The following is a 49,191-nucleotide window of genomic DNA, read 5'->3' as shown; positions in this document are numbered from 1 at the left end:
ACCAAATAACGTACAGAAGTTGGGAAGTAACAACGAGTATTCTTTAGATGTTGTGCTCCCGTCATCAACTCTTGTGAGGTCAGGCGTTGAGCTTTGAGGTTCCTGTTTTTTGCGAGATTTCTTAGACCAGCAATTATTCGGATTTTGTGGGAGTTTTTTCACCGGCTTTATTTGAGGACGTGACGGAGTTTGTTGTACGCTTAAGCTATAAGATAAACGAGTCTCAATTTCGACAATAGAAATCACAGAAATTTCCAACCCCTGTTCCGATTTGCCAGCTAGACCCTTATAAAAATAAGCTTTGCCCTCAGTCTTTTTGCCACTTTTTCTTAAAAAAGAACAATCAATAACAGCAATGATTGTGTGTTCAGTATTTAAGGCAACACGCGAGAAAATATTGATTAAATTGTGGAAAGTTGAAGCTTTTGAGAAAGTGACGACGGTAGGTTTTTTCGCTCAAATAACTATAACGACTGAGATTCGTGAAGTTGATCTTGCCATAGGCTAGCAAAATAGTTGAGAATAAAGTGATTAAAAACTTCTTTTGGGGTTGACTAATCCCTGGCATTTGTTGTAAGATGGATTCCATAATTTTCATAGGGCAATCTGAAGAGCTTGTGTGTTTTTATAGCTTATTTTATAGCTTATTTTATAGCTTAACCTAAAAGAGCGCCTTTTTTTCTGTTCATTTTGGGTTCAGATTGCACTCACTTTTTTCGCTTCTGTGATTTATTGCGTAAGCGTTGCTTGCCGTAGGCGTCGCATCCCTCTTTAAAAACAGTCCGGAGTATTGTTGATCTGAGTATAAAATTAATAATTTTTCAGACTTAACAACGAACGAGATTTTTAACAGGAATTTCTAAGATTTACTCTGAACTATATTTAACGCAGTTTATAGGGTTAATTGTTTTACCTAAATTTTTTACTATGCTGGTGCGAAGTGAACCTTCACTTTTGACGGCTAGCCGTGTTATTTTACTTTAAATATTAATTATTTAAATTTGTATAGTTAATGCTTGTTTATTACAACAGCTAACAAACTCGATCGCAAGTCGAGTTAGATTAGCGATGGCTCAGTTTACCTGGGAATAAAAATAATATATAATCCGCCTACAGGGGAATAGTCCATAGTCAGACGATTTGAGATTCTAGATTTGAGAATCATACCAAATCCGCGTTAAAAATCTCCAATAGGACTCGGCGGTTAAAACCACTACTCTACAAACGAAGTCCACTCCAAGCGGACTAAATAATAAAGGGGTATAAATCCCGGATGGGGTATTACTCCCGTCAATCAGCCTGCAAAGGAATAAATCCGGGGGCTTTTGAGAAATGATGCGGAGCTTTTATGTATTTTAAAAATTTTACTAAAACGGCTAAGGCATCTGGGATGAGTCGGGTTATAATTTTTGACATTCCCTACCTAAAAATTTGGGAGCAAGCCAATCAAATCTTCGCAATCAGTTTTTATGACACCAGACATCTCCGCAGCCCAGCAGCAAAGAAATCACCGCATAATTGTCTTGGCCCTCATTTGTCTGACGCTGCTGGGACTCGCATTCCGCCTTTATTTGGCGTGGCACATCAACCAAACTCTCCCCGATACCCCCGCCCGTCTGAGGGGCGACGAACCGGGCTATGAGGGTTTGGCATACTGGTTGCTGAAGGGTCATTTTTTTGAGAAGCCGAACCGGACACCAATTTATCCATTTTTTGTGGCTGGATGCTATGCAATTTTTGGTCGTTCTCCCGCATCTGTAGTCTACGTACAAGCTTTTTTGGGGGCGACAATCATCCCGCTAACTTTTATCCTAGCACGGCGTTTTACTGGCGCTCAAAGTTCCTTAGTAGCGGCTGGATTAGTTGCGCTGCATCCCTCCCTCATTCATCATGTCAGGCTGCTGCAAACAGAGGTTTTATATACACCTTTAATACTTTTAACAGTGCTGGGCCTGTTGCGGGCATTGGAACAGCCGCAGTGGCAAAATTTTTCATTAGCAGGTGCGGTGCTGGCAATTACGAATCTTTGTCGGCCGACAGGGATGTTGCTTCCAGCACTTGTGCCACTATTGATGCCGCGTCAATGGCATTTTAAGCGCAAGATAGCTTTGTTTCTGGCTTATTTGGGCGCGATTATAATTATTACTGCACCTTGGACTTACCACAATTATCGAACGCACAAAACTTTTTTGCTTTACAGCGTTTCTACGGCGCTGCTGTGGCAAGGAAGTCCAGAGTTTTATCATTTGGCTTATGAAAAACTGCCAAAACGCCATATTGTTCAGATTTGGCAGGAAGAACTAAATCCGGCTCGGAATGGGGGACACAATGCTTTTACAATTGAGGGCGATCGCTATTTTACCAAACGGGCGATCGCTTCAATCCTCCGCGAGCCTGCTGTCTATCTCTGGTATTGTTTGCAAAAGGCAGTTTTTTTGTGGTTGGGAAACCCTATAAGTGACTGGCCTTATCACGATCTGTTGAATGTAAAGGCAATGCGGCTATTCTTTTCGCCCCAACGGATTGTCGGCATGTTAGCGTCGCGAAATTTGCCTGTATTTGCTGCTTTGGGCATGATAGTTTTGCGGCATCGCTGGCGGGAGTTTTTGCCACTGTTGCTAGTCTGTGCCTATTTTACTGTGATTCATGCGCTCACTTATGCAGAAGTTCGCTACAGTGAGCCGCTGCACCCGATTTTGGCGGTCGTAATTGCTACAGCGGCGGGGGAACTTCAGCGTCGCTTGAAGTCAATTAGTCAGTAGCTATTAGGCAGTTTGTCATGAGTTATTAACCCAGTGTTCTCAAAAACAATTATTCGGAATTTTACCATCGCCATTTTAATGGCTCTTGGCATAGGGTTGTTCAGCGTCACGACAACTTTTGCTCAAAACATCGAAACAATTAAAATTTCCGGTACTGCTGCGGGTGTTAGCACTCGCTACATCGGTGCAGTCGAGGGCAATATCAATTTCGACATCAAAGATTTGCAAGATTTGGGAATTAATACCTACGGCATTTACGGCGGGATGTCCCGGTGGGAACCCGAAGACGACGACGGTAAATACGGTTGGCCATCTATTGACGAAATTAAGACAAATCCAAATATAATTAATTGGGCGCATTGGGATCAGATTATGACTAATCCGCCCCTGGGTAGCGATTATTGGTGGTCGGGCTAACCCGGTACTGTTTGGCAAGGCAATGCCAGGACTATTTTTAATACTCTAAAACAAGCAAATATTCGCCCGGTTGTCAGTATTCGCAATGTTGATAATAGCTGGAATCCGAGTTGGGCGCTGCAACTGAATCCCCCGCGCACAGGAGAAGATTGGAACGAGTGGTGGGAACAGGTTTTTGCTACGGTTTATTGGCTGAATGTTCGCAATGATTACCGCGTTGATGATTGGGAAATTCACAACGAACCGGACAATCGCGATCAGGGTTGGGGCGGGACTAGGGCTGACTATTTTGAATTGGTTAAGGTGGCAAAAGAGGCGATCGACTTTGTTTATAAAACTTATTTGCCCGATCGCACTTACCGCATCCACGGCCCAAAAACCGTAGGCGGCAGCAATTGGCCGGCTAGTGCTTTGCAGGAAATACCGAATTATTTCGATACAGTCAATGTCCACAACTACGATGCAGATATTTCTAACTACACCCGCAAAGTGCGCGGCTGGATGAACGGTACTGTCCGCGCTAACTCGCAGCTTTGGGTAGGAGAATGGGGAACTTACGAAATTAGCTACGGCGATTTATCTTTAGCTTTAAATTTGATTAAGAATTTGATTCGAGGTTCCCAACCGGGGGATAATTATATTTACGGCAGTCACATATTCTGTTTGTACGACTGGGGAAAACCGGGACTGCCAGAAGGTTTGCTAGGGGACGGGGGAAAACGGCGCGCGGGCTACTATGCTTTGCGGATGGGAATTAGGGCTTTGCAGGGCGGGAGAGCTAGCTTTTTTCCTATCACTAACAGTTCGGATTTAATGGCAGTTGCAACTCTTGATGCTAGCAAGAATGTTTACTTGCTGGTTGTGAATGACCGACCCACATCTTACACTGTTAATGCTGATATTTCGGAGCTGATAAAAACTGGTAATGGCACGGTGCGGGAGTTCAGTTCTAAAAGAATGGATGAGGTTGTTGGTAGCTTAAGGCTCAAGGGCGGCAATGCGAGTTTTGCACTGGCAGGGAACAGCGCTATTCTCATCAAGTTCGATCGCCAGAATTGAAGCTCAAATCCTCTTGGTCATAATTGCGGTACGATAGAATTAGTTATGCTCAGAATTATTTATTTTCTGCCTGTTTGGCCCTGGAACCCTGGAACCCTTGAACCCTCGAACCCCTAATTGCATAGTTGCCATACCTAAGTCGTCCTGTTGTGATTCCCCTCCTGTCGCTGGTAAATTGGTAGCGTGCAGGTATCTTGCCTCAAACAGAATGCGAGCGAGAGTTCGGTTGAGGGCGAGAAAGTAGGGTGCAGTCTAGACAATCGCAGAAATTCTTGCTCGTAAACCCGCAGCAGTTATGCTAAGCGAGGAATTGCCCGCCAGCCTTCATGTCCGCCCTCTGGCAGATAGCATTGGTTCTGAAAGTCAGAAGCCGTCAATTATCAGGATATGGCACGGAATTAATTTTAAATGCCAAGATGCTGGAAGTATGGGTCAGTTTAATCGTACAGAAACTTTGAGGGCGCTGGGAAATCTCGCGGGTAAAGCCTCTCAATCAACCTGCTGCTCGCGATCCAACAAATATCACTTTTATGCCCCCTGATGTTTATTCCCTCCCTCAGTCAGGTCATCAACCGCAATCCCCTCACCGTCACCCCTGAGACGCCCGTAGAAAAGGCGATCGAGCTGATGAGTAGCACAGGAGCCAGTTACGTCCTCGTGGTAGAACCGCGCGGGAATTCTCAACTCGGAAATCCCACGAACGGGACTTCCCCACAATCGCGGGAACAGTCGGGTTTCTACAACGGCATACCGCGTGCGGTACACGCAGGAGGCAACGGGCGGCCTCTCAACGGCTCAAAAGCTCCCTATGCGGGCGGCCAGACAGTGCTGGGGATTTTTACAACGCGAGATGTCGTACAGCTAAATTCGATCGGCGCTGCTTTGAGCGGATTTGCGATCGAGCAAATCATGATCAGAACCGTAACTGTAGCCCGAGAATCGGAAATTCCCGACTTTTTTGCCTTAGCTAATCTGCTGGAGAAAAATCAGATCAGCCATTTGCCCGTCGTCAGCGAGGCTGAAGAACTTGTCGGTTTAATTAGCTCTCAAAGCTTGGTGCAAATGTTGCAGGGAATTGGGGAATCGACACCAAAAGCAATTAGCAGCGCTTCGCCACCTGCGGCTTTCGCGTTCCCTCCGCCCCTGCCAATTGTGCATCAGAAAGTAGAGCTACCTGCAAGTTTAATTAAACTTTATCAAATCCCTCAAATAGCAGCCTCACGAATAATTCACGCTCCTTCTAATTCTTCGGTTCGCTATTTGGCGCAACTGATGTTTAGACACAATGTTAGTTATGTATTAATCACTGAAACCCCCGATCAACACTCGACTGGTGCTGCTCATAATTCCAAATTTACAAATCCCAACATTCACAAACTGGTTGGGGTGGTAAGTTCGCGGGATATTGTGCAGTTACAGGCGCTGGGAAGAGACTCTAACAAAATTAAAGCGGGAGCAATTTGCAGCAGTTCGCCGCCACTGGTGCGATCGCACTCTAGCCTCGAAGCAGCCGTGGCGCTGCTGCAAAAACACTACTGCCAGTTGCCTTTATTAGTCATCAACGAAACAAATCACCCGATCGGGATTGTCAATCCTAAAACTATCCTTTTACAAGCGCTGGATTCAAAATCTCTGCATTCTGGCTTAATCGCTTTGCAGCGCCAGCTAGAATCTAGCAACGCTCAATACAAAAAACTCTCAGCAGAAATACAGCGGACAGCAGCAAATAGCCACGAGATGGCTGAAATTTCTCACCACAGTTTCGTAGAGCGGCAAAATCTCCCCCCTGCAGTCAACAATCAGGGGATTTGGGACTGGAATCTCGAAACAGATGAGTTTTTTTATTCGGCGCGGTGGCAAGAAATGCTGGGCTACCAAGAAGGGGAAATCTCGAATCGCCGATCAGAATGGTGGAGTCGCATCCACCGAGATGATATTGACTCGGTAAAGGCAGCTTTAGAAGAACACTTCGCCCAAAAGACACCGGATTTTGCAGCAGAATATCGGATGTACTGTAAAGACGGCAGCACTGTCTGGGTGCTGAACCGAGGTCAAGTTTTACGCAGCGCTACCGGCAAACCGCTGCGGGTAGTAGGAACTCATACAGATATTACTCCAAACAAGGAGTTTGAACTCAAAAACCGCGAGCAGGATCGAGAACAATTTCATCTATTTGACTCTTTGAAAGCAACAGTAATTTTCCACATAGATGCGGCGGGGGTTTGGAAATTTCTCAACCGCGCTTGGACGGAAATTACGAATTTTTCGGTTGCCGAAAGTTTGCAAACTAATTTTTTAGAGTGGGTGCATCCAGATGAGCGCGAGCAATGTGCAAATTTATTGGAGTCTTTGCTGTCCGGGAAGTCGGAATTTGAACGGCGAGAACTGCGATTTAAGTCCAAGTCTGGTTCGGAGAAAAACTCCTTGGGAATTCACAGTAATTCCGGCTTTGTTTCCGTGGAACTATTTGCCCAAGTCCGGCGGAATCCGCAAGGCGAAATAGCGGGAATTTTCGGGACTTTGCACGATGTCTGCAACCGCCTCGAAGGAGTTGAGGAACTCCGGGAAAGCGAGCGGGCAATTCGATCGCTCTACGAGGTAATGGTGAGCTCGGAAGGCTCTTTTGACGATCGAACGATGCGGTTGCTGGCAATGGGCTGTAGTCAGTTTGGGATGGATATCGGGCTGTTGGGCAGGGTTTTGGGCGATCGCTACGAAGTGATTGCGGCTTATGTACCGGAAGATTTTCCCTTTGGATTTGCTAAAGGAGACGGTTTTGCTTTGAGCAGAACCTTTGAGCGAGAGGTTTTGCGATCGAGCGAACCTATTTCTGTGGAATCAGCCGGCACTACTCAGTGGCGCAACCACCCCGCTTACAGCGTCCGCAAGTTGGAGGCTTTTGTCGGGACGAGGGTAATAGTGCAAGGGCGAGTTTATGGTACTTTGAGCTTTACTTCCCGCACCACTAAATCTCCTTTTAAACCGCTGAATTTTGAAATTTTAAAGTTGATGGGCAATTACATTGGCGCAGAAATTGCCCGCGAAGAGCGAGAGCGAACTTTGCAACGTCAGTACCAGCGCGTTTTACTACTCAAACAAATTACTCAAAAAGTGCGATCGACCTTAGACACTCAAGAAATTTTTCAAACTACCGCCACCCAAATCGGCCGCGTATTTGGTGTCAATCGCTGTACAATTCATACCTATCTTTCCGAACCTTATCCCCACCTTCCTTGCGTCGCAGAATACTTAGAACCCGGTCACGAATCGGCTTTAGATTTAGAACTTTCTGTCACTTATAACCCCTACACAGAAAAACTCCTCGCGGAAGATATAGCCCTGGCATCTCCCGATGTGTTTGCCGATCCTTTGCTGGAATCTTCGGGACCGATGTGCCGCCGCATCGGATTAAAATCTATGTTGGCTGTTCGCACTTCCTATCAAGGAGAACCGAATGGAATTATTACTTTGCACCAGTGCGATGCAACTCGCCAGTGGAATCCCGACGAAATTGAACTGTTAGAAGATGTTGCCGCTCAAGTTGGCATTACCTTAGCTCAAGCACAACTTTTAGAAACCGAAGTTCAGCGACAGCGACAGTTAGCAGAGCAAAATGAAGCTTTGGATCAAGCGCGACAAGCGGCGGAAGTTGCTAATAGAGCTAAGAGCGAATTTTTAGCGACTATGAGTCACGAAATTCGCACTCCGATGAATGCGGTCATCGGGATGACGGGCTTGCTGCTGGATATGGAACTAACTCCTGAACAGCGGGATTTTGTGGAGACAATTCGTACCAGCGGCGATGCTTTACTGACTATTATTAACGATATTCTCGACTTTTCTAAGATTGAATCTGGAAAATTGGATTTGGAACGCAGCCCCTTCGAGCTGCAAAACTGTATAGAAGAATCTCTGGAATTACTGGCTCCGAGAGCCTCAGAAAAAGGTTTAGAGCTGGCTTACTTTATTGATGATTCTGTTCCGAAAAACATTTTAGGAGATGTCACGAGGCTGCGCCAAATTTTGGTAAATCTGCTGGGTAATGCAGTGAAGTTTACAGAATCTGGAGAAATTGTGGTGTGCTGTACGGCTAGGCAAATTGAACAGGTAGCTGCTAAGAGTTCGCCGGAAAAAATTAATATTCTAGAGCCACAACCCCTAGCAATTAACCAGGGAGAGTTGGCACGTAGCAAACAATACGAGATTCAATTTGCTGTCCAAGATACGGGAATTGGTATTCCGCCAGACCGGATGGATCGCCTGTTTAAAGCTTTTTCGCAGGTGGATGCTTCGACAACGCGACATTACGGCGGGACGGGTTTGGGACTGGCTATCAGCCAGCGTTTGAGCGATATGATGGGCGGTACAATGTGGGTTGTCAGCCAGGTTGATCCCCGAAGTTCTAAGTCTCAACCGGGAGTTTCTGCGATCGGACAAAGTATCGCTGGAAGGTCGCCTGCAGAATTTACTCCGCCGTCGATATCGGGTTCGGGTTCGATTTTTTATTTCACGGTGACTGCTGAAGCGAATGACATCCGGGCTGAGGAAAAAAGACCCGAATTTGCCGCTGGTAAGCGCTTGTTAATTGTTGAGCATCATGCCATTAATCGGCAAGTTTTGATCCGTCAGGCAGAGTCTTGGGGAATGATACCCGTGGCTGTAACTTCGGGTGCTGAGGCTTTGGAAATCATCAAAGGAAACTCGCCGATCGATTTAGCTATTTTGGCGATGAATCTACCAGATATCGACGGTGTGGCTTTGGCTGTGGAGATTCGGAAATTTGAGCTGAGCAATTTGTCGGGCGACGAGGGTCTAAATCCCCATGTCATCAACGTTAAAAACTCTCGCAAAATAGCACTACCTTTGGTGCTGTTTACTTATTTAAGTAAGGCGGAAGTTTGGAAAAAACTTGAAACTACAGAAGTACATTTTTCGGCTTTTTTAACTAAGCCTTTAAAACAGTCCCAGTTTTATAATGTGTTGCTGCAAGTTTTTGGATATGTTACTGGCAGAAGCGGCAGGGGAGAACTTTCAAATGTGGTGACTTTGACTTCGGGATTGAAGTATTTTGAAAATTCTCAAGAACAGCACCGCGTGCAGCGGACGCCTGCTGTTTTGAGGCAGGTTGCGACGAATTCTGCCGGACAGGATGCAGCTAATTCTAGTCAGATTCGGATTTTGCTGGCTGAGGACAATGTGGTGAATCAAAAAGTCGCTACGCATTTACTCGACAGGATAGGATACCGGGCTGATATTGCGGCTAATGGGTTGGAGGTTTTGGAGGCGTGCAAGCGGCAATCTTACGATGTTGTGCTGATGGATGTGCAGATGCCGAACATGGATGGGTTGGAAGCGACGCGCCGCATTTGTCAGGAATGGCCTGCTAACAAGAAGCCGAGAATTATTGCGATGACTGCTAATGCGATGCAGGGCGATCGCGAAAAGTGTCTGGAAGCAGGTATGGACGATTATATTACTAAGCCGGTACGCCGGGAAGAGTTGGCGATCGCCTTGAGCAAGTGCTCACCTCTGAATCGGGATGAATTGGATGCGGTTACTGAGGAAAAAAATCAAGATATTTCTGATGACATTGACAGTGATACTGCGGGTTCTTCGAGCGTTCCACCGGGAGCAGATTCGCCGATTGATTTTCATATTTTGCAAAATCTCCGTGAGCTAGACGATGATGAAGACCCCGATTTTTTGGGGGAGCTGATTAAGATATATTTGGTAGACGCACCGCAGCATTTAGAAACTATTAAGGAGGCTATTTTTCTTGGCGATGCTGATAGTTTGAAGCTGGCTTCTCACACGCTGAAGTCGAGCAGCGCCAATTTAGGAGCGGTGTCTTTTTCTGCTGTTTGCAAGGAGTTAGAATATATGGGTCGCTTGGCGGTTGAGTCGGGAGGGGAACAGGTTTTTGATGTGAGTACGGCGCGCGATCGCCTGTTGGAAGCCCAAGCGGAGTGGGAAAAGGTGCGGGCGGCTTTTGAGACGGAATTGGAAACGGGGAAGTTGCGATCGCAAATAGGGTAATTTGTTATTTGTTATTTTTTATTTGTTGGTTGTTATTGGTTATTTGTCAGTTTCAATTACCAATAACCAATAACCAATAACCAATGACTAATGCCCCATGCCCCATGCCCCATGCCCCATGCCCCATGCCCCATGCCCCATGCCCCATGCCCATATTTAACTTTCACCTAAATAGGCTTTGCGAACAGTTTCATTTGACTGCAAATCACTAGCAGTACCAGCGACTACAACCTGACCGGTTTGGATGACATAGCCGCGGTGGGCTACACTTAAAGCCATGCGGGCGTTTTGTTCCACCAGTAAAATAGTTGTTCCTTCAGCATTAATATCGCGGACGATCGCAAAAATTTGACTGACTAACATCGGTGCCAATCCCATACTCGGCTCGTCCAATAATAACAAGCGGGGGCGCGACATCAAAGCCCGGGCGATCGCCAACATTTGCTGTTCGCCGCCGCTGAGAGTTCCCCCTTTTTGACTAATTCTTTCTCGCAAACGAGGAAATAAATTTAATGCTTTTTCCATATCCGACTTGATACCGAGAGTATCGTTGCGGAGATAAGCACCCATTTCTAGGTTTTCTTGAACCGTCATGCGCGGAAAAATCAACCGCCCTTCGGGACTTTGAGAAATCCCCAAACGGACGATCGCCTCTGTAGATAGTGCTTCTAAAGGCTTTCCCTCAAATAATACAGTGCCTTGGCGCGGGCGCAACAGTCCTTGAATCGTGCGGAGAGTTGTAGTTTTCCCCGCCCCGTTGCTGCCGATTAATGTCACAACTTCTCCCTGCGAGACTGTTAGCGATACTCCTTTGAGAGCGTGGATATTTCCGTAGTAGGTGTGAATGTCTTTAATTTCTAGCATGATTACTTTTTAGAATATATTGTCTGAAAGTTACATCAAAAGTGGAGGAACGATCCCAAACATCGATCGAGTAGTATGGGCGGGGGCGGATTTATGAGATTGTCTCTTATGGCCAATAATTGGCAGGTTTACCCGCCCATACAAAATTTAACATCATACAAGTCCGAATCAAACGGAAATGATATCAGGTGCGCTGCAGCGAACCTTACCAATTACCCATTGCCATCTTCTTCTTTTCCCAAATATGCCTCAATTACGCGAGGATCTGCGCGAACTTCGGCCGGAGTTCCCTCAGCAATTTTAGTACCGTACTCCATAACACTGACGCGATCGCTAATTCCCATCACCACTTTCATATCATGTTCAATCAGCAAAATACTCAAATTCAACTCATCGCGAATTCTGTAAATAAAGCGAGTTAAATCAGCCGTTTCGTTCGGGTTCATCCCGGCAGTCGGTTCGTCCAAAAGCAACACTTTCGGATCGGAAGCCAATGCCCGCGCAATTTCCAATCTCCGCTGGTCGCCGTAGGAAAGGTTTTTTGCCAACTCCGGCGCTTTAGAAGCACCTAAACCGACAAAATCAAGCATAGTGAGCGCTTTTATTTTAGCTTCCCGCTCCTCCAGATTCGCAGCGGGAGGGCGGAGGATTGCACCCAACAAACCTGTTTTCAATCGGCAGTGTCTACCTACTAAAACATTATCCAGGACAGTCATGTTGTTAAACAAGCGGATATTTTGAAAAGTTCTAGCAATGCCGAAAGTGGTCAGGCGATCCGGGGGTAAACCGGTAATATTTTTATTTTCAAGTATCAACTGCCCCCCACTCGGTTTATAAATGCCCGTAAGCATATTAAAAAAAGTAGTTTTGCCCGCACCGTTGGGGCCTATCAAACTGGCGATCGCTCCTTTTTTCAAAGTTAAACTAACCTGGTTGACCGCAGTCAAACCGCCGAATCGCATTGTAAGTTGCTGTGCTTCTAATAATGACATTTTGGTGGTGATTCCTAATATTGTTAAACAGTTATAGCTCGGATGCTATATAATACCAAATCCGCTCTGTTAAAGTGCGTCAGCGTGGCTGTTGTGGGATGCTCGTTACCACACGGAAAGATTTGGGGATCGGAATGCGTTACAGAAAGTCTTGGGCTAAGCTTCATGACTGCGTTTCGGTTTAAGGTTTCCCCTTGAGTGTAAAGACAAAAAGGGTGGAAAATTAAATTACACTGCTAGTTTTTCATGGGGATCGGCTACTCTAGTAAGAGGGAATGTAGAGGCCGGAACTATGATGAAGCTTGGTTTGCTGGTGCGATCGCGAAGCGTCTCCGCAGAAAAATCGCCAAACAACGACTTAGGAATCGGAAAAGTTACCGATCTATCCTACTCTACAGCAACAGTTGAATACTTCTGCTCAATTGGGCAACGCCTGGAAAAAACCTTACCCTTAACTTCGCTTGATAGAGTTCAACTCCCGCCTCAGACACGATGCTACATCCAGCCAGAAAGCCAGGATACATGGATAATTGGCCGCATTTTTGACTGGGACGAGGACAAACGTCAGTATCGAATCGATCTACCCGATAAAAAGATAGCATTAGTTGCTGAACAGGAAATTTACGTTCGTTGCAACCTACCCATCGATGACCCCATCGAAACTCTAGCGATGAAAGGGCAGGAAACGCCCTACTTTCACGATCGACGTTTAGCTTTTGTCGAGTGTCTCATCGAACAACGCGCCGTCAGTCGCGGGATGACAGGGCTGATTTCTGCCAATATTGACCTTTATCCCCATCAAGTTGAAGTTGTCCGCCGCGTACTCGAAGACCCCATTCAACGTTACCTCTTAGCTGATGAAGTTGGACTGGGAAAGACGATCGAAGCAGGTGCTATTCTTCGCCAGTATCTCCTCGATCGACCGCAGGGACGTGCAGTGGTGCTAGTACCGCAATACCTGCGGGAACAGTGGCTTCAAGAATTAGAACATAAATTCTATGTCTCTGACTTGGAAAATCGTGTCCAGGTACTTGCAGTAGAGGATGTCGATCGAGTCAGTCCGAATGCCGATTTGGGCTTCCTGATTTTAGATGAAGCACATCATATTGCAGCAATGGCGACCTCTTCAGATTCGATACAGTGCAGGCGTTTCCAGACTTGCAAACACCTCGCTCATAAAAGCGATCGCCTGCTTCTATTATCTGCAACTCCAGTTCTCAATCACGAGCAAGATTTCCTGGCGATGCTGCACCTACTCGATCCGATCACCTATCAACTTAACGATTTGGAAGGTTTTCGTGCGAGGGTGAAAAACCGCCAACAAATTGGTCGAGTTTTACTTTCATTTAAGGAGGGAGCAAATCCTTTTGTTCTTAAAACTAACCTCAATCAACTGCGAAATCTTTTTGCGGCAGATCCGTATCTGCTAAACCTCGCAGATGAGTTGCAAAATTGCTTGCAAACTAAAGAAACACCGGCCGCGCTTCGAGATCGAATTGTGCGATCGATTCGCACCCACATCAGCGACACCTATCGGTTACACCGTCGAATGCTCCGCAACCGTCGCGCTGCGGTGGAAGATGTAATTTTTGCCCGAAATGTGACACCAAAAGTAGAGTATGACTTAGATGAGCGATCGCCCGAAATTCACGAACTAATTGATGAATGGCGCACAGTCGCTCCTAACCAACAACAATATCAGCAAATTTTTCTACTTTTATTCCGTGCTAGCGGGACTTGGTTAGGGATTTTAGCGCAAGTGCTGGAAACCCGTTTAAGCGGCATCTCCCATTCTGCCTTGATTCAAGAATTTGGTGCTGATAATATCCGCATTCTGACAGAAACCCCTAAATTTTCTGGGGAAGAACAGATTTTGCAATTTTTACTAAGGATTATTCAGCAACCTTCAGAAGAAGGATCTCGCCTCGAATTACTCAATAGAGTTCTACTTTATCATCTGTCAGAATGTTTGAAACTTCAATCTTATCGCCGCAGCAACCTTGATAGATTGCTGGAACAGGTGCAGCAGCGAATTCGCCGCCCGATACCGGGAGATACCCTACCAAAAGTTATCATTTTCACCAGTTTTATTCAAACCGGTGCTGAGATTGTCCGGTGCTTATCAGGTACTTTCGGTAGCGGAACTGTAGCTAGCCATCAATTAGGGATGAAACGCTTTGATGTTGAAAAAAACCTCAATGGCTTTAAAAATGACCCCAATTGTTTTATCCTAGTGTGCGATTCCTCTGGTGAAGAAGGCCGCAACTTCCAATTTGTGAACTGGATGATTAATTTCGATCTTCCCTGGTCGCCAAATCGTTTAGAACAAAGGATTGGCAGGATCGATCGCATTGGTCGCCCTTTAAATGTTCAATTTACAGTATTCGCAGGCTCAGACTTAGAGGATAGCCCTCACGCTGCTTGGTATCAATTATTAAAAGACGGTTTCGGTATCCTTCATCAATCAATTGCAAGTCTTCAGTTTTATGTAGATGAAAAACTACCAGGACTGGTAACCACTCTGTTTCAATCTGGTGCTAGTGGACTATTGGAAATGATAGGGACTATCCAACAAGAAATTGCTGAAGAACAGGTAAAGATTAGCGAACAAAACGCTTTAGATGAAATAGATGCCCAAGATGAAAACGCTACCCAATATTTTCAAACTTTAGATGATTATGATGCTCGCCATCAGGAAATTAAACGAGCAACAGAAGACTGGATATGTCAAGCACTGCAATTCAAACAAATTGAGGATCAGAATTTAGCAAAAGTATGGCGTTATAAACCGACTACGCGCACTCTAATTCCCATCCACGATCTAAGAACTTGCTTTGCTGCTTGTGCACAACGCTCTGGTACTTATAACCGGAGAATATCAACTAAATATCCTGGTGTCAACCTCTACCGTATTGGGGAAGAATTTGTGGAAGCACTAGCATCTTATATCCATTGGGATGACAGGGGTCAAGCATTTGCTCTATGGCGGTGCGATCGCTCTTGGGATGCTGGAGAAGGGATGGAATGGTTCGGTTTTCGCTTTAATTATGTAGTCGAGGCTGATTTGGAATTAGCCCAGCAAGTTTCAACAGATTTTGAGCTGGAGCGAAGTAGATTTGTATCTGTGAAACGGCGCGCTGATGCGTTATTTCCTCCGATCGTAGAGACAATTTTTATTGATGCTCGCTACGAACCAATGAGCCTTGTTGAAGATGAAGCTGTTTTGAAGATTCTGCAAGGTTCGTACAAGGGTAAAAGTTCTCATCCCTGCCGAGATTATAATTTAGCAAAAAGTCGATTATCGGTTCTCAATGAGTTTGTTGATGAGAGTAAGTGGCGTGATTTGTGCAGTCAGGCGCGTGAGACCTCGGAAATACTGCTGCGCGATCGCACTTCTTTCATCGAACTCTGCGAACAGCGCGCCCGAATCGCCGACCAGAAACTAGGAAATAGACTAGACCAACTGCGGCTGCGCCTCAACCGACTGGCTGAAAGCCCACAAACTTCGCATTCTTTACTAGCCAAGGAAGTTAAGATAGAAACTGCGTTAAGTCAAGCTATGTTAGAAGGGATTCGCTATCCCCGAACCAAGCTTGATTCTGTAGGATTCATTGTAGTTTCTGGGCGACCTCCGGTTGAATCTCAGGAAGGGGGAGATGAGTGATGGCTGATTCTTTTCAAAAGCTCAGAGAAATTCTCCAAACAGGTAAGATTCCTGCCGATACAAGTCAGTTTTCAGAAGCCGGTTACAGGCGCTTGCTGGAAACTTTGGGTGCTGCGGGAACTTCTTATGCGCCGGGAATGGGAGATATTGCGGCTCTGATCCGTCAGGTTCTGCGGCGGGAATACGAGCAAAAGGGTGGGATACCCCCAACTTTGAAAGTACCTCGGACTTCTCTTTTTCCCGATCGCGAAATGTGGCAACAAAGCGGTATCGATATTTTGATCGAAGGTGCGGATTACTATCTGATTAGCGCTCATCCTTGGCTGCCTGATTGGCTAGATTTTTCCGCACAATATCCCCCAGACAAACCCGTATTTGATGATGAAATTCGCCGCAATTACGAGCCAGTAGACGGAGATCCGTTTCTGGAATTGGTGAATAGGCAGAAGTATCGGAGTGTAGGGCAACGTGAAGCAATTCGGGCTGTTTTGACGGCTGCTGACAATTCGACACTCGCCATTAACCTGCCTACTGGATCGGGGAAAAGCCTTTGCGCTCAACTGCCCGCGCTGGTGCGATCGCAAAATGCTGGTGTTAGTGTCATTGTTGTGCCAACTACAGCACTAGCCATTGACCAGGAACGAGCTTTAAAACCTTTTGTGAACCATGGCACTGCCTATTATGGCGACGAGTTTGGGCAAGGACAAGAGAGACGGCAGGAAATTCGCGATCGCATCCGCAACGGCACCCAGCGAATCGTTTTCACCTCACCCGAAAGCTTGATGAATTCTCTCGCACCTGCTCTTTACGAAGCCGCAAAATCAGAAATGCTGCGGTATTTCGTAATAGATGAAGCGCATATCGTCGAACAGTGGGGCGATGAATTCCGCCCCGCTTTTCAAGAACTCTCAGGTTTGCGAAGAGATTTGCTGCGCTGGACTTCTTTTACAACTTTATTGCTGACTGCAACCTTAACAGAATCCTGTTTAGATACCCTAGAAACTTTATTTGGTAAACCCGGCCCTTTTCAAGTGATATCTGCCGTACAGTTGCGACCGGAACCGTCTTATTGGTTTGCTTGGTGTCAAAGTGAAGAAATCAGGAAACAGCGATTAATTGAAGCAGTTTATCATCTTCCCCGCCCTCTGATTATTTACGCCACAACGCGCCAAGATGTGAATCGATGGAAACAGGAGTTATTGCTTGCTGGATTCAAACGGTGTGCGATGATGACCGGGGAATCCAGTTCAGAAGAACGCTCTCAACTGATTGAAAACTTGCGCGAGAGACGAGTTGATATAGTTGTTGCTACTTCTGCTTTCGGCTTGGGTGTGGATCAGTCAGATATTCGAGCCGTGCTTCATGTCTGCATCCCAGAAACTATCGATCGTTTCTATCAAGAAGTGGGTCGAGGAGGTCGAGACGGCAAAGCAGCAATCTCGCTCACCTTACATACCACTCAAGACTTAGACATTGCAAAATCGCTTAATGACAAATCTGCAATTACGATCGATCGGGGTTTGGAGCGGTGGCAACATCTTTTTTCAAAGAAAACAATTCTTCCCGATGGGCGGTTTCGCGTTCCCGTCAATATTCCTCCATCTTATAAACCAGCAGATATTGACATGAACAGCGAACAGAATCAGGCTTGGAACATCCGCACTTTAACGCTGATGAGTCGATCGGGTTTAATCGATATTGATGCCGAGGAACCGCCGCGAAGAAGAAATTTTAAATCGGAAGCAGCTTATAACGAAGCTTGGGAACTGCACAGAGAGTCCCGGTTCATCCGCATCCGAGATGAATCGCATCTGAATCGTCAAACTTGGCAACATAAAGTAGAGCCAATTCGCCAACAGCGCCAAAACTGGAGCTATAAAAACCTGCAATTGATGCGCGAGGTTTTGCGGCCGAAACGCTGTATTTCAGAAATCTTTGCTGAAGCTTACACTATTCCCGCCCGTGCAGTGCTAGAACCGAGAAAACAGGTGATAGTTTCTCGCGCTTGCGGTGGATGTCCTGTTTGCAGAAAAAACAGGGAACCAGAGTTTTCGGGAATTATACCCGCCCCATTACCTGTATGGCAAAAACCGATTTTTTTTGTAGGTCAAAAACTAAAATCATTGCTGGGAGAAGATAAGTTAATGCTCGTTTTCTATGAGCCTCTTGAATCTCAAAGCTGGCAACTCAAAAGCTCTAAATTTTTTAACTGGTTAATCGAGCAGGGAATTAATAATCTGGTGGTGACTGATGAATTTCAGAGTATATTGATAGCAGAAACAAATGGAATTGCCGATGCTTGTATATTTTTGTTTGGAAAATACGAACCCATGCTGATGCCGCGCATTCCCACCCTGATATTTCATCCGCCCGGAAAGGCTATCCCTCACAACTATTTGTCACTCAACAGAACTTCTGACGCGCCGTTGATTATCATGCTTCCTGTAGATACACCCGAGCCCAGTCGCAATGACCGCAACCTGATTGATATTTTTCCTGGGAAACTTTGTATGTTTGACCAGTTTTGCAGGGAGGTTAATTTATGAGCGTCTTAAAAACAGGTAGAGCTACTCCTAGTCGAATGCGAGGAATATTTAGATATTTACTTCAAGAACCTAAACAGCGTGCAAATAGAGAGAAACTTACTCGACTGCTCTCTCCTGAGAAATTATCGGAAGATAAAAATGAAAAATATCCAATGTTCAACGATTCCCTGAGAGAAAGCATAAAATGTGGCTTATTAATCGCAGACAATGATGATATTGCTATAAATTTTGAGCTCCCCGAAGCATCTCGACATCCTCACACAGGTGATAAATTGTTCCCCGATACGCTGGTACAGCTATTGTTTGCTTCTGATAACGAAGATGAAGAAGATTTAGGTCGGTTAATAGCATGGTATTTAGCACAGGATATTTATGATGCTCCCCGTACTTGCAAAGAAGTAGAACAGCTTGTCGTAGAGCAGGGAGTCGATCGGTCTTTAGATTTAAAAGCATCGAGCAATGCTTTGTTGGGTCAAGCCGAGGACTGGATGTGTTATTTAGGGTTTGCTTGGAGCCATGCTTCAGATTCAAACAAAAAACTTGTTGTGGCTGAGCCAACTGCTTATCTCAGACGAAATTTAAAGGATTTATTTCAAGGCGAAGCAAAAGCTAAACTTTCAATTCGAGATTTTATCGCTCGCCTAGCTAAAAAATGTCCTCTGTTTGAAACTGGAAAATTTAGAGAACAGGTTGAAGAAAAAATTGGTGGTCGCTTACCAAATCACTTATCAACTAGCACGGCTTTTGCTTTATTCCGCCTTCAAGATGATGGTTGCATCAAGTTGGTAAGGGAGTCGGATGCCGATCTATTCATCTTTCCAAGTGGAGACAAAGAAGCAGGATTTTCTCATATTATTTTGATGGGTTAGAACCATGACTTTTACAAAATTTGTTTGCTGGGATGTCGATCGCGTTCGCCGCGTAATGGGTGTGGAGGCTACGCAAACTCCAGATAGTATATTTCTGGCAACTCACCATCCAATTGCCATGTACCGCCAGGAACTTATCGATGCACCGTCGCGAGTTTCCTACAGTGAGGAACAATTTCTGAAAGACTTTCTCGCTGAACAAGATTTCGCTTTCGTGCCAGTTTTAGGCAGTTCTGGGACGGGAAAATCTCACCTGATTCGCTGGCTAGCTGCGAATATTGAATCGACCCAAAAGCGCCGAGTTTTGCTCATACCCAAAATTGGAACGAATCTCAAAGATATTCTCAGTTTAATATTAGAAGGGATGGCAGGAGCAACCTTCGATGAATACCGGCAGCGTTTAAATCGAGCTACTAGCACCTTGACTGAAGCACAAGCGCGGGAACAACTTCTGAATCAGCTTGCGGCTGCTGTTGGCCCAAATGGTCGGGGCGATCGCACAAAACTGTCGGACGTGGAAGATTACCTAGTTGGTGCTGTTGATTCTTTCCTATACGATCCATTTTTCCGAAAAGAATACTGGCTAAAGGATGGGGGTATTATCCATCAATTAGTTATCCACATTCTCGGACAGCGAGATACGGTAGAAGTTGTGGAAGAACGGAGGCATTTTTCGCTAAATGACTTGCCTCTCAATGTTTTAAACTTGCAAAAAGCTGGGCAGTCTGCGCGGGAATTTTATAGCTTACTCATCGGCGATGAGGATATTCAAAGGGCAACTGTAGATTGGTTGAACCGACATTTAGATGAAGCCATAGCTCAGGTTTTGAGCTTGGGGCGGGAAGATTTACAAAGATTGATGGGGGAAGTTCGCGAAACTTTAGCCCAACAAGGAATAGAGTTAATTTTGCTGATTGAAGATTTTGCTAAATTGCAAGGCATCGATCGCGAAGTTTTAGAAGCTGTTTTAGCCCGACCTCAACAAGCGGGTGGCAAACATTTGTGCGCGATCCGAACGGCGCTAGCTTGTACTACGGGCTATTTTGACAGTCTGAGGTTAGATACTGTAAAACAGCGGATTACTTTTAGCGTTAATCTTGACCTTGGCACGGTTGGCGAACAATCTTTAGTGAATTATGCAGATATCAAACAATTTGTGGGTCGATATCTCAACGCCGTGCGTTTGGAGGATAAAACAATTCAAAATTGGTGGGCTGACTCTCGCAATCGCGAAGGTGCGGATCGAGAATCTCTACCTACCGCTTGCAATGAATGCGAACACAAACTAGCTTGTCATGCGGGTTTTGCAGAAGCAGACGGTTTTGGTTTGTATCCTTTTACTTCAGAAGCCTTAGAACAAATGCTTTCTAGAGTCAATCCCGGCAATTTTAACCCTCGGATTTTGATTAAAGATGTTCTTAAGTGGACGCTAGAAAATTATGCTGCTGATATCGAGGGCGGAGAGTTTCCTGCTATTTCTGTTCGAGAACACTTTGGCAAAATGCGGCTGAGTGCAATTGTTCAGGGAGATATTCAAGCGAAAGATCCAGAAAATGGCGATCGCCGCCAGATTCTCCTAGATTTGTGGACGGATAGTAACGATCTTTGTGATTTGCACCCAGAAGTTCACTCTGCATTTGATATTCCGGCGCTGGGCGTGAAGGTTCAGCCCACACAAAAATCATCATCTGTTTCGGGTGCTAAAGAGTCTAGTTCTTCTGTTAGTAATTATCAAGTTGAGTCACAATCTCAAACTAAAAAAAATCTGACAGCATCCGGACAAGTTCCCGACAAGCTGAGTAGGCAAAAAGAAATTCTTGATAGGTGGAACAATCAAGAATTTCTCCCGCAAGATATCGCTGGGGAACTGAGGCCGTTGATTTACTCAGCTATCGGCGAGCGGATCGAATGGGATACGGAAATGCTGCTTAAGGGGGTTTTTGCTAGTAGTGGGACGACATATTTTAAAAGCAGAAATATTACTTTTTTTAGTCCAAAAGTGACGAGGGAGACGATTTCTGGAGTTAAACTATCTCTTCCTCTGAATCCTGATGATGCAGATGAGTTTCGGGAAACGGCGATCGCCTTCCAAGGTATGTTGCAATACAGCCATTACAAGCATTGGAAGTTCCCCGATGGATCTCGCTACTTTCGCACCTACGCCAAACAACTAGAAAAATGGAGTCAATATGTCCTAGAGCAAATTCGCCTGTATCCCCGCGAGTCTGGGGAACCCTGGAATCCTGTCCCTGCGGCAGTTGAGCTACTGGCGATCGCAGCAACAATGGCCGGACATCCTACAAATTCGATTGAAGATTTGATTAATAGTTTGTTTCTCGATTTAGAAGCAAAAGATTTAGAAAATCGTTCAGCTAACTGGAAAAAGCTATTTAATAGCTTACAAAACCACCGCGAGGGTTTACTAGAAATTGTAAAAAGTCGCACAGCTTGCACAAAAGGTAGCTCTCCGAGATTTCAAATTATTGATACTGTTCAAATTTTGGAACCTTTGAAACAGGTTAGCAAATCTTGGCAACCTCAAACTGAAATTCCGCCAGATGTTCGAGAAAAGTTTCCCGAAATTAATAAAGCGCGTCAAGCAGCAGATGAACTCCTAGAAAAAGCGATTCAGGAAGAGTGCGATCGCCAACTTGCTGTTTACAATTTTATCGTAGCTGAATTAGGGGAAGACATCAATAAAAAAGATGTTACCGATTTAGTAAAGCGGGCGATCGCTCGCTCGACACAAGCTGGTGTATTTCGAGGCAGAAAGAGTGTCGATGACCTAACATCTGTATTGGAACAGTTTAAACGAGTTGGGCTTTCTAGCTATTTAGAAACAATGAAGCGCGTGCAAACTGAGAAAGATAATCCCGATAGTAAACCGGGGAAGCTGCTTAAGTATCTCAGCGAAAATCATCAAAAAGCAATGACAGAGGCTTCCGAATTTGTCGGCAGCACTAACAATTTTCTTGATGCTTCTATAATCGAGGTGAATAACCGAATTGAAGATTTAGAAGTGTCTGGTGGTGCAACAGTAGAATCTTGCCATAGGGCTATTCAAGATGGATTGGCTAAACTGCGAAATCTAATTACTGAAATTAAAGAATAGATAATATGCTTCTCGAAAAATCCACTCAACTGATTGAGTTATCTCAAAAGAAAATTAATCGTCAGAGCGATGTAACCAATCTTCAAGGCTTTCAATCTCGACAAGAACAAATCAAGCAAGCTGTCGATGGAACTCTACCTCTCGTTCAATCTTTGAGAACTTTTCGTAAAAAAGAAATTGCCAATTTGGATTTAACTCAAAAGGCTGAGATTCTGCTGACATTTATTGCTAATGTTGAGTCAAAATTTAAAGAAGATCCTGAGTGGATTATAGATAATGAAAATTTCAACGAAAAAAATTTCACTTCTAGGATAAAACAATTGCAAAAAGCTCTGGAAGAGCAACTCAGTCAAGCTTGGCGGCGCTACCGAAATCAAAATAGGCCAAGCACTAATAATGAAATCCTAAATGTATTGGATAAAGTTTCGGCATTTAAGCCAACTGTCCAACGGATTAGAAGTTTAGATTTGCAAATTCTGGAATCAAACTCAATTCCCCAAAGCAGTGAGGATTTTGAAAGAGTCGATCGGCTAATTGAGCAATTAAAGCAGTGCTGGGAGGGCTTAAATTCTGATGAGGTTCCTGAAGCAGTGCTTCTTTTTCTGAGAGTGGCTGCTAATGAGGGTGCTACCTTCGGACTTTTAACGCCAGAGGTAAAAGATTGGTTGGCTAAAAATGACCTTATTGATTCTTTACGAATTCGCTTGACCTAATAAATGGTTTGCGATTGTCCAAGAAATCACTGACGCACCCTCCTGCATTTTCTAGCGTACAGACAAAGTGCGATCGTCTTTGCTGTGCTCTGCGGTGCGTCAGCAGCAAATTGTTTGAGTTGAGTCACATCTCTTGACTGACGCACCCTACTGCATTTTCTAACGTACAAACAAAATAGAATTTGAAAAGATTAGACTCTAGCGAACGGCGAGGGCGATATTGTGCGTGTAAATCGGCCGTCGAAAAGTTTTCAATAACTTTGAGATTCAGTTCGTCAGCCAAAGTTGCTATGTTTTCAAACCCAGTAATCCACGGTGCATACATACTTTCATATTTATCTATGTAATCATTGATATCTTGGTAGCCCGTCGTTCTCAAAATCACCTTGTCCGACATATAATCGAAGGACAATCGAAAATTATGAAAATTGTCGCGAATTTGTTCTAATACAAATATTACATCTTTTTTGTCAAGCAAGGTAGTGTTGCCTTCCCACAAAAAATATGTCGGTCGAGCGAAATCAAATTCACTCTGCTTCAGCAAGGAGATTAAACCGTCTTTTACGTAATCGCCGGGAATGTAGCGAACATTGGCAGTAACTTTGTTAGCTTTGAGAGTTTCTTCTTTTAATTGAAGAGTCGCGCGATCGTCTATTTCCAAATAAATCACTCCTTCTCCATTAATTCTAGCAGCGCGAGTATCCAAACCCGAACCTAAAATAACTACTTGCTTGCAACCTCCTAAAATTTGATTTGACAAAACATCATCAAAATATTTAGTCCGCAACTTAACCATTTCTTTAGCGGCGGGAGAGCTTTGAGCTATTTGGTTAGCTATTTTTTGTGTTTCCTCATTGAGCCATATTTTTACTACATGATCGGTATAGAGAGGAATGGCCTCTTCATTCTCTTCTGCTCTAAACTCCGCAACGATAAAAGCAGTACCAGTTACATTTTTCATGGCTAATCTTTCACCTTTACTAAGTAGTTGGTTACAAGTAAACATTAGATGGGGAGGGGGTTTTTAGATCCCTAATCTCCCTTGCATCCTAGATTCTTAGCTAAACCCGCCTACAAAATACTATGGTTTTTGCCCTTACCTACTTATTGACTTCTCGCATCTGCTAAAGACTCATTGCTCGCTTCAGCATCCGAATGCAGTTCAGCTTGGTGGATCTTATCAGGAATCAGCCCCTCCGGCCGCACGAGCATCATGACAACAAGAGTTAGGCCGAATAGAAATAAGCGCATTTGAATCGGGTCTAAACTGGTGGCCAGAAAGTCTCGCAACTGGGGAATTGCAATCCTGGGGAGTACAAAAGTATTCAGAAAACCCTTGAGGACTTGCGCTAATTGTGGCAGATAAAGCCGATCGGCAGACATGATAATGATAGCCCCCAAAATCACCCCCGTCATATTCCCCAAACCGCCTAAAATCACCATACACAGGATGATTACCGACACCGAGAAATCGAAAACGCTGGGAAAAATCGCGCTGATATAGGCGGCGTAAAATGCGCCGGCAAAGCCCGAAAACGTCGCTCCCATCGCAAAAGCCGAAAGTTTGGTTTTGACCAGGTTAATGCCCATCGCACTCGCCGCTAATTCATCTTCGCGCATGGCATTCCATGCCCTCCCCAAGCGGGAATCTCGCAGCCGCGAAATCATGAAGTAAGCAAAGACAACTAGCAGTAAAATTAGGTAGTACCAGGGAAAGTAGTTGCCGGTGCTGAAAGTGCCGACGATGGGGAGAGATGGACGCCCGATCGGGTTTATGCCCGCTTCGCCGCCGGTGAGGTTAAAAGGTCGATCGCACCCAACCAGACACAGCACCAACTCAGGTTTACCCAACAGGGAAGCAACAATCTTCGATACTGGTTCGTCAATCCGAATCGCCGTTAAATTCCTAAAGACAACCGGGATAATTTCGCCAAAACCGAGGGTAACAATCGCCAAATAATCGCCCTTGAGCCGCAGTGTCGGAATACCGAGGATTACGCCCGCGATCGCAGCTACACCGGCGGCGATCGGCAATACCACCCAAAAGTTCCAAGCAATATTTAATTGCCCAGAAGATAGCAAAGCCGTCGTGTAAGCGCCGATCGCAAAAAACGCCGCATATCCCAAATCCAACAAACCCGCAAAACCCACAGTAATATTCAAACCCAGCGCCAACATAATAAAGATTTGAATCTGTACTACAGTAGCAATCCAGCCAGTCTGAGCCTGAATGTCGATAAACGGAAACAGAATTAGAATAAAAGCTAATGTCACCAGAGTTGCCAGTCGCTGGCGTTCCCCCTGCAAACCCTGCAAAGCACCCATTAACGTAGCTGTCAAAATTGCGATCGTCAAACTGCAAATCCCGTACAGCAGCGTAGTCGGCAAAGCAACAGCAGATTGACCAGAAAAAGGTCTAATCAAAACCCCTTCTACCACACTCGCAATTAATAGCCAAACTCCCAATCCCAATCCCGCTAAACTGCCGATACTCGCACCCATTTTCGGGCTGTAAACCTTCTGATCCCGACAGCTCATAAAGCCCGCCGCCGTACCCATCAGCCAGCCGATTACGGTGCCACTCCAACCGCCAAATAACAAAACAGTCAAAGAGGCGATCGCCCCTAAAATACCGCTCGATTTGATCGCATTAATTATTTGTTTTGACATAGGAAGAAGTTATTAGTTATTAGTCATTAGTCATTAGTTATTAGTCAGCAGTCAGTAGTTAGATGCAAGAATGCGAGGAATCGCAGTTTTATAGATGCGACTGACACAGGCAGTGCCAATTTCTGCCTCAAGCAACTCGATCGACCGCTGGTTCGGGAAACTGCCGAGCGGGCTAGCTACAGTTTAGAGTCTTTTGAGAGCGATTGTTTCACCACAGCGATCAAAACTTCTAATATACTGGAACTGTTACCGGAACACACTTCAAACGGGCGATCGCGATATGGTACAAGCACCTCAAAAAACTATCACCCTCGACGAGTTTTTGCAACTCCCAGAAACCAAACCCGCTAGCGAATACATCAAAGGTGCGATCGTCCAAAAACCTATGCCCCAAGGAAAACACAGCAAACTACAAGGCAGACTCGTAACAGTCACCAACGACATCGCAGAGAAACCGCAAATTGCCCTAGCCCTACCAGAACTTCGCTGCACCTTTGGCGGACGTTCTATTGTCCCCGATGTCGCGATTTTTGTTTGGAATCGCATTCCGCTAGACGCTGACGGCGAAATTGCCAATACATTTAATGCTCACCCAGACTGGACAATAGAAATTTTGTCCCCAGCCCAAAGCCAAACCAAAGTTACAAACAATATTTTGCACTGTTTGAACGCCGGTTGCCAGATGGGTTGGTTGGTCGATCCCGATGAAAAAAACATTTTAGCCTATCCTGCAAGCCAGCAGCCGATTTCCTTGCAAGAACCAACAGATATACTTCCGATGCCCAATTTTATGCCGGAAATGCAGTTGACTTTAGGCGAAGTTTTTGGCTGGCTCAAACCAGGGAATATTTAAAACGTAAAACTAAAACGTAAAACGCGATCGCTTGGGGAGAATCTTTCAGATACATGATAAAACTGTTGACTCTTCCTATTTCTATATTGCACTTATAAATAGAAATTTTTAAGCACAACTCCATATCAGACAATTAAAACAAGAATTACGCAGGAGAGATCCTGCCACCTTTTGGGGGAGAAGGCTGTGAAGGCTCCCCCTCTTTGCTGGTTAGCGTACTCCACTTGACCAAGATATCTTCCAAGGTGTAAAGTTAGCTAGCTGCCCTTGTCTAGGTTCCACTAGCTTACTGCGTAGCTTTACAGGTCAGATGTTTTTTTATATCATCAGAGCCAACATGAAAATTCCAATTTATAGAAACACCTCTTATCTCCTGATATCAATTCTTCTAGTTGCAGCTATTTGGCGATTTCTTCATATCAATCAGCCATTTATTGATGGCTTTAGTTGGCGTCAGTCAAGTACAGCCATGATGGCCGAAAATTTCTATCGCAGAAATTGGAATATCTTCTACCCTGAAGTTAGCTGGGATGGGCCAGGACCTAGCTATAATGGACGGGAATTTCAAACAGTTACTTATATTACAGCCCTTCTCTATACTTTATTGGGACAGCATGATTGGGTGGGACGCAGCGTCGTTATCCTGTTTAGCTTGTGGGGAATATTTGCCTTCTATCAGTTAGTTTCTCGTATTTGGGATCGCGATCGCGCTCTTATGAGTGCCGCAATTCTCGCAATTTTTCCAGGCCATATATATGTGGATCGGTCTTTCCTTCCCGACCCGGCAATGGTGGCATTAGTTGTAACAAGTTTCTGGATGCTGATTGCCTACCTACAAACTGACCGCTGGTACTATTTATTGCTTGCCACCCTCTTTGCAACTTGGGGCTTTTTAACCAAACTACCAGGTTTAATCATTGGCATTCCGATGCTCTATACAATATGTGTTGTCCTGGGTCATCGAGGATTACTGCGCCCGAAGAAGCTGATAGTAATTGGAGTAGCTGCCATTTCCATCCTCCTGCCAGTAGCTGCCTATTATTTGTGGGCGAGGCATCTTGCTCTCACTTATCCGCCTTACCACTTTGCTGGCAGCGGGAACTGGCTCTGGGATCATGGGTTACAGGAATGGTTACAAAAGAAATATTTTATCCCTGAACTTTATCATCTTATTTCTCGGCGGATTTGGACATATCCCATCATGCTCCTTGTTGCTATTGGTTTATTCGTTCCTCCTCATTATAAAGTTCCTACCCAAGAATCAGAGCTGCAGCCAAGTAATGTAGCCACACGAGTACCAGGGATGTTTCATTGGTGGATACTTGCTTTTGCCATTTATTACTTCATTGGCGCTCAACAGCTCGTCACAAATTACTCTAATTTAAATATTGTTAACCCAGCCGCCGCCGCTCTAGCAGGAAATGGCCTGATAGCACTTGCTTCATTCGCCAAGCGAGCCGGAGGTTCATCTTCAGCATTAGCACTCATAACGGCAATACTACTAATCATTTCTGGAATTGGTTATAGACAGTTAAACGTATGGTGCTATTCTCCTGTGGCAAAAGATGGCTACGAACTAGGGATAGCTTTGCAGCAAATAACTCAACCAAGTGACCTTGTTGTTACTATAGCTAATCGTGGAGGTGGCGATCCTGTCGCTATCTATTATAGTCGCAGACGTGGCTGGGTTTTTCCTCCTGCTATTTATTGGGGTGCTCCTCCTTCGAGTCCTCAAGAGAGCATGAGAAAGAATAGTATTTATTGGAAATATCCCATAACAGATGATACTTTAATTGCCATCTTAGAAGATTTGATTACCAAGGGAGCAGATTGGATGGGAATTGTTAAATATGGCAATAATCAAATTGCAAAAGATAACCCTAAATTAGTTGCATACATTCAAAAAACATTGGAGATATATCAGGAAACACCCAACTGGGTTATTTATCGAATTCCTCCCAAAATTGAAACAACCAAGCGCTCGAACCAGGGTACTTTGGGGTCTTCTTTGTCCGAAGTAGATTATTGACATGGCATGAGTGAGTGAGTCACTGGACAATCCATATAAGCTGTTGTGCATTTAAACTGTGATAGAAGCATTACCCCTGAAGGGGTGGCAACAAGAGTCAAAACATTGATATAATCAATGACATAGCCCTCATACCCCTCTGAAAAAATCGTAGTTTATTGCGCCTAAGTCCGATTAATGAGCGTAATAATGTCTTGACTTCATTCCCAGCCAACTCCCTCCGCTTCACTGCACCCAACATTGACCCTATAATCCAATCCAAAAACTACTATGGCGACGTATCGATCGCCCGTATTCAGTTAACCTACCCACATATTTTTGAATTCCCATTGTCTTGATTTTTTGACCTTGAATCACAGCACTACTTTAAGCAATGGCTATCAATAATATCAAATTGCTGACGGGTTGACAACCCCGTCAGGGCGCGGCCGTTAAAAAATGGTGTAATTTGTGGTAAGTGACTCCGACGGCGTTTGCCACCATCTGCGAGAGGTTTTTTCGTTCCCTACCTCCCAATAATCCGCCTAAATAGTTCCTAAACTCCTGTTTTTGGGCTTGATGACCAAAGATATCATCAAATCTTTGACACCATTTATCACAGCAAGCGGGCATGGCGGTGGGGGTCGTCTCTTTCATTGCTCATTCTTTAACGTTATATGCTTGCTCTTCAAGCATTAGAACTCATTTAGCTCGTATTTTTTGTTTAAGTCCCGATAAGTATCTCTTGCCATGATTTAAACCCTGCAACTTCAAACCTTCTCCTGAACATTCTCGCCCAACAAACCCCCTGGCCGAAAAGCCAAAATCACTACCAAAACCCCAAACACCCAAGCATTTGTCCAGCGGCTCGACAAATACTGATCGCTCAAAGACGACAGCAACCCAATCAAAACCCCTCCTAACATCGCCCCAACAATATTGCCAATCCCCCCCAAAACCGCAGCCGTAAAAGCCCTCAAACCCGCCGTAAACCCCATCGTAAAAACAATAGTATTGTTGTACAGACCAACCAGAATCCCCGCCGAACCCGCCAAAGCTCCCCCAATCAAAAAAGTCAGAGCAATAATCTGATCCACATTAATTCCCATAATTTTAGCAGCATCGCGGCTTTGAGCCGTTGCCCGCATCGCCTTTCCGAGACGAGTGTACTGCACAAACACATGAAGCAAAACCATCAATACCACCGCCACTACCAACACAATTAAATCTTTTGTAGTAAATACTATACTCGTTTGAATTCCCAAAAACTTTAGAATATCAACTCGCGGCAACAAATCGGGAAAGCTTTTCGGAGCAGCAGAATTAGAACCCATCACCGGAATAAAAGCTTTCAATCCTCCCCAAAACAGCCCCATATTTTGGAAAATAAAAGAAACTCCAATCGCTGAAATTAAAGGAGCTAAACGGGGAGCATTTCGCAAAGGTCTATAAGCGTACTTTTCCACAACAATATTGAGTCCAGCACAAAACACCGAACATACAATTAAAGCAACTAACATCACCGGTATAGCAATACCTAAAGGTGCGCCATCTTGAATCCCAAAAGCCCCGAACACGGTTAAGGAAGCAAAAGCGCCCAACATATACAAATCGCCATGAGCAAAATTGATTAACTCAATAATGCCATAAACCATAGTGTAACCCAAAGCAATAATTGCAATCAGCGCCCCGTTGACAAGACCAACTAATAATTGTTGGATAAAAACTTCAGGATTGCTGACTATTTCCCCAAGGATTTTCGGTAAATCAAATCCTGCGATCGGGCCTAATAGCAAAACTATATAAACTACACCTAGATATAAGAGAATACTTTTCCAGTTTTTCATAATTATTCGTAATTGGGAATTGGAAATTGGGCATTAGGAACATTCATTCTACTCGTTTCTAGGCCGATATTAGAAACGCGGATTCGGAGGCTCTACCTCCAATTTTTCGGATCGGAAAGCCCAGCAGACCAAGAGTGACATTGGTTCCTAGGCTCTGCTTAGGAACCAGTTAAGATCACTACTGACAACAGTCAACTGACAACAGTCAACTGACAACAGTCAACTGACAACTGACAACTGACTAATTATTCCGTCTTGAGCGCATTCACGAACTCCCACTTGCCACCTTTAACAACATTTCCTGACATTGTAGTCAAGCTCGTGTCGCCGTTGGTGTCAAAACTCCAAGTGCCGAGTACCCCGTTAAAATCTTTAGTTGCCAACACAGCTTCGCGGATAGCAGCGCGGTCATTTTTGCAAACTTTATTAATTGCGCCGATCGCAACTTTAGCAGCTTCATAGGCGTAAGCTGCATAAGCTTCCGGTTCAGCATTATATTTTGCCTTGTAACTTTCGTACCACTTCGCACCCGCACCAGTCAATTCTTGAGGAGGCAACCCGCCAAAAGTAGCGTAAATTCCTTCCGCATCTTTGCCCGCCGCGTCAATTAAAGCTTGCTCTTTAATGCCGTCGGGCCCCATGAACTTAACTGCATCAGCCGCCATCCCAACATTTCTCATGTCTTTAATTATTTGTCCGGCATTGCTCTGAGTAGTGCCACCGAAGTAAATCAGGTCTGGATTTAAAGCTTTGATCTTATTCATTAACGCCTTATAGTCGCTAGCTTTAATATCAATTCCCTCTCTTCCGAGGACTTGAATTCCCAACTTTTTAGAAGTTGCTTCAAAAACGTCAGCGATGCCTTTGCCGTAGAGTTCTTGGTCGTCGAGAATGTAGACTTTTTGTACGCCTAAAGATTTCGCCCAGTTGCCAGCTACAGCCCCTTGAAGGTCGTCAGCGGGGACAACGCGGGTGAAATTACGAGTGCCAGCGGGATAATAAACGTTAGGCTCTTTGGCTTCGCCTTTTCCTGGTTTAGTCAGTCCCGGATAAGTGTTGGCCGGACTGATCATGACGATGTTAGCTTGGTTGAGCACAGGAATGGAAAGTTTGGCGGCACCGGAGTTATAGTGACCGATGACGGCAACTACCGAACCGTCAGCGACGGCTTTGTTGGAGTTGGACGTTACTTGGGCCGGGTCCCATTTGCCGGCCGCGGCGGTGGCGTCATCGAAAACTTCGTATTGGATTTGGATTTTGCCGTCGCAAGCTTTGGAGTTGGTTTCGGCGAGGGCTTGTTGGATGCCGTTGACCATTGTTTGAGCTTGACCCAAGGCGCTGCCTGTCATGGGCAGCATGGAGACAATTTTGACAGTATTTGGGTCTCCGGGGCTGCTGACTACGACGGGAGTGGCTGCGGGACTGGTTCCGGGGCTGCCTCCGGGAGTTGTGGCGGTGGGTGCTTGAGGATTTTGACAGCTAGCGCACAGAGAGGCTATTCCGGCGGCAAAAAGTAATTTCCGCAATCCTCCGACGCCGAGATTGTGTGTTGAGTTGATTTTTGGGGATGTGGCACTTTTGCCCCCTGATTTTTCTGAAAAGTTCATAGGTTGGTTGGTTTGTTGCTGGCGTTTTTGCATATTTTTCACTCTAGTCAGTATGTAGTCAAGAGTTAGCACAAGTTTAAAAAATTTGTGTCAACTCTCAAAGATACACTGCTGCCGCCAGAAGGTCGGGACTTGGGCCATATGTGATATCAATGTCGGCGATATCCAAAGTTTAGACTTGAAAAATGTCTTATTCGCCTGGTTCTGCTTGGTATTGTGCGATCGCAGTTTGGATTTCCTCGGCCGAGATGTTTGCTTGTTCTGATTTCGAGTAAATCAGGTGTAAAACAACCTGAGTCGGTGATTCAACTTGATAAATCAAACGATAGCCACCGCTCTTACCAACTTGGGCATCACTGTTTTTAGCCCGGACTTTGTAAACGGTGTATTGGGTGCCTGCAATCAGGTTTCCGATGAAGTTTCCTGGGATAATCTCATCGAGGACGGGCTGAACATAGGTTTGAATTTGGCGATACTTTTTAGCGAGTCCTTTGAGGCGACGTTTGAAAAGTGCCGTGAATTTGAGTTGGACTGGCATCTCAGACATTGATGCCGTCCCAGAGCTCCTCGATGGGGAAGGTTTGTCCCGCTTTGGCTTGGTGAAGCGAGGCTTTCAGGTCAGCGAGGATTTTGTCGTTGGAGTCCGTGTCTGAGTCAAAATCCGAGTCGAAGTCTGGGGCGAGCGCGGTCTGTGTCCGACTGGTCAAAAATTCCAGGAATGTCAGGGTTTGCTCTAAAAGCGATTCAGGAGTCCGTTCGATCGCTTCTAGAAGGCGTTGTTTTATCGGCGACATAAGATGACCTCTCAATCTAGCTCCTCTCATCTTATCAGTAAGTCTAGTAAATTTTGTTTGCATCGAAAACTTAAATGTGTCTGGGATGCTCAAGTGTGGTAAATTAGCGGCTGCTATAGCAATGCTTGGATTCTCTGAATTTTGTAGTCTGAGGTTGACTCGCCCATGATTGAGTTACAAGCGGATTTAGAATATGTAGTGAGCGATCGCCTAAAAGTTTCTTTAGATGCGATCGCACAATTTTGCCCGCGCTGGAACATTGTCGAGTTTGCCCTGTTTGGATCGGTGCTGCGGGATGATTTTCGCCCTGATAGCGATGTGGATGTATTAGTTACTTACGAGTCATCGCACCGCCTCACGCTGTCTCATTTATTGAGTATGCAGGAAGAGATAGAGGATTTATTTCACCGTTCTGTAGATTTGGTGGAAAAAAAACAGTTAAAAAATCCCTATCGGCGATCGAACATTTTGAAAACGCATCGAGTGATTTATGCAAGCGGGCGATCGGGATAGTGCTTCACTTTGGGACATGGCGCAAGCAATCCGTCGGATTCAAGAGTTTACGGCGAATGCCTCATCCGAGACTTATCTTGAAAGTGTTTTTATGCAAAGTGCCGTAGAGCGGCAGTTGGGGATTTTGGGCGAAGCCTCTCGGAGAGTTTCGATCGATTTTCAGCAGTTTCATCCCGAAATTGATTGGCGAAATGCGATTAACTTACGGAATATTTTAGTTCACCGTTATGACCAAGTGAGACCAGAAGTTATTTGGAATATCGTTACAAGTGTTTGGCCTAGTTTGCTGGTACAAATAGAGGCATTATTGCCCCCATTGCCTGATGATATTTGATATCAGAGCCGACCGAATTTGCCCCAAGCTTTCCCGGCTGTCCGCTCCACCCTACTGTTAGAGCGCTCTTTCGCTCGACAAAACGCATTCATTCCTCGTTGACTTTATTAAACAGAAATGGTTTAACAGATAGAATCATACGAGCTAACTCTGTTTTGTTGTGTTTGAGAAGATCGTGTCCCCATAATCCATTCGTGTTATTATTGGAACAGTCGTTTGCAAGGGTTTCTCCGATCTGCTCGAGCTTGCCCGTTCCGATACTCTCAAACTTCTTTTTAATACGCTTTAAATCCTCTGGGTCAGATAACACTCCCAGAATAAACACTCTATCTTGCAGATCCTCTGGAATCTGACTCTTTACATAACTCCCCCGCTCTCCTGTCCCATCAAAATCAATCAGCAAGACCATCATTCTTTTGGGAAATTTTCGCATTTCAGAAACTTGATTTTTTTTGAAAAGAGCCACGACTTTTCCCCAGCCATTAGCAATTGGTAAGACTTGAATCGCAGGTTCATTAACGTTTGAGTTGAGAATGAATCCGTTGGCAATTTGGCGATTAGCATCATCTTCGGGCAACACAAGAACATGGGATTGATAGTTATTCACTGTCATAATTCTATGTCGCCGCGAATCAAGGTATCTACAAGATCGCCACTGACAGGTATATCGCTAAGCAACCTAACCAAGGTTGGTTCTAAGTGACTTTTTCGATCGAGTACAAAGGTATTTTCATTTGAAAACTTTCGGATTGCTTCCTCATTATGTGAGGTAGCTATAATCTGACCGCTATTCTTAAATGAGCGTCGCAGTGATGTAACAAAATGTCCAACCTCTGACAGGGAAAGATAGTTATCAGGTTCGTCCCAAAAGCAAAAAAGTGGGCCGTAGTATTTGTTGGCAGCTAAGACAACTGCACAAATAAAAAAGCATTTCTCCCCATCAGATAAGTCTTTAAAGTCAACACTCAGATTGGCATTATTTGCTTCAAAGCGAACAATCATACTTTTAGAGTCTTTCCCCATTTGTTCATTCAGAAAATCCTGAAAGTCAGGCATAACTTCTTGGAGGTATCTGTAAGCCTGTGTGTAGGCAGCAGGGTAGCGACTGAGTAACCCAGAGAACCACTCCCCAAAATTTGAACCGTCTCGTTTTGGCTCCAACGTTTCCCCGTTAGAGTCTCCAGTCATCAGGCTTGGAATCGGGGCTAAAATAATCGTGCGCGCCAGCCAAGTCTTGAAAATACGAAGCGGATCGGTTTCTGATTGTTCCTGAATCACTGGAAGAGCAACGAGATGCCAATCTACCAGAAACTGAGCTTCAAGATTTCGCTGGCTGTGGCTGGTGTAAAGAGTGACTTGGGCTTCCTTGCGAGAGTAAATTGGATTTCCTGAAATTAACAGTTGCTCTTCAAAAACTCGAAGCTCTCTAAAGTTTTCTGGTAATTCCAATGCCAGGATATATTTGTATAGTTTATTGTCAAGTAATACTTCTATCTCAAATCGAATTGGAACATCAGACCTTCCTCGATTGAAATCTTTCGGATCGATAAGACCAAGATGATTTTTATCAAAGTCACGCATTCTGTTAATGCCTCGACCGATGTGTTGAAGGATTTCCAATACAACACGGATGGTTGATTTACCTGCACCATTTTTCCCAATTAAAAGGGAGGATGGCATCTCTTTGAGAATCAGTTCAAAGTTCTCCAGGCATCTGAAGTTATGTACGTATAGTCTTTGGAGCATAGAAAAACGACTGCGAGGAGTCAAAAGTGAAAAAAATGGTAAGCTTAATTAACCAATATACAATATTTCCACTTCAGAGCACCTAAATAGGTTGTAGTAGATGTAGGGGAGTCCCCCCGTACCTACTCCGGATGAAGCGACGCAAATGAGCGGGGGATTGCCCGTACAAGATTATGCGGAAAATATGAAAGGGCGATCGCCCTTTCAAGTCTGAGTTAACTCACTTTGTCACAACTACAGTTCCCAAATATCAGCTTGACTGCGAAATCAAATCCGAATCGCTTTTTTCTTTTGAGCGATCGACACTAAAATCTTCATAGTACGATCGCTCTGTATTCACATCCCACAAATCGTGCTTTTCCCCGAGAATATTTCTCACAGCCAGCATCCCCGTCAGCATGGAATGGTCTTGGTTGTTGTATCGGTGCATACCGTTTCGCCCGATCGTCTGCAAATTCTCAAATCCCTTCAAAAAACCTTCAAGTACCTGCAAGTGTCCTCGATATTCCCCATCATAAACTGGATAAGCTTTAAGTTGCCGTATGACCACTCCATCTTCCACATCAGCAGTGGTTGCTAACCCCAAACCCACCAACTCGCGAGTTGCTAATTCGATAAGTTCCGCGTCCGACATTTCCCAAATCTCGTCGCCTACGCTACAGAAATATTCCATTCCTAAACAACTTTTGCTGGCGTCTGGAACTAAAGCGGCGCTCCAATTCTTAAAGTTTTGAATTCGTCCCACTTTGACTTCGGGGGAGTGAATGTAAATCCAGTTGTCAGGAAACAAATCCTTGCGATCGACAATCAGCGATACAATCAAAAAATCTCGATATTTGAGCGATCGCGCGGCGTGCAGTACCTCTTCGGGAGGCTGCGGTTTCATTCTTGCTACCAGCGCCGATATCGGCATACTCGTAATGAAATTATCAGCAGAATATTGAACTAATTCTCCGTTTTGCTCCGCAGTAATACTTTTAATCTTATTACCTTCACGCTCAAAGCTAATCACTTTAGTATCGAGATAAACTTTGCCGTCTTTATTCTCCACAGCTTCCGCGAACTTTTCCCACATCATGCCCGGCCCCAAAGCTGGATAATCAAACTCTTTGATTAATGTTTTAGTGTCGTTGCTACCAAACAAAGCATTAATAATTGCTGTAGTCAGCGACAATCCTTTAATCCGCTGCGCCGCCCAATCTGCTTGAATTTCTGAACAGGGAATTCCCCAAACTTTTTCAGTGTAAGTCTTAAAAAATGTTTTGTACAAGCGTTCCCCAAAACGATTGATCACCCATTGTTCAAAAGTTTTTTCTTCCGTAAGTGGCCAAATTCTCACTTTCAGATAGCTCAAAATAATCAGCGTACTCTCAATTATCCCCAAATTAAAGAGAGTATTGAAGGCACTGATCGGATAGTTAAAAAATTTACCTCTATAAAAAATTCGCGACAATCGTGGCACTTTAATAAACTCATTTCCCAGCACCTCTTGCCACAACTGCTGCACGGCTTCAACTTTAGTATAAAAGCGGTGGCCGCCAATGTCGAAACGATAGCCTTTGTAGGTTTCTGTGCGAGCTATTCCCCCAACTTTATCACCTTTTTCTAGTACAACAGGGATGATGCCTTGCTTGACTAGCTCGTAGGCAGCAGTCAAGCCCGCAGGGCCTGCACCGACGATCGCCACAGGATAATGTTTCACTCAGCCTACCTCCAGCTTTTTTCTCGAACCATACAATTATTTATAACTTGTTAAAGGGATAGATGCACCCGTGAATACCCTGAGAAACGATCGATTTACGTGATATTGAAGGACAATTGGTCTTGATTTATTGAGCGGATACCGGCAAACTAACTTTGCCAGTCACAGGCTTTTTTTGGTATAAGTAGCGACCAGTGCCGATCGCGAATGCCAGTCCGCTGTAAAAGTAGAAAAGCCAGTGCCACGGAATAGTTTTCAGGGCAAATAGGATACCGTGTTTACGGTAAAAAAATCGGTAAAGTGGTGCATTAATTGCTACCAGCGGTATTGCCAGCAAACCAGCCAGTAGCAGAAAGCTCAGCGACCAGCACGTCCCCAAAATTGCCAGCAGCACTGCATAAGTTAAAATCACGCTGATGCGGTTTGAAACTTGCAAGTTGAGGTCGTTATTCAATTGGCGATCGCGCCAAATCAGTTCTGTCCAAGGCAGTGCTCGGTAGAAAAAGTCAGCTTTCACCATCCCCATAGGTTTCCACTGCTTTAAATGCTTCACCTGCAATGTTTTGCACAGCCGAATGTTATAACCTGCTTGTTTCAAACGGTAGCCGAACTCAATATCTTCGATCGAAGCTTGGCGGTAACTCTCATTAAAGCCGCCCATTTGCAAAAAAATTTCCCGGCGAATCACTCCGCAAGCCCCCCAAAAAGTCGAAGCTTCTTCGTTACCTGTTTGGTGCACGTAGTGGTGCAGCAAGTTCCTGTACTGCGATAGAAAATCAGGATCTCCAGGAGCATCGTCGTAAGAGCCAATGAAAGCAGCTAAGTAGGGATTATTTTTGAACACCGATATCGCATAGCCCACAGCTTCTGGACAAACAGCGACATCAGCATCCACAAAAAACAGAATATCTCCCTTTGCAGCTTGGGCACCCAAATTCCTTGCCCGCGCTGGGCCCCCGCATTCTGGAATTCTGATCACTTTGGCGCCGAATTCCTTGGCCAGACGCCAAGAACCGTCGCTTTCGCCGTCTGCTACTACAATAATCTCGATCGGCCGGGGCACAGCTTGAGCCAGTTTTGACAAACAGGTGCGGAAGTAAGAGCCCCCGTTGTGGACTGGGATAATAACGGATACAGTGGGATCGGCGGTAGAAATCATTACCTAAATTGTTTAAATTGCAGGGGCTAAAATTTGCTGGAATGTTATTGGTGCTACTTTACGAAGGGTAAAATCAGCTCTACTTTTTTATTTATAACTCGATTTCTGTTTGTCTTCAACTAGATTTTTTTCTGGTATTCTCGATTATATTTTTCCCATTCTTACCTCTATTTTACGCCATATCTTGCTGAGACTGACCTGATGTAGACAACAGCTTTACAAAATCTTTAAATATATGATTGTTTGTGTAAACTTCAGAAAAAGCCCCAGCAGTATTTGGGTATGGCTGTGTTGCAATGCACCCGACTTTGATTTTACAAATAAGTACATTGTATAAAATCAAACACAGTTTATACGGATGCCAGGAAACTGTCAAGACTTGGGCGGTAAAATTTCTTTTACAGACCTCATCCGCGAGTGACTCCTGCACCAAGTGTCGATCGCCACTGCCGAGTCAATGCACATTTTATAACGTTTGGCAATATATTTTAAATATACGTCTTAAAATTTCCGACGCTGTACGATCGAGCTTTAGTAATTTGCTAACATACCCTTAGCTAGCTCCCTTTGAACCAAAACTTTTACATAAACCCTTTTTTATATTACATGAAGACCTCCCAAAACACTTTAAATCAGCCATTAGTTTCAGTCATCATACCAGCTTTCAACGCTGAAAATTTTATTGCTAAAACCTTAGACTCTGTCTTATCTCAAACTTATCAAAACATAGAACTTTTAGTAGTTGATGACGGCTCTACAGATACAACAGCCGAAATCGTTCAATCTTTTGCTCAAAAAGATAGCCGAGTCAGCTTATTCCACCAATCAAATGCCGGCGTCGCCGTCGCCCGCAACCTAGCAATTGAAAAATCAAAAGGCGAATATATTGCTCCCATTGATGCCGACGATATTTGGTATCCGCAAAACTTAGAAAAACAAGTGAAATGCCTGACTTCCTCATCATCATCTGTCGGAGTTGTCTATTCCTGGTCAGTTGATATAAATGAAAAAGACTTGCTCACAGGTGGATTTTATAACTCCACCATCGAAGGAGAAGTTTACACAGCATTAATTTATAAATATTTTATAGGCAATGCCAGCTCATCTCTAATCCGCCGCGTTTGTTTTGCCAAAGTCGGCGGTTACAACGGCCAACTTAAACTAGAAAACGCTCAAGGCTGCGAAGACTGGGAACTTCACCTCCGCATAGCCGAACATTATCAATTTAAAGTCGTGCCAGAATACTTAGTGGGCTATCGGCAGATTGCCAGCAGTATGTCTAGCAACTATGCAGCAATGGCAAAATCTCACTCTTTAATTATGGCCGATGTCCGGCAGCAACATCCCGAAATTCCCAGCAGCATTTATCGGTGGTCTAGCAGCAATTTTTACATTTACTTAGCTGTCAAAAGCAACCGCAGCGGCAATCACCGCAGTACATTATCTTGGCTGTATCGAGCGTTCAAAGAAGATTTATCAATGGCACTTTTGCGCCATAATTTGTATCTGCTCTTTATAGAAAGTATATTAAAAATAATAGTTCCAGCGCCAACTGAATCAGGCTTAGAGTTAAAACAAGCATCAGAATCGAGTGAAGGGACGACACTGGCGAGGATTGAGGCGCGGACGAAAGCTCACAGAATGTTGCCATCGCAGGTATACGAAAGAATGCGATTCAATAGTTTAGGAAATCGAAAATCTACATAAACCCTAAATTGAAAAACCCGGTTTGTTGAAGAAACCGGGTTTTTGAGGAAGCTAGAGGGCGTTTAATTCTGGCCGGTTGGTCGATCGACAATCAGGAAAAAGGGTTAAATAAAAGAATTTCAATTTTTCCTTCTTGCTTCTTGCTTCTTGCTTCTTGCTTCTTGCTTCTTGCTTCTTGCTTCTACTTAATCTTTCTAAGCGTGAGAAGCTGTAGCAGTTTGAGCTTGTGGCTGCTTACCATCGGGCGAAATAGATTCCCCTTCAATAAACGATCGCAACATCCAAGCCATTTGTTCGTGCTGTTCCATCAAACCCGTCAAAAAGTCTGCGGTTCCGTCATCTTTAAACTCTTCGCCGCACTGTTCGACGTGTTGGCGGAGATTGCGAATAATCAGTTCGTGGTCGTCAACTAAACGCGATACCATTTCCGTAGCCAAAGGCAAATCACCGATATGTTCTTTGATCGAGCCATACTTCAGAAAACCCTCAGCAGTACCAATTGGATAGCCACCTAAAGTTCTCACCCGTTCGGCCATAGCATCGATATTTAGTGTTAAGGCCTGATAGTGTTCTTCCCACAACTGGTGGAGCGATCGAAACTGCGGGCCCACTACATCCCAGTGATACTTTTTGGTTTTGATTAACAGCAGATAAGCATCTGCCAGGTCGTGATTCAATAGTTCGATAACGCCTGCACGCTGCTCGTCAGATAGACCTATGTTTAACTTACGCATTGAAATTTTTCCTTCAACTCTAACTTTACATTTATTAAAACAAATTTCGCCAGCCACTTACATCAACCCAGAGGACGATCGAAGACCCTCGCCCTTTAGTAAAATATCTGCATTTCCGGTTAAATTAATCGCAATATAGATACCCTTAGATAGATGCTATGAAACTTATTGTTCCGGACGGCCTTTGTTTGGCGAACACAGCGATTGGGCGGCAGGCGATCGCCCGCTCAATCCCGCTATATAAAAAGGCTGTACTCTGATTGTTAGTAAAAATCAAGGAATTTATGCCGAAGTTAACGAACATCACACACCCTTAATTGTGCGGGCGGGTTTAAATGACGGCATAAGGGACTTGCAATTAAATATAACCCCAGTTATCCTAGAAGGCTAGGAAACTGATTTTCGGACATGAGCGGTTCTGACCTGTGTAATTGGGATGCTAGAAATGATATTGACTCAAACCGTTAAATCGACGTTGAAGGATGCTGCAAAGAAACAGACGGGCGAGATCCGTCGAAACTTTATGACAAAAGTGGCGGAAGACCCCGATCGAATACAGCCATGAAACCCTTTGTCCCATCTGGTAGACGGCCGGGAGAAGTTGTGTGCTCGTTTCACCTTCAGGAATACTTGCTGCTGTGACCACCACAGCACGCTTGCCGAAGGTATCAACCGCAGTGCCGCGTTTTGGGCCCGCAGGTGCATGAAGGCTTTGTCAAACCAGACCCTCTGATGAACCATCGTTGCAGTGACAATTGTTGAAACCTGGTTTTTGGCGGATGGCGTGTCAGGAGAGATTAAAAAAAAGCAGTCCTCAGCGTTTGCAGCGAGGAGGAGATCGAGGGCATTACAGTTTTTCCTATGTGGGGAATACGGGCTAAAGTAGCCGTAGGAAAGATTGATCCATACTTTTACTAACTGTGCTACTTTCATCAGAAATTTGGGTTTGAAACCCCGTCCTTCTAGGACGGCTTTACATGAATTTTTGTTAATACCTACCATTTCACCCAAGACGTGCTAGTATGTGAAATGGTGTACTTAAAATAAGTATGACACTAAAAGCCTTCAGCTATCGATTCTACCCAACGCCGGAACAAGAAAGTTTGTTGCGACGTACTTTGGGTTGTGTTCGTTTGGTCTACAACCGTGCTTTAGCCATAAGAACTGAAGCTTGGTACGAAGAACAGAAACGGGTAGGCTATGCTGAGACTTCTTCAATGTTAACCGAATGGAAGAAAACAGAAGAGTTGAATTTTCTCAATGAAGTTAGCTGTGTGCCATTGCAGCAATGTTTGAGACATTTACAAACGGCTTATACCAACTTTTTTGATGGGCGGGCAAAATATCCTAACTTCAAAAAGAAACGCAATGGTGGTAGTGCAGAATTTACCAAGTCAGCATTTAAGTTCAGAGATGGACAAGTCTACCTAGCAAAAAGCACACAAGCGTTACCAATTCGTTGGAGCCGGACACTACCTGATGGTTGCCGACCATCAACCTTAAGCGTGAAGCTTGCACCATCAGGTAGGTGGTCAGTTTCTCTGTTGGTGAATGTTGAAATTGAAGCATTACCTCAGTCAGGCAGTCAAGTTGGTATCGACCTGGGAGTTACAAGCTTGCTCACTCTAAGCACTGGCGAAAAGATTGCCAATCCCAAAGGATTCAAGGCAAAATATCGCAAACTTAGAAAAGCGCAAAAATCTTTAAGTCGCAAGCAAAAAGGGTCAAACAACCGTCACAAAGCACGGCTTAAAGTAGCGAAAGTGCATCAAGAAATCACTGATGCAAGAAAAGATAGTCTTCACAAGTTAACAACGCGGTTGGTGTGTGAAAACCAAACCATCGCCGTAGAAGACTTAGCTGTGAAGAATATGGTTAAAAATCCCAAACTTGCCGCTTCTATAAGTGATGCAAGTTGGGGGGAATTAGTCGGACAACTTGAATACAAGTGTAAGTGGTACAGCCGTACTTTAATTAAGATCGATCGCTGGTTTCCGAGTTCTAAACGGTGTGGCAATTGCGGACACATCGTTGACAAGATGCCGTTAAATATCCGGGAATGGGATTGTCCTAATTGCGACACTCACCATGACCGAGATATTAATGCGGCAAAAAATATTTTGGCGGCAGGGCTTGCCGTGTCAGTCTGTGGAGCGACCGTAAGACCAGAACAGAGTAAATCTGTTAAGGCTGGTGCGAAATCCCCGTCAGGGACGGAAGCAGAAACCTAAGTCGTGAGTCTTAGGAATCCCCGTGCGTTTACGCCGGGGTGGATGTCAATGTTAGCTGTAAACCATCATGCGGGAAATCTGCCAGAGCGTGGAAACCATATTTGAACGGCTGTTAGACGAACTCAAAAAGTCCACTCGCGCGTCTGAGCAGAACTGCCAAGATGTAGCAGGGCGACTCGCAGCAGAAGTCAACAGGATATGCACTGAAAGCCAGCGGATTCAGGCCTCTGGAGATATAGAAGGTTCAGCCCAGAGCCTCGCTCAGCACCGCTTGCAACAATGCCTCCACTATTACAATTTAGGCTCCGGGCCCGGGCGAGTAGAATTGCACAGTACCCTCAGCGCGATCGTCTATCGCTACATCACTCCTCCGCAGGTGCAGTCTAGCTATCAGGCGCGAGTAGAACTGATCAAAGATTTTTTGCAAGGATTTTATCTCGAAGCTTTAAAGGCATTCCGGCGCGAAACCCAACTACCACCCACCTACAGTCCCCGCACTCGCTTAGAACTAGCAGAGTACATGGCCTTTGTAGAGCGCTTCGGCAAGCGGCGCATTCCTTTACCTCGGAACCGCAGCCAGCAACTAATTATTTTACGGGCCCAAACCTTTTCCCAGCAGCAGCCCAAAGAAACCTCGGTAGATATGGAACAAGCCGCCGACGGAGGGGCTTCAGATTCCGACCAAACTTGGAACGACACCTCGGTGCACTCGGTGCGGGAAGCGATGGCCGGACAGGGTTCGGCGGCAATTCGTCCCCTAGGCGACGAGTCAGAATCTCTGCGGCAAAAGGTGATTGACGAATTAGTGGCTTACTTGAAAGAGCGTAATCAACAAGACTGCGCCGATTACTTCGTGCTGCGCTTGCAAGACTTACCGACTAATGAAATAGAGTCGCTTTTGGGCATAACTCCCCGCCAAAGAGATTATTTACAGCAGCGCTTCAAGTACCATTTGCTCAGGTTCGCCATGTCGCACCGCTGGGAACTCGTTCACCAGTGGCTGGAAGCAGACCTCGATCAAAATCTGGGTTTGCTGCCTTCTCAGTGGCAGGCTTTTGGCGAGCAAATTGGCCCAGAGGGACAGCGTTTGCTAAAGTTGAAACAACAGGGTCTGTCAGAGTCAGCGATCGCCCAAACCCTGGGCAGCACGGTAGCCCAGGTACAGAAGCGGTGGTTTAAATTGCTGGAACTTGCGTGGGAATTGCGAAATCGTTCAGATTCCGGAGAAGGGGCATCTAGTGATGAATAACGAAACGAACAGGGATGCAGAGGCTTTCGATCGCCATTTTTTAGACTGGATATTGCAGGCGCCGATCGCGAATGCCTCTAGCGAAGATGAGGAAAACCTCAATCCATCCCCTCGCTCACAAGAGTGGGGCGACACAGAAGACAATTCCGGGGTGGAATACTGGGAATGGGACGAACCAGACCCGCTGGACTATCAAGTGGGGGGGCACAGCAATGCACCCGCACAACCGCTGACAATTGGAGAAATACCGACCGTGCAAGACCGTTTTCAGACCTTGTTAAAAGAAAGGCTTAGAGCCGAAATTGAATCTAACCCGCCGCTGTTCCCCTGGGAAACAGAATTCAAAAGCTACGACCACGATTACCCAGACGATGTAGCCCCGCAATGGGTTCCCCCCCTACACCTCTGGACTCCCCAACTACAAAATATCAGGTGGGGCCGCCTGCCAATTCCGATCGCCCAAGGGGTTTTTGCTCAACTGCTAGAACCTTGTCAGGAACTGGTAATGTCGTCGCTGCGGGAAGGCTCAAAGTTAGTTCGCGCTGTAGATGGCTTATTTCCGGGCCAGTCTCAGGAACTCAACGAGTTAGCTGGTTTAGTGCTCAGAGGTTCTTTGCGGGGACTTCTAGATTTAGAAGATTTCCCAAATTACGAAGCAGCGAGTACCGATCAACAAATGGTGCTGTCGCTGTTGGCCGCCAGGGAAATCATTGAGTCTCTAACTCTCGATTGTCCTGTGAATCAGCCGCCAGTTTCGCGGGAGTGGCTGACTGGTTTGGGTTCGCTGACTCTGGAGGCTCAATACCTGTCGAACCGCAACAGAGAACAGCCAATGCCGTGTTTAAGAGTTGAGTGCCAATTTCCGGGGGCAGGAAGTTTGGAACTCAAGGGAGGAGATGCCGAAGCAACTGCACATCGTCCGAATTCCGGGCATTTAAGTGTGGAGTTGTTTGACCCGCAACCTAACAAAACTTATGCCCTAGAAGTTCGATTCCAAAACTTCGAGACGAGACCTTTGATGTTTGCTATTCGTCCAATTTTTGCAGTACAAGATAGCAACTAGAAAGGTCTAATTAGAGTAAATAAGGTAGGTGTTTACTCTCGGGTTTGACCTCACACAAAAACAAATGCAATCCCTCGACTTCTGTCGTGGAAGGCGAAAAAAATTAGATCTTAGTTCAAGCCCCCAGATTCATCTGTGGAGTCAATCTAAAATCTAATGACAGAGGAATAAGATTTAGATATTAGTTAAAATCCAGATTTATCAGTGGATTAAATCTAAAATCTAAAATCTAAAATGGTTTGACAGGAAAATAAGATTTAGAGATTAGTTAAAATCCAGATTTATCTGTGGATTCAATCTAAAATCTAAAATCTAAAATCTAAAATAGTTGGATGGGTGCACATGACAACTGATAACCTGCGAAATATACCTGTTTTGGGTAAGCTGTGGGAGCAGATTGAGGCCATGCCTCCGCCGGTGATTGAGGATTCTTTACTGCTGCGAATCCTAGTTCAGTTGTTGGTAATTGTGGGAATTGTAGCTACTGATGTTGCTGCTGAAGAAGCCCTGAACCTGTGGGCTGTGCCTGTTAGTATTGTGGGAGCAACTTGGAGTTGGTACCGCCGCCGCGATCGCAATGTAGCTGCTAAGTTCTGCATAGCTATTGGAATGCTGGTGGCGCTGTTCGCTTTTTTTAGCCGCTTGGTGGGAGAATTGAATGATACGCGGTTAGTTTTGGCGCAACTGTTAATCCAACTTCAAGTGCTGCACAGTTTCGATTTGCCTCGCCGCAAGGATTTGGGCTATTCGATGGTAATCGGGCTAATTTTGTTAGGGGTAGCAGCGACTCTCAGCCAAACCTTGACTTTTGCGCCGCTGTTGTTGGTGTTTTTGGCTTTAGCGCTTCCGACTTTGGTTTTGGATTATCGATCGCGCTTGGGATTTTTGAAGCCAGAAGCCATTGGCGAAAAAGCACAAGGTAAAGGGAAAAATGAAAGCCTGTCGCTATTTGCTGCTACTTTATCCCCAAAGTATTTTGGTTGGCTGCTGCTGATAACTGTCGGGTTGGGGCTGACTATTTTTGCGTTTTTGCCACGCCTCCCTGGCTATCAGTTGCGGACTTTTCCGGTGAGTGCTCCTATTGAATATCAGGGGGAGTTTGACTCGCGCAGCATTCTGAATCCGGGGTATGTCAGAGGGGGAAATGAAAAAGGGACTGGCGGAGGAAGGGGGAGAAACCCAGACTCAGGGCCAGGAGAGGTAGACTCTACTTTTTATTACGGTTTCAACCAGCGAATTAATCAAAATTTGCGGGGGGAAATGAAACCTCAAGTGGTGATGCGGGTACGATCGCAGGCGGCGGGTTTTTGGCGAGTATTAGGCTTTGACAAATACACTGGTCAGGGTTGGGAAATTTCTCGCAACGAACAAGCTCAAAAGCTGACTCGACCTAGCTGGTCTTATCAATTTTATCTGAATCCGTTTCCCAATGCGCCTCGGACTCAAGAGGTGATTCAAAGTTATACTATTGTTGCTCCAATGCCGAATTTGATTCCGGCTTTAAACAAGCCGAGGGAACTTTATTTTCCGAGTCCAGAGGCGGCGATTGATGCGGAGGGGGGTTTGCGAGCGCCTGCGGAATTGGGAGAGGGTGTGACTTATACGGTGATTTCTAATGTGCCTTTTCGCGATCGAGCTTTGTTAGGGAAAACTGGTACTAATTACCCGAAAAATATTCGCAAGTTCTATTTGGATGTGCCGCCGAAAATGGCCCAGAAGGTGCGAGAAAAAACTGAAGAAATATTGGCGGCCAGAACTAGAGTATCTCAGTCGGACAGACCGATCGATTCTCCCTACGAAAAAGCTTTGTATTTGGCTCAATATTTAAAGCAAAATCCGAATTACAAAATAGAAAAAGCCTTGCCTTACTTAGAAGAAGGTGAAGATTTAGTCGAGGGTTTTCTGTTTGGCTACAAAAACACCCAGGGCGGCAAAAAAGTTACCGGTGGATATCCAGACCACTTTTCAACGGTATTGACCATTATGCTCAGATCGATCGGGATTCCGGCCCGAATGGTGGGGGGTTTCGATACGGGGGAATTTAACCCGTTTACTGGTTACTATGTTGTGAAAAATACCGACGCTTTTTTGATGACGGAGGTATATTTTACCAATCACGGCTGGTTTGCTTTTAATCCGATTCCCGGTTATCCTCTGATTCCGGCTTCGGTGGAAGACAACCAGACTTTTAGTGCGATCGAATCGTTTTGGAAGTGGATCGCGGGTTGGCTACCGACTCCTCTCAGAAGCGGGCTCGATTCAGTCATAGGTTTTGTAATTGGCTGGATAACTTTGATTGTAGGCTGGTTTCTGGGACAGTTTTCTAGGGGTTGGGTGGGGTTATTTACTGGTTTGATTGCTGCGATCGGCTTTGGCTTTATTGGCTGGTTAATTTGGCAAGTGTGGCGCAAGTGGCGTCACCGCCGCTGGCTGGCGAAGTTGCCGCCGGTGGAGGGGGTTTATCAGGAAATGTTGAAGGATTTGGCGAGTAGGGGTTTTGCCAAGCAGAAAGCTCAAACGCCTTTGGAGTATGCTGAGGCAATGCGCGGTAATCATGCAACTGATGAAGCTGAGGTGATTGATGAAGTTTCGCAAGCTTATGTGCGGTGGAAGTATGGCGGGGAATCGGGTAATTTGAGTCAGTTGCGGCAGTTGGTGGAAAATTTGAGGCGATCGCACTTGAAGAAACTCAAAAAGCGCTGGTTTTAGGTGGTAAGGGTAGGAAAAATAGCGTCGCTTGCCTACCCTGTTGAGAAGTTCGACTAGGCATTATTTAATCTTAATAAGTAACCCTCCTATTACTTGTAAATTTCTACCATAAGGTACTCAATTATGTCATATAAACGTCCTAAATTTGATTCCTTTAAACCCACATTCCGCACCCTCAACTGTCACAATCGGAAATTACGGAGATAAAAAAGCAAAGCTTGCATAAAAAGAGACATCTTCCCTCAAAAAAGAGATTCAAGCAGTGATGAATGATCAAAAACGGCATCAAAACCTATTCTCAACAAGCAGCAATAAGCAAGAGAGGCATCTAGGTTGGCATTAGATAAATGAATCAAGATATTAAATACATAATTGATAATTTAGCTTAATAAATCGAAGTGAGCAAACGAGATTTTTGCCATCTTAACAGAGCGCTATTAATCAAAGAGAATAGCGTCTTAGTTGAGGGAATATAATATCAGTAATAGAGCAATAATTAAGTTATAAATTTATAATAATAAAGACAATCTTTTGGTAATAAATTTAGGATAAACTCTCGCTGTTGACTCGAATTAGAAACCCGCGTTTCTCGATCAAATCGAACTAAATGAATAGACGGGAAGCATTGAAATATCCACCTTAATGTCGGGCGGTCAGTTGGTTTACCTAACTGATTTTTAATCTTTGATTGAGACGCTTTTAAAGCCGATCGTATTTGCCGTTGAGCTAGGGTGTATACCAGCAAACATAAACCCATAATCATCCCTAATGATTCTATTCTCTCTGGACTTTTGAGAAATATACTATCGGCAAAAAACAAAGGGTCTTTCAGAAAACCAAATCCCCTCTCACATGATTGCTGGGCTTTATACTCCCTGAGCATTTCATCGTTACTGAGTACGCGCGAATCTAAAACATTGGTCGCTAGAATAAAACGTCCTGCACTCTTGATTTCGGTATTAACTTTAGTTTCATTTCTGCATACTGTCGCGGCGATTTGATAAAATTTTTCTGGTTGATTTTTTGATTCCTTGGCTGTAACTTCAGTGACTTGATACTGCTCAATTTGGTGATATTTAAATGATTGAGATAATTTGTAGAAGTTCACGGGGTTAGCGTGGCAGAAGAGAAGGAGGAATCCGACCAGAACGAGTACTCAAGACAGATTCAGTCAGGAACTCAAGAATATTCCGGTCTTGCAGCTTGAGAGAAGACACGACGGTGAGTAAAC

The 49,191-nt window shown here is 44.8% G+C and carries 34 protein-coding genes and 2 pseudogenes; 19 read left to right on the top strand and 17 right to left on the bottom strand.

Annotated features, from left to right (window positions below):
• Positions 1-258: pseudogene (locus tag QUB24_RS25880) on the bottom strand (transposase); the annotation flags it as partial.
• A 1,211-nt stretch (positions 259-1,469) separates the two neighbouring features.
• Here QUB24_RS25880 and QUB24_RS25875 point away from each other — a divergent pair.
• The 5 genes from QUB24_RS25875 to QUB24_RS25855 all read left to right on the top strand — a co-directional run bounded on the left by QUB24_RS25875 (position 1,470) and on the right by QUB24_RS25855 (position 10,274).
• Positions 1,470-2,762: a glycosyltransferase family 39 protein gene (locus tag QUB24_RS25875; RefSeq protein ID WP_333156487.1), complete on the top strand. Its 1,293-nt coding sequence runs from the start codon at positions 1,470-1,472 to the stop codon at positions 2,760-2,762.
• A gap of 33 nt (positions 2,763-2,795) precedes the next feature.
• Entirely contained in the window at positions 2,796-3,179 is a 384-nt protein-coding gene (locus QUB24_RS25870) for a hypothetical protein (protein WP_333156486.1), read from the top strand.
• A 294-nt stretch (positions 3,180-3,473) separates the two neighbouring features.
• Positions 3,474-4,238 (top strand): hypothetical protein, encoded by a 765-nt coding sequence (locus QUB24_RS25865; protein WP_333156485.1) that lies wholly within the window; start codon positions 3,474-3,476, stop codon positions 4,236-4,238.
• Between the two features lie 295 nt (positions 4,239-4,533).
• Positions 4,534-4,779, top strand: coding sequence for a hypothetical protein (locus tag QUB24_RS25860; RefSeq protein ID WP_333156484.1), 246 nt, complete (start codon positions 4,534-4,536; stop codon positions 4,777-4,779).
• Positions 4,779-10,274: a response regulator gene (locus QUB24_RS25855; RefSeq protein WP_333156483.1), complete on the top strand. Its 5,496-nt coding sequence runs from the start codon at positions 4,779-4,781 to the stop codon at positions 10,272-10,274. Before QUB24_RS25860 ends, QUB24_RS25855 begins: the two co-directional genes overlap by 1 nt.
• 156 nt (positions 10,275-10,430) lie before the next feature.
• Here the strand turns inward: QUB24_RS25855 and QUB24_RS25850 are convergent, their stop codons facing one another.
• Together QUB24_RS25850 and QUB24_RS25845 are read right to left on the bottom strand one after the other, a co-directional pair.
• Complete coding sequence (locus tag QUB24_RS25850) at positions 10,431-11,138, bottom strand: ABC transporter ATP-binding protein (RefSeq protein ID WP_006631855.1); 708 nt, start codon at positions 11,136-11,138, stop codon at positions 10,431-10,433.
• A 212-nt stretch (positions 11,139-11,350) separates the two neighbouring features.
• Complete coding sequence (locus tag QUB24_RS25845; protein ID WP_333156482.1) at positions 11,351-12,130, bottom strand: ABC transporter ATP-binding protein; 780 nt, start codon at positions 12,128-12,130, stop codon at positions 11,351-11,353.
• 292 nt (positions 12,131-12,422) lie between these two features.
• Between QUB24_RS25845 and dpdE the strand changes: the two genes are divergently transcribed.
• Genes dpdE through QUB24_RS25820 form a run of 5 tightly spaced genes read left to right on the top strand, consistent with a single transcriptional unit; the run spans position 12,423 to position 23,034 of the window.
• Positions 12,423-15,794: a protein DpdE gene (gene dpdE, locus QUB24_RS25840; RefSeq protein WP_333156481.1), complete on the top strand. Its 3,372-nt coding sequence runs from the start codon at positions 12,423-12,425 to the stop codon at positions 15,792-15,794.
• The gene (dpdF, locus tag QUB24_RS25835; protein WP_333156480.1) at positions 15,794-18,340 is read left to right on the top strand and encodes a protein DpdF; all 2,547 of its coding nucleotides are present in this window, start codon (positions 15,794-15,796) and stop codon (positions 18,338-18,340) included. Before dpdE ends, dpdF begins: the two co-directional genes overlap by 1 nt.
• A complete protein-coding gene (gene dpdG, locus QUB24_RS25830) occupies positions 18,337-19,209 on the top strand; it encodes a protein DpdG (RefSeq protein ID WP_333156479.1) in 873 nt (290 codons plus the stop codon). The genes dpdF and dpdG overlap by 4 nt, the downstream gene beginning before the upstream one ends.
• Before the next feature lie 4 nt (positions 19,210-19,213).
• Complete coding sequence (dpdH, locus tag QUB24_RS25825) at positions 19,214-22,321, top strand: protein DpdH (RefSeq protein ID WP_333156478.1); 3,108 nt, start codon at positions 19,214-19,216, stop codon at positions 22,319-22,321.
• Positions 22,322-22,326: 5 nt separating this feature from the next.
• Positions 22,327-23,034 (top strand): hypothetical protein, encoded by a 708-nt coding sequence (locus QUB24_RS25820; RefSeq protein ID WP_333156477.1) that lies wholly within the window; start codon positions 22,327-22,329, stop codon positions 23,032-23,034.
• 124 nt (positions 23,035-23,158) lie between these two features.
• On the opposite strand, the gene QUB24_RS25815 is transcribed toward QUB24_RS25820, so the two are convergent.
• Positions 23,159-23,995, bottom strand: coding sequence for an SAM-dependent methyltransferase (locus QUB24_RS25815; RefSeq protein WP_333156476.1), 837 nt, complete (start codon positions 23,993-23,995; stop codon positions 23,159-23,161).
• Positions 23,996-24,138: 143 nt separating this feature from the next.
• On the bottom strand, positions 24,139-25,704 hold the full coding sequence (locus QUB24_RS25810) for an ABC transporter permease subunit (protein ID WP_333156475.1): 1,566 nt from the start codon (positions 25,702-25,704) through the stop codon (positions 24,139-24,141).
• 280 nt (positions 25,705-25,984) lie between these two features.
• Here QUB24_RS25810 and QUB24_RS25805 point away from each other — a divergent pair, with 280 nt between their 5' ends.
• Both QUB24_RS25805 and QUB24_RS25800 read left to right on the top strand, forming a co-directional pair.
• Entirely contained in the window at positions 25,985-26,557 is a 573-nt protein-coding gene (locus QUB24_RS25805; protein ID WP_333156474.1) for a Uma2 family endonuclease, read from the top strand.
• A gap of 337 nt (positions 26,558-26,894) precedes the next feature.
• On the top strand, positions 26,895-28,586 hold the full coding sequence (locus QUB24_RS25800; protein WP_333156473.1) for a glycosyltransferase family 39 protein: 1,692 nt from the start codon (positions 26,895-26,897) through the stop codon (positions 28,584-28,586).
• A gap of 420 nt (positions 28,587-29,006) precedes the next feature.
• Here QUB24_RS25800 and QUB24_RS25795 read toward each other — a convergent pair.
• The 5 genes and pseudogenes from QUB24_RS25795 to QUB24_RS25775 all read right to left on the bottom strand — a co-directional run.
• Positions 29,007-29,222 (bottom strand): annotated as a pseudogene (locus QUB24_RS25795) (IS701 family transposase); the annotation flags it as partial.
• Positions 29,223-29,335: 113 nt separating this feature from the next.
• Positions 29,336-30,412 carry a branched-chain amino acid ABC transporter permease gene (locus QUB24_RS25790; RefSeq protein WP_333156472.1) on the bottom strand — a complete coding sequence of 359 codons (1,077 nt, stop codon included), beginning with the start codon at positions 30,410-30,412 and terminating at the stop codon, positions 29,336-29,338.
• Positions 30,413-30,657: 245 nt separating this feature from the next.
• The gene (locus QUB24_RS25785; protein WP_333156471.1) at positions 30,658-32,052 is read right to left on the bottom strand and encodes a branched-chain amino acid ABC transporter substrate-binding protein; all 1,395 of its coding nucleotides are present in this window, start codon (positions 32,050-32,052) and stop codon (positions 30,658-30,660) included.
• Positions 32,053-32,209: 157 nt separating this feature from the next.
• Positions 32,210-32,566 (bottom strand): type II toxin-antitoxin system RelE/ParE family toxin, encoded by a 357-nt coding sequence (locus QUB24_RS25780; protein WP_333156470.1) that lies wholly within the window; start codon positions 32,564-32,566, stop codon positions 32,210-32,212.
• Positions 32,559-32,813: a hypothetical protein gene (locus tag QUB24_RS25775; RefSeq protein WP_333156469.1), complete on the bottom strand. Its 255-nt coding sequence runs from the start codon at positions 32,811-32,813 to the stop codon at positions 32,559-32,561. Before QUB24_RS25775 ends, QUB24_RS25780 begins: the two co-directional genes overlap by 8 nt.
• A gap of 165 nt (positions 32,814-32,978) precedes the next feature.
• Between QUB24_RS25775 and QUB24_RS25770 the strand changes: the two genes are divergently transcribed.
• Positions 32,979-33,326 carry a nucleotidyltransferase domain-containing protein gene (locus QUB24_RS25770; protein WP_333156468.1) on the top strand — a complete coding sequence of 116 codons (348 nt, stop codon included), beginning with the start codon at positions 32,979-32,981 and terminating at the stop codon, positions 33,324-33,326.
• On the top strand, positions 33,304-33,660 hold the full coding sequence (locus QUB24_RS25765; protein ID WP_333156467.1) for a HepT-like ribonuclease domain-containing protein: 357 nt from the start codon (positions 33,304-33,306) through the stop codon (positions 33,658-33,660). The genes QUB24_RS25770 and QUB24_RS25765 overlap by 23 nt, the downstream gene beginning before the upstream one ends.
• An 88-nt stretch (positions 33,661-33,748) precedes the next feature.
• Here QUB24_RS25765 and QUB24_RS25760 read toward each other — a convergent pair whose 3' ends face one another.
• The 4 genes from QUB24_RS25760 to QUB24_RS25745 form a co-directional block, all read right to left on the bottom strand.
• Entirely contained in the window at positions 33,749-34,267 is a 519-nt protein-coding gene (locus QUB24_RS25760) for a hypothetical protein (protein ID WP_333156466.1), read from the bottom strand.
• A 2-nt stretch (positions 34,268-34,269) separates the two neighbouring features.
• Positions 34,270-35,406 carry an AAA family ATPase gene (locus tag QUB24_RS25755; RefSeq protein WP_333156488.1) on the bottom strand — a complete coding sequence of 379 codons (1,137 nt, stop codon included), beginning with the start codon at positions 35,404-35,406 and terminating at the stop codon, positions 34,270-34,272.
• Between the two features lie 250 nt (positions 35,407-35,656).
• Entirely contained in the window at positions 35,657-37,108 is a 1,452-nt protein-coding gene (locus tag QUB24_RS25750) for an NAD(P)/FAD-dependent oxidoreductase (RefSeq protein ID WP_333156465.1), read from the bottom strand.
• Positions 37,109-37,235: 127 nt separating this feature from the next.
• Positions 37,236-38,267 (bottom strand): glycosyltransferase family A protein, encoded by a 1,032-nt coding sequence (locus tag QUB24_RS25745; RefSeq protein ID WP_333156464.1) that lies wholly within the window; start codon positions 38,265-38,267, stop codon positions 37,236-37,238.
• 606 nt (positions 38,268-38,873) lie between these two features.
• Between QUB24_RS25745 and QUB24_RS25740 the strand changes: the two genes are divergently transcribed.
• Complete coding sequence (locus QUB24_RS25740; RefSeq protein WP_333156463.1) at positions 38,874-39,974, top strand: glycosyltransferase family 2 protein; 1,101 nt, start codon at positions 38,874-38,876, stop codon at positions 39,972-39,974.
• A gap of 194 nt (positions 39,975-40,168) precedes the next feature.
• Here QUB24_RS25740 and QUB24_RS25735 read toward each other — a convergent pair whose 3' ends face one another.
• Positions 40,169-40,708: a Dps family protein gene (locus QUB24_RS25735; RefSeq protein WP_333156462.1), complete on the bottom strand. Its 540-nt coding sequence runs from the start codon at positions 40,706-40,708 to the stop codon at positions 40,169-40,171.
• 456 nt (positions 40,709-41,164) lie between these two features.
• Positions 41,165-41,641 (bottom strand): hypothetical protein, encoded by a 477-nt coding sequence (locus QUB24_RS25730; RefSeq protein ID WP_333156461.1) that lies wholly within the window; start codon positions 41,639-41,641, stop codon positions 41,165-41,167.
• A gap of 116 nt (positions 41,642-41,757) precedes the next feature.
• On the opposite strand from QUB24_RS25730, the gene QUB24_RS25725 reads away from it, so the two are divergent.
• The 4 genes from QUB24_RS25725 (at position 41,758) to QUB24_RS25710 (ending at position 47,960) form a co-directional block, all read left to right on the top strand.
• On the top strand, positions 41,758-42,939 hold the full coding sequence (locus tag QUB24_RS25725; RefSeq protein WP_333156460.1) for an RNA-guided endonuclease TnpB family protein: 1,182 nt from the start codon (positions 41,758-41,760) through the stop codon (positions 42,937-42,939).
• Positions 42,940-43,006: 67 nt separating this feature from the next.
• The gene (hetZ, locus tag QUB24_RS25720; protein ID WP_333156459.1) at positions 43,007-44,188 is read left to right on the top strand and encodes a heterocyst differentiation protein HetZ; all 1,182 of its coding nucleotides are present in this window, start codon (positions 43,007-43,009) and stop codon (positions 44,186-44,188) included.
• Positions 44,181-45,251, top strand: a complete 1,071-nt coding sequence (locus QUB24_RS25715; protein WP_333156458.1) for a hypothetical protein — start codon at positions 44,181-44,183, stop codon at positions 45,249-45,251. Before hetZ ends, QUB24_RS25715 begins: the two co-directional genes overlap by 8 nt.
• Before the next feature lie 342 nt (positions 45,252-45,593).
• On the top strand, positions 45,594-47,960 hold the full coding sequence (locus QUB24_RS25710) for a transglutaminaseTgpA domain-containing protein (protein ID WP_333156457.1): 2,367 nt from the start codon (positions 45,594-45,596) through the stop codon (positions 47,958-47,960).
• Between the two features lie 496 nt (positions 47,961-48,456).
• Here QUB24_RS25710 and QUB24_RS25705 read toward each other — a convergent pair whose 3' ends face one another.
• Entirely contained in the window at positions 48,457-49,068 is a 612-nt protein-coding gene (locus QUB24_RS25705; RefSeq protein WP_333156456.1) for an IS1634 family transposase, read from the bottom strand.
• Between the last annotated feature and the right edge of the window lie 123 nt (positions 49,069-49,191).

It is taken from the genome of Microcoleus sp. B9-D4 (assembly GCF_036705105.1).
In the GTDB taxonomy this organism is placed as follows: Bacteria; Cyanobacteriota; Cyanobacteriia; order Cyanobacteriales; family Microcoleaceae; genus Microcoleus.
The sequence above is the reverse complement of the archived record's forward strand: the minus strand, read 5'-3'. Positions and strand labels throughout refer to the sequence as shown.

What these genes read in the sequence shown, in the direction of transcription:
- QUB24_RS25875 (WP_333156487.1), top strand. Translation starts at nt 1,470, where the DNA reads ATGACACCAGACATCTCCGCAGCCCAGCAGCAAAGAAATCACCGCATA.
- QUB24_RS25860 (WP_333156484.1), top strand. Translation starts at nt 4,534, where the DNA reads ATGCTAAGCGAGGAATTGCCCGCCAGCCTTCATGTCCGCCCTCTGGCA.
- QUB24_RS25855 (WP_333156483.1), top strand. Translation starts at nt 4,779, where the DNA reads ATGTTTATTCCCTCCCTCAGTCAGGTCATCAACCGCAATCCCCTCACC.
- QUB24_RS25850 (WP_006631855.1), bottom strand. Translation starts at nt 11,138, where the DNA reads ATGCTAGAAATTAAAGACATTCACACCTACTACGGAAATATCCACGCT.
- QUB24_RS25845 (WP_333156482.1), bottom strand. Translation starts at nt 12,130, where the DNA reads ATGTCATTATTAGAAGCACAGCAACTTACAATGCGATTCGGCGGTTTG.
- dpdE (WP_333156481.1), top strand. Translation starts at nt 12,423, where the DNA reads ATGATGAAGCTTGGTTTGCTGGTGCGATCGCGAAGCGTCTCCGCAGAA.
- dpdF (WP_333156480.1), top strand. Translation starts at nt 15,794, where the DNA reads ATGGCTGATTCTTTTCAAAAGCTCAGAGAAATTCTCCAAACAGGTAAG.
- dpdG (WP_333156479.1), top strand. Translation starts at nt 18,337, where the DNA reads ATGAGCGTCTTAAAAACAGGTAGAGCTACTCCTAGTCGAATGCGAGGA.
- dpdH (WP_333156478.1), top strand. Translation starts at nt 19,214, where the DNA reads ATGACTTTTACAAAATTTGTTTGCTGGGATGTCGATCGCGTTCGCCGC.
- QUB24_RS25820 (WP_333156477.1), top strand. Translation starts at nt 22,327, where the DNA reads ATGCTTCTCGAAAAATCCACTCAACTGATTGAGTTATCTCAAAAGAAA.
- QUB24_RS25815 (WP_333156476.1), bottom strand. Translation starts at nt 23,995, where the DNA reads ATGAAAAATGTAACTGGTACTGCTTTTATCGTTGCGGAGTTTAGAGCA.
- QUB24_RS25810 (WP_333156475.1), bottom strand. Translation starts at nt 25,704, where the DNA reads ATGTCAAAACAAATAATTAATGCGATCAAATCGAGCGGTATTTTAGGG.
- QUB24_RS25805 (WP_333156474.1), top strand. Translation starts at nt 25,985, where the DNA reads ATGGTACAAGCACCTCAAAAAACTATCACCCTCGACGAGTTTTTGCAA.
- QUB24_RS25800 (WP_333156473.1), top strand. Translation starts at nt 26,895, where the DNA reads ATGAAAATTCCAATTTATAGAAACACCTCTTATCTCCTGATATCAATT.
- QUB24_RS25790 (WP_333156472.1), bottom strand. Translation starts at nt 30,412, where the DNA reads ATGAAAAACTGGAAAAGTATTCTCTTATATCTAGGTGTAGTTTATATA.
- QUB24_RS25785 (WP_333156471.1), bottom strand. Translation starts at nt 32,052, where the DNA reads ATGCAAAAACGCCAGCAACAAACCAACCAACCTATGAACTTTTCAGAA.
- QUB24_RS25780 (WP_333156470.1), bottom strand. Translation starts at nt 32,566, where the DNA reads ATGTCTGAGATGCCAGTCCAACTCAAATTCACGGCACTTTTCAAACGT.
- QUB24_RS25775 (WP_333156469.1), bottom strand. Translation starts at nt 32,813, where the DNA reads ATGTCGCCGATAAAACAACGCCTTCTAGAAGCGATCGAACGGACTCCT.
- QUB24_RS25770 (WP_333156468.1), top strand. Translation starts at nt 32,979, where the DNA reads ATGATTGAGTTACAAGCGGATTTAGAATATGTAGTGAGCGATCGCCTA.
- QUB24_RS25765 (WP_333156467.1), top strand. Translation starts at nt 33,304, where the DNA reads ATGCAAGCGGGCGATCGGGATAGTGCTTCACTTTGGGACATGGCGCAA.
- QUB24_RS25755 (WP_333156488.1), bottom strand. Translation starts at nt 35,406, where the DNA reads ATGCTCCAAAGACTATACGTACATAACTTCAGATGCCTGGAGAACTTT.
- QUB24_RS25745 (WP_333156464.1), bottom strand. Translation starts at nt 38,267, where the DNA reads ATGATTTCTACCGCCGATCCCACTGTATCCGTTATTATCCCAGTCCAC.
- QUB24_RS25740 (WP_333156463.1), top strand. Translation starts at nt 38,874, where the DNA reads ATGAAGACCTCCCAAAACACTTTAAATCAGCCATTAGTTTCAGTCATC.
- QUB24_RS25735 (WP_333156462.1), bottom strand. Translation starts at nt 40,708, where the DNA reads ATGCGTAAGTTAAACATAGGTCTATCTGACGAGCAGCGTGCAGGCGTT.
- QUB24_RS25730 (WP_333156461.1), bottom strand. Translation starts at nt 41,641, where the DNA reads ATGAAAGTAGCACAGTTAGTAAAAGTATGGATCAATCTTTCCTACGGC.
- QUB24_RS25725 (WP_333156460.1), top strand. Translation starts at nt 41,758, where the DNA reads ATGACACTAAAAGCCTTCAGCTATCGATTCTACCCAACGCCGGAACAA.
- hetZ (WP_333156459.1), top strand. Translation starts at nt 43,007, where the DNA reads ATGCGGGAAATCTGCCAGAGCGTGGAAACCATATTTGAACGGCTGTTA.
- QUB24_RS25715 (WP_333156458.1), top strand. Translation starts at nt 44,181, where the DNA reads ATGAATAACGAAACGAACAGGGATGCAGAGGCTTTCGATCGCCATTTT.
- QUB24_RS25710 (WP_333156457.1), top strand. Translation starts at nt 45,594, where the DNA reads ATGACAACTGATAACCTGCGAAATATACCTGTTTTGGGTAAGCTGTGG.